Genomic DNA, 57671 nt, shown 5'->3' on the forward strand with positions numbered 1-57671 from the left:
GAAACACCTGCACACTGCTTCTAGCTCTCTGGAGGTTTTACAATCAACACGGACTAGCATGATGGAACGTAAACTGCGTAGTGTAGAGTCAGTGGAAATTGAAAAAACAACTGAATCCATACAAACGCTGGGTAGCTCCGCAAATATTCATGAGGATTGAATACACAACTTGTTAAGTATTACGAACGGACACCACATATTTATAGTCCTCACCTTTCACAGGAGTAATCGCTAGGTCGGATTTGATGTCCAATGTTACGAAAACGCAAGATAACCTCTAACACGAGGGGCTTGTTTTTATTAATGTAATAAGTTTTTTTGCATCAACAGGACGTTTTAGACCAAACTTTATTTCTTTGGCTTTAGCCTCAATGCGCTGTTCGCAACATGTTTTATCTCGTCGAGTCCGACTTTGGAGATCCAGACAAAACCGGCAAACAATTTATTTCCCTCGGAATGAATAAGGGTTGTGTTATTGAAGAGCAAACGAAAAGGTTTATAAACAAATAGCGCCTGTAAAGCACTATTTGTATTGAAATATCAATCAAGATTTTTAATGCGATGGTCCCTTAGCTAGGGAACCTGATTTATAGCATTTTACTGGTCACTTTGTTAGTTTCACTTGCTACCCGCTGCACTATCATGGGTATCCAAAATACGGTTTAGCATATGTGTCTGTTGTGAGGCTCTATCGGCCTGGGTTAAATTAAGCATGCCTTTAAGGTTTTCAAACCCTGCTGCAGCATTTTTTAGTTGTGCAGTAGCTTCAACTAAATCATCCTTCTTTACAGCGGTACGTGCTTTTTTCAAAAAACCATTAGCTCGCATACGATTGCGATCGACTTTATCATTAGCATTTATTTCTTTACTAATTTTTAATGCGTCTTTGATCTCCGCGATAACAATATCGTTATCAGCTTTGTCATTGATAGATTTCATTGCCTGATTAGTTTGACTTATAGTTGCATTAATTGCCTCAAGTGGAGTCATATTGTTATACATGCATGCCATACCCATGCAAACGGCAGTTGCATTAGTCGAAAATACCCCTAAAGAAAGTGTCAATGTAGCAGCGACAGCAGCGCTTTTTAATAATCTCATATATTGTAAACCTCGTTATAGTTATTTTTATTATTTGGTATGTAACTACTTAAATATTAGGCATATTTAAGTAGTTACATACCGAGGTATACCTTATCATAACTTTTAAAAAATTATATGCTGAGGTTAAACAGTCTTTATATTTCGGTAACTTAGCATAAGTATAATATGTCATCTAAATCGCCTGAAAATAATAAAATCAGTACAATTGGAAGTAAGCCTGTATGTTCGACAGCCACAAAACTGACGTGTGAACCCTGACAATATTGGTTAGAATCATTACGATTAATTTATATTTTAAAATTCCTTAGGCAGGAAACTCTATTAATCGATGAAACACGTTGCGAAATCAAGCATTCAAGCAATGCCAAAACGCCGCTAAGTACTGTTAAGGAAAACAACAACAGCATACTCGAAAAAATATTGTAGTATCGAATCCTGAGCAGAGAATTCTCTTCGTGAGCCGAACTGATAAGCAAAGGCTTTTTGTGCCCATTACCTATAAAATGACGCACACTCAGCACTTTGCCCATTCATTCTGCTCTAATTTAACAGGAGTATGTTTTTCCGTTAGTGAAGCTTTTAAAAACATTAATGGGTAAAATAAACACAGTTTTAACTTATTATCATTTATCAAACAGCCATGATTTTTTCCAATAAATTTAGACTTTTCGCGCCATTGTTTTTATTGCTATTCACTGTGACAAGCCCACTGTTTGCCGCCGATATCAGTGTTAGTATCGATCGTAATCCGATTAATTTACATGAATCCTTTCAAATTACCTTTACTGCAAATGATCAACCTGATGTAGAACCTGATTTCTCACCACTGGACAAAGATTTTGAAATTTTAAATCAGACACAACAACAATCCGTACAGATTATTAACTGGAAAAAAACCAAATCTATACAATGGATTTTAACCTTGATGGCAAAACATGCCGGAAACCTGGTCGTTCCAGCCATTAATTTTGGCCAGGATAGCAGTCAGTTTGCCGCGATAGTTGTTAATGATGCTCAAGTTGCTGCGAATACAAATGAAGATTTGTTTTTACAGGTCGAAGTCGACACGCCCAAGCCCTACATTCAAGAGCAAGTTATTTATACTTTAAAACTTTATCGAAAAGTTAATATTTCCCAGGCAAGCTTAACCGAGCCGGCATTAGAAAATGCAGTGATCGAAAAATTGGGTGAAGACAAGAATTACAATACCCAGTTTCAAAGTGAAAATTATGTCGTTACGGAACGTAAATATGCTATTTTCCCACAAAAAAGTGGCACTATGACTATTGCCCCGCTTAATCTGACAGCCAGTATCGTTATTCCAGGACAGCGCCAGTCTAATAGTTTTTTTAATCGACAAAAGACGCGTACCCAGCGTGTCGAATCTGCAGCGATAAGCCTGGAGGTACAAGCTAAACCAGTCAGCGCAGGAACTGACGACTGGCTGCCCGCTAAGCAAGTCTATTTAAGGGAAAAATGGACTGATAATGCTGCACAGATGATCGTAGGTCAGCCGGCCACGAGAACCATTACTTTACTCGTAGAAGGCGCAACCGTCGGCATCTTGCCCGAATTATATAAGGATAATATGCCACAGAATTTAAAAGCCTACCCTGACCAGCCAGTATTAGAAGAAGAAGCAAAAGAGGATGGCATAATATCTATTCGAGAAGAAAAGATTGCTTTGATTCCAGGCCAGGCAGGTACTTATACCTTGCCGGCAATTGAAATTCCCTGGTGGAATACTCAAACCCGGAAAATGGAAATAGCCCGGATAGCAGAACGGACTATAACCGCGGTTGCTGCAACCGGTTCAACAGTTCCCCTAGAACCAACAGCGCCCCTAGTATCTCCTGCACCAGCAACAATTAACGAGAATACTCAACAACCAGAGACCGGGACTTTTCTGCAAATAAAAACCTTATGGTTCTGGCTCGCATTATTTTTTGCATGTGCATGGCTAGTGACTTTAGTGTATTTTTTATCCAGGAAAACGGACCATACGGAAAAACAGCCATTCGCTGTAGAAAAAAAATCAGCGGTCGATAAAAGCCTGAAAAAAGCATGTACAAATAATGATCCAGTAATGGCCAAAAATGCATTGCTGCAATGGGGACGTGAAAAATTTAAGCAGTCTAGTTTAAGCAAAATTGCTGAGCAATGTGAGCAGCCCTTGCAGGGCGAGATATTATCATTAAATGCAATTTTATACGGCAATGTCAGCACTCAAACCTGGCAAGGGGCTGAGCTTTGGACTGCTTTTCAAAACCATAAACCAGATACTGTAGCAGGAAAGGATCAAACAGACCCTTTGCAGCCTTTATTTAAAATTTAGAGGACATACAGAGCAGGGACAGGATCAGGTCTTTTCTGATCCTGATTCTTTAATATATACTTCGCACGACCACGGTTACAGTTTTCTAGCGACCGCTTTTTGCCGATAGCTGCGTTACTGAAACATTTGCGTAGCTAGCTATGCGCCTGTTTCAGCGCCTTGCTCTCAACAAAAATCGACTCACTATAAAATCCGCAACCGTCACCGCGCGAAGTATAGCTAATTTGTATAGCTGTAACTATGTTAAGCAGTGCCGGCGAAAGCTATCGCGGACAGGGACTGCCAAAGGCGTATGAATAATCAGATAGAGTCCAGGAATCAGTACTGTGTCTCGGACTTTTGGTCTCGTTGCAGTAAGTTTTGTACTGCACTTAAAGGCGCAAGCCCTTCGTATAATACGCGGTAGGTTTGTTCAGTAATTGGCATATCCACGCCATATTTTTTAGCCAGCATATAGGTCTCTTTTGCTGCAGAGATTCCCTCAACTTCCTGACCAATTTCTTGTATTGCCTGTTCTCTGTCTTTTCCCTGGCCTAAAGCCATACCAAAGCGACGATTACGCGACTGGTTGTCGGTACAGGTAAGAATCAGATCACCTAAACCCGCTAAACCCATTAGCGTTTCCTGCTGCCCGCCCAGGGCGGTGTTCAGACGAATAATTTCCGCTATGCCGCGAGTAACCAAAGCTGCCCGGGTATTTGCGCCAAAGCCTAGACCATCAGCAATGCCGGCTGCAATAGCCAGGACATTTTTAACCGCACCACCGACTTGCACGCTAATAATGTCGGGGGTTGTATAGATACGAAAGCGCGGGCTGTGCATGATCTGCGCTAACTGATTTGCAAAGGTCTGCTGGGTTGAAGCTATAGTAACTGCTGTTGGTAAGCCGACTGCGACTTCCCGGGCAAAGGAAGGTCCGGATAATACCGCCGCAGGTGTTTCGGCAGAGAATAGATTAGCCACTATTTGATGCAGTAATTCGCCTGTTTCCGGGTTAAAACCTTTACTTGCCCAGGCTATTTTCACCTTCTTACCGACAAAGGGCTTAATTTTCAGCAACGTCTCTAGAAATACGTGACTAGGTACAGAGATTAATAGTATGTCACTAAACTGGGCGGCTTGTATAATATCATCCGTGACTTCGAGTGTATCGGGAAAAGTCAGGTCAGCAAGATAGCGTTTGTTTTGCCGGTCTTCTGCCAGGTTTGCAATATGTTCTGGCTGATGGCCCCAAAGCAGGGTTTGATTGCCATTTCTTGCAGCTTGTATAGCCAGAGCCGTGCCCCATGAACCAGCGCCCAAAACACTAATCTTGCTTGTCATTACAGGTTTTAGTTTAAAGTATTTGTGCTAGCCGATTTTTGTTGTGCTTGCTGAACATGTTGTGCATATAAGGCATCAAAATTTACCGGCGCTAAAAGCAGCTGAGGAAAGCCGCCCTTGGCGACTAAGTCAGATACAACTTCACGCGCATAGGGAAATAAGATATTAGGACAGAAACTGCCTAACATCGGCCCCATTTCCTGGTCTGAAAAACCCGCTAAAGAAAAAATACCTGCTTGCGTCGCTTCCACCAGGTAAGCCGTTTTTTCGTCAGTTTTAACGGTGACAGTGACAGTAATCGCAACTTCAAACATGGAGTTTTCTAGTGGCAATGCATTGGTACCTAAATTAAAGTCCACTGAAGGTTCCCACTTTTCAGTGAAAATCTTTGGTGATTCGGGTGATTCAAAGGAAATATCTTTAGTGTAAATTTTTTGAATTGAAAATTGTTTTTCTTGTACCTGGTTTTCTTCAGCCATGATTATTTGTGTTTATATTTAAATGTAAGTGTTATTGATAATTATTTTTTGTTTTTAACTATAGGTAACTTATTTTCTTCCCATGACTGCATACCGCCCGTCATCAAAAAAACATTTTCAAAACCTAGCTTGTGTAGTGTAGAGCAGGCAGGAGCAGAACGAGTACCAGATTGACAAACGACGATTACATCATCTTTTTTGTAAAGATCAATTTTATTAATTTGAGCTTCAATATCTACAACAGGTATATGTATCGCATCTGCGATATGACCTTTGTTAAATTCACTTGCTTCGCGGACATCAAGGATAATTGGATGGCCCGTATTTAATTTGGTTACAGTAAGCATAGGCGAAATAGTATTATATTTTCGTATGCCCGCCTCGACTATATCCTGAATTAAAAAAAATGAAACTGCAAAAAATGCAGTAACAAGCATCCAGTGAGTAGAGGCGAATTCGATATATTGATCCATTGTGAGTTTTATTTAGGGGTTAAAATTAGCATTGATGATGACAAAAAATCTCACGCATCATCTCAATCAGCTTAAGCATGCGCGGGTCATCAATATAGTAAAAAACGCGGTTGGCATCTTTTTTAAAGTTTAAAATATCTTTTTCTCTTAAAATCGCGAGATGCTGAGATATATTACTCTGACTGGTGCCCACTTTCTCGACGATATCTTGAACGCTAATCGCCTCGGTACCCAGTACGCAAAGGATTTTTAAACGTAAAGGATGAGACATAGCTTTTAAACAGCGTGCTGCTCGTTCTATATCAGCATCTGCGTATAAGGAGTGATTTTCTTGAGTTTCCATGAGTCTATATTGTTTGCAAGGCGCGAATTATAACATCCAAATAAGCAGTTTTTGCATACTTGTTCTGCTTTAAAGTAAGCAAGAGACAGTGCCAAGGTGAGTTTTTATTTGGAGCTTGTAGATTATACTGTGTAGTTTAGCCTATTAATGGCTTATTAGAAAACTCTTAATTTCATCAAAAACAATTACCTTCAGCAAATGCTCGAGTATTTTACACTGATAACGATCCAACAAAACAACTTACTCATAATCTTGATGCGCAGTCTCTCAAAAACCAAATGAAGCACAATAATTAAAATTAAGCGCACTAACAGGTAATTTTTTACAATATACTTAGGCTGGCATCATCACACTACGTACAAAAGTCTTATATTGTTATAAAATAGTACCCATCACAACAGTGCGTTGTTTATATTTTTTGGAACTACGAGATAAATCATGATCAAACCAAAACCTTTAATATTATTAATTCTGGATGGCTTTGGCGTTAGAGCAGAGACAAGCTATAACGCAATCGCTGAAGCTAATACGCCATGTTGGGATAGTCTGCAGAAAAAATATCCTATGACTCAACTGAATTGTTCCGGGCGCGTTGTGGGTTTACCTGATAAGCAAATGGGGAATTCTGAAGTCGGGCATATGCACATCGGTACCGGACGTTATATTCCCCAAGATTTTTCCAGAGTCAGTGACGCAATAGAGTCTGGCAGTTTTTTTGAAAACCCGGCCTTATGCCTTGCTGTAAACGAGGCATTAAGTCATGATGGAACGTTGCATATTCTTGGCTTACTTTCAACTGGAGGCGTTCACAGTCATATCGACCATATTCTGGCAATGCTGGAAATGGCAGCAAAAAAAGGCTTAAAAAAAGTAGCTATTCATGCCATTTTAGATGGTCGCGATGTTGCACCGAGTAGCGCTAAAGAATATCTTGCAATGTTACAGGATAAAATTGATCAGTTAGGTGTAGGGCATATTGCTTCAATCATTGGTCGTTTTTATGCGATGGACAGAGATAACCGCTGGGAGCGCGTACAAAAAGCACATCAACTTATTGTTTTAGGCAAAGGGGAATATACAGCACAGTCCGCGATAGAGGGATTGCAAGCTGCCTATCAGCGTGAGGAAACTGATGAGTTTGTTCCGGCGACAGCGATACATAATGCACAAGGTGAAGTCACCAGTCTGGCTGACACTGATTCTGTCGTTTTTATGAATTTTAGAGCTGACCGTGCTCGCGAAATTAGCCAGGCGATAACTGATACTGATTTCTCAGGGTTTGATCGCAATCATGCCGGATTTCAAGGTTGTTTTGTCACCCTGACTGAATATAATGAAAAATATACTTACCCCATCGCCTTCGCATCTTCGGAAATTAAAAACACGCTGGGTGAAGTGTTGGCGCAACAGGGCTTATTGCAATTACGACTAGCAGAAACGGAAAAGTACGCTCACGTCACTTTTTTTATGAATGGTGGTGTTGATGAACCCTATCCCGGTGAAGATCGTATTCTGGTGCCCTCGCCTAAAGTAAAAACCTATGACCTGCAACCTGAAATGCATGCAGCAAAGGTGACTGAGCATTTGGTCAATGCGATTACCGAGCAAAAATATGATGTCATCATATGCAACTATGCAAACTGTGATATGGTCGGGCATACCGGCAAATGGGAAGCAGCACTGAAAGCAGTAGAAACAATTGATAAATCTTTAGCTGCACTTGTTGAAGCTCTGGAAAAGGTAGGGGGACAAATGCTACTTACTGCTGATCACGGTAATATTGAACAAATGCGTGATGCCCAAGGCGGGCCATTAACTTCACATACGACTAACCCGGTTCCGTTAGTCTATGTAGGCGGAAAAAGACCTTTGGCCGATGGCGGCAGTTTAAAAGATCTGGCCCCGACTATGCTGGAAATTTTAGGCATAGCACAACCCGTAGAAATGGATGGCAAATCTCTTTTGACAGGGTCTTAAGTGCACGTTAGATTTTTTCTGCTGTTTTTGCTACTCTGCAGCCATAGTACCGGAATGGCTGCAGTAAGCAAAGACCAAGAGTTACGTCAGATTCAGGACAAAATTAAAGTACTCGCTGATAACTTAAGCGACTTGAACAAGCAAAAAAATCAAGCGAGTTCTGAATTGAAACGCGTTGAGCAACAGTACGGAGAAATATCCCGTACGGTTCAGGAACTGGACACACTAGTCAACTCGAAACGCCAGCGCATTAATGAAATCCAACAAGAAATGCAATTGCAAAATAGCTGGTTACACACACAAAAATCACAGCTAGCAGAGCAAGTCAAAACAGCGTACGCACTCGGGCGACAGGAGCAATTAAAACTATTGCTCAATCAGCAAGATGTCAATCGAAGCAGTCGCATCATGACTTATTATAAATATTTTAATCAGGCACGACTGGATAAACTGCAACGTATTAATGCCAGCTTGCAATTACTAACAAATTTAGAACAAGACAAGCTCCTGGAAAGTCAAGAGCTGGCAAAGTTAATGGCCGATAATAAATTACTTCAAGAGCAGTTGATCTTGAGCAAAATCGAGCGCAAACAATTACTTGAGAAAATTAATAAAGACTATCAGGATAACAGTCAGCAACTATCCAGACTTAAAAAAAATGAAAAACAACTAAAGTTGCTTATTTCAAGATTAGAGTATGTTACTCGAACCGAAATCGCCAATAAAATAAAGACTCAGTCTTTTACTCATTTAAGAGGCAAATTACCCTGGCCAGTACAAGGCAAGATCGCCAAAAGCTTTGGTAGCCTGCGCTCAGGTGGCAAATGGAACGGAGTATTAATTCAAGCACAGGAAGGAAGCAAAATAAAAGCCATTGCCCATGGACAAATTGTTTTCTCAGGCTGGTTTAAGGGTTATGGCCTATTAGCTATCGTAAAGCATGATAAAAACTTTATGAGCCTGTATGCATTTAATCAAAGCCTGTATGGAGACGTAGGTGACTGGATAAAGGCTGGTGATACGATAGCAACAGTGGGTAACAGCGGGGGTAGAGACAAGGCGGGGTTATATTTTGAAATCCGCAAAAAAAATAAACCGCTTAACCCGCAAAAATGGTGTAAAAAATAGGCGTATATATACCTCAACCTTTTAGCTTTGCGGGGTGTAAGACAAAGAAACTGTAAAATAATTATGTGTTGTAATGCGTTCTTTTTAAATTGAATTGCATTATTTATTTGTATATTGATATAGAATACTTATCTAGAATCTGTAACCCTATTCAAATATGGATACAGATAGAATTTATCAGGAATATTGTTACGGAGTTTGTACAAGGTGCTTAAACAAAAAAATATTTTTATCTTATTTGTAGGTTGTTGCCTGGGTGTTTTATTTTCTACCGCCGGTTCAGTACTGGCAGATAAGGACGCTGAGCAGAACGAGCAGGCTGTAAGCTTACCTTTTGAGGAATTACGCACATTCACGGAAGTCTTTGGTCGCATTAAACAGGATTATGTTGAGACTGTTAGCGATAAAGATCTACTGGAAAATGCGATCAGAGGCATGTTAGTTGGTCTGGACCCTCACTCTAGCTATTTAGATACGGAAGAGTATAAAGAGCTTAAAGTAGGAACAACCGGGCGATTTGGCGGACTTGGAATACAGGTCACAATGGAAGATGGCTTTGTTAAAGTAATCTCCCCTATAGATGATACCCCTGCACAACGTGCAGGCATTGAGCCCGGTGATTTAATCATCAAACTTGATGACCAGCCTGTTAAGGGCATGTCTCTGACTAATGCCGTTAAAATAATGCGTGGTGAGGTGGGTAGTAAAATCGTGCTCACCATTGTGCGCGAAGGTGAAGAGGCGCCTTTTGACGTAACTTTAGTCAGAGATATTATTAAGGTAAAAAGCGTACGCAGTCGTATTTTAGAAGATGGTTTTGGCTATATACGTATCAGTAGCTTTCAATCGCCTACAGGCGAAGCCTTGAAAGATGCAGTTGACGAACTTAAGAAAGAAAATGGCGGACCGCTAAAAGGGTTAGTGCTGGATTTACGCAACAATCCTGGTGGAGTTCTCGATGGCGCAGTGTCAGTCAGTGATGCTTTTTTAAACTCAGGTAAAATCGTTTATACAGAAGGACGTATTAAAGACTCGCAGATGGAATTTAATGCAACACCTGGTGATTTATTAGATGGAGCGCCTATTGTTGTTTTGATTAATGCGGGTTCTGCTTCTGCCTCAGAAATCGTTGCCGGTGCTTTACAGGATCATAAACGCGCAATTATTATGGGAACTAAATCCTTTGGTAAAGGCTCAGTGCAGACAATTATGCCTACGGGCAATGGCGGAGCGGTAAAAATCACTACTGCGCGATATTTCACTCCTGCAGGTCGTTCAATACAGGCGACAGGCATTGAGCCTGATATAGAGCTTGAACGCCTTAAACTCGAGTCATTAGAAGCAAGCAGTTTTAAGCCTATTAAAGAAGCTGATTTATCAGGTCATTTAGCGAATGGCAATGGCAAAAAAACGAAAACTCCAGAAAACACAAAAGAAAATGACAACGAAGAAGACCCAAAAGGAGTTGATATGCGTGACTATCCATTAAAAGAAGCGTTGAACTTATTAAAAGGCATCGTAATTCTAAAATAGTCTAAAGGTCTGGTCATGCTTCGCGCGATAATGTTACGCGGAGCATTTCCACTAATCCTGATTTAATGTTAGTTCTAAGCTATCGGGTCCGAGGTAACGGGATTGTGGCCGTTACCCGCCTCAGCCGAGTAGTCCAAAGTATTAAACGATAATCTATACTTCGCGCGGTCACGGGTGCGGTTGTATAGCGAGTTAATTTTAGTCGAGAGCAAGGCGCGAAACAGGCGCATAGCAAGCTACGTAACTGTTCCAGCAACGCGGCTATCGATTAAAATCGGCCGCTAGAAAACCGCATATGTGGCCGCGCCAAGTATATCCGTGAAAAGTACTGAGATGCAATATCGTCAATAACAAATGCTATTCAGCCGCATATTTTTGCATTACATTCTCTTGCCAAATTCTTCATCGAGTCTCCTGGTCTCAAATTCCATTGCCACTGTTTTACCTTGCTACAAATCAATTTTGCTACCTTATCAATCATCGCCTGGGAAAAATTTATCAGAATTTGAGTATTACATATCCCACTTAAATAGCGAACTTCATTGAGTGATTAACAAAGCTTAGAGCATTATCTGTACTGATGCATTTCAACCCTTCGGCATAAGCTTGATATAACGCTTCAACGGTTCGTGGTCTTTGTTTGCGTAAGTACTGTTTAATTTTATTCCATGCTAATTCAATCGGGTTAAGGTCAGGTGAGTAAGGCGGTAGATAAATAAGCTTTGCTCCTGTCTTTTGAATAAGATCCTTAATCTCATCTACTTTATGAACTGAGGCATTATCCATCACAACATAGTCACCTTCAGCGAGTAAGGGGCAAAGAAAATGCTTCAAAAAGTAGAGGAATACAAGTCCTGTCATGGTTCCTTCAAAATTTAAGGCGGTTTTCATACCGGCTGATGTCATTGCCCCGACCATACTTATACGCTGCCCTTTAGCAACCGGCGCTTCATCATAAACACGCTGATCTGACGGTGCTCGCCCATAAAGAGGTGAGAGATTCAGTCCTGCGCCCATTTCATCAAGAAAAATGAGCTTATCGAGCGATATATCGGCGATTTCAGTGCAATAGTCTATTTTTAGCTTTTTAGTTCGGTCACAATATTTAGCTGGATCGTACGGACTTTTTTTTATATCGAATATTCATACGCTTAAGAGCTCTATCCATTGAACTTTTCCCCATGCTAATACCAAAGTGTTCAGCATATCGGTCACAAAGATCATTTAGTGTCAAATCAGGCTTTTTTATTAGCCATTCTTTTATCTCAAGAGCACCCGCTTCATCTACTTTTGGTGCAACATGCCCGCCTACTTTTTTGGCTGCAATCATGCCAGTTTCCTGGTAATGTTGCCATAAGGTATAAACAAAAGAATAAGAAACAGCGAAACGTTTAGCTATATCAGGTTTACTTTGTTTGTCTATCTCAATAGCATTGAGCACTTTTTTTCGAATATCGACTGAGTAAGGGGCTGGCACAAAAATATGATTGATAACGGAGAACTGGGAAAGCTATAGTACATTAAAATTCAGTTCATTAATACGGGAAATGTAATATAAACTATGGGGAGACCACTCAAACCAAATTAAATAACTTGCACCGAATACCCAAGCATATTACATTTAGCTGGTTAACGAATTATTTAGATGTTATATATCATATAAATAACAGCGAATATTGCAGAGTAATTATTATCCTAGAAACCGAAGTTGACCGCTACAAACACTATAAGTGACTGAATATAAAGTATAATGACCTTAAATTCTTGTCACCTGTTGGGTGGCTATACTCCGCTTCACGGTTTTGTGGATAAACCTGAGCACGAAATACTACGTTACAGCTCTTGCAAAGGGCTACGGCCATTGCCTGCGAGCTGTGCCTTGCCTTTCACACTCAGATTTTCCACAAAATCCGTGTTCAACTGCGGTTTCTAGGATTATGCATGAAATGTCATTATGCGAAAGCGTTCTGGAGATATTAGAACAACAATCCAGGCAACAGCACTACAGTAAAGTTAGCAGGGTGTGGCTGGAAATTGGAGCCCTTTCATCGGTAGAACCAGATGCCATGCGTTTTTGTTTTGATGCAGTAATGCAAGGCTCGCTAGCGGAAAACGCACGGCTGGAAATTGTAACAGTTCGAGGACAGGCCTGGTGTTTGCAATGCAATAAAAATGTGCTCATTGAACAACGTTATGATACATGTCCTGCATGTGGTGGATTTCAATTGCAGGTGAATGATGGTGAGCAAATGCGAATTAAAGAACTGGAGGTAGAATAATGTGTACCGTATGCGGATGCAGTGAAGGTGAAACCACAATAGAACATACTCATGAACATGAACATCATCATGGAAAACACAGCCACACTCATGATTATGGATCAGGAGCGGCACATGCTCATGCACCCGGCTTAAGTCAGGCGCGGATGGTGCAAATTGAGCAGGATATTTTAAGCAAAAATAATCAATATGCGAGTGACAATCGGGATTATTTTAGCAAACACGGTATATTAACCTTAAACCTTGTTTCCAGTCCTGGCTCGGGTAAAACCAGCCTACTAACAGAAACTATTGCGCTATTGAAAGACCAGCTGGATATCTCGGTTATAGAGGGCGACCAGCAAACCACCCATGATGCCGACCGCATTCGAGCAACCGGTGTTAAGGCATTACAAATTAATACCGGTAAAGGTTGCCATCTGGATGCACACCAGATTTGTCATGCACTGGAAAACCTGAAACCCGCAGCAGCAAGTATCTTGTTTATCGAAAATGTCGGTAATCTGGTCTGCCCTGCCAGTTTTGATTTAGGTGAAGCGCATAAGGTAGCGATTCTTTCGGTCACTGAAGGTGAAGATAAGCCGCTGAAATATCCGGATATGTTTTATGCTGCGGATTTAATGATTTTAAATAAAGTTGATTTATTACCTTATGTTGATTTTGATGTAGCGCAATGTATTCAATATGCGAAACAAGTGAATCCACGTATTAAAATAGTGCAATTATCGGCTAAATCCGGCATCGGCATGGAGAGCTGGGTGCAGTGGCTAAACGCAAGTCGGGCAATGCAATTAGTTGATTTTTCTGAAACAGCTTAACCCGCCGTAAATCGGGTACATTTTCAGCACTCGTTTCACACTCAGGAGTAAAAAAGCTTTAGCTTTTTTCTTTTATCTGCAATCGCCAAAGCTATTGCACTCCTTTTAATACAAACAAAGATTTTAATTATGTGCCTAGCCATCCCCGCAAAAATTATTGCCCTTGATACCTCTAACGACAGGGCGACGGTAACCGTTGATAATGTTCAAGTCGAGGTTTCACTGGCGTTGGTCGATGATGTTGTTATTGGCGATTATGTGCTGGTGCATGTCGGTTATGCACTGAATAAAATTGATCAGGACGAAGCCTTGAAAACCATTGCTTTATTTGCCGAAGCGGGTTTGAGTTGGGCATCATGAAATATATAGACGAATTCAGAGAACATTCACTGGCGCAACAACTAGCCAACGCAATTAAACAAGAAGCAGATAACAACAGAACCTACCGGTTAATGGAGTTTTGTGGCGGCCATACCCATGCTATTTTTCGTTATGGCATACAGGACCTGCTTCCGGATAATGTTGAATTTATCCATGGCCCGGGCTGCCCTGTCTGCGTCTTGCCCATGGGGCGAATTGATAACGCTATTGAACTGGTCGAGCAACATGATGTTATTTTATGCATCTATGCCGACTTGTTACGCGTACCCGCGAGTCTGGGGAAAAGCTTATTAAAAGCGAAAGCATCAGGCGGTGATATTCGCATGATTTATTCCACCCAGGATGCCTTAAAAATTGCCCGCGATAATCCGAATCGCGAAGTGGTGTTTTTTGCCATCGGATTTGAAACCACCACGCCACCGACTGCTGTGGCAATTAAACAAGCAAGTGAACAAGGCTTAAAAAACTTTTCGATATTTTGTAATCATGTGTTGACCCCATCGGCCATGCAGGCCATTCTTGATGCACCCGAACCCGTTTCGATTGATGGCTTTCTAGGACCGTCGCATGTCAGTACGATTATTGGCAGCCAGGCCTATGAGATTTTTGCGCAGCACTATCTTAAACCAATTGTCATTGCCGGATTTGAGCCACTGGATGTTATGCAGTCCAGTCTGATGTTGATTCGTCAATTGAATACCAGTCGCCATCAAGTAGAAAATGAATATACCCGGGCAGTCACCAGAACAGGCAATGTAAAAGCACAAAGCTTAATGAATGAGGTGTTTTGCCTGCGAGATGAATTTGAATGGCGCGGCCTGGGCTTAATCCCGAAAAGTGCTTTAAAACTCAGGGCAAACTATGCACAGTTTGATGCTGAATTACGCTTTCAGTTGCCAGCCATCAAGGCATCGGATGTCAAAGGATGCGAATGCCCGGCTATTTTACGCGGCGCGAAACGACCTGTTGATTGTAAATTACTGGGTACGGTGTGTACCCCGGAAAATCCAATGGGTTCGTGCATGGTGTCTTCAGAAGGCGCTTGTGCGGCTTACTGGTCTTATGGTCGATTGCGTGGTGCGAGAACAAATAAGCTGTCTGCATAATCAAAGGGACAGAACCGACTTTAGTATTTAGGTAATTTAAAAATCAACTTGAGAAATATGACTAAAACGGGTGACATACGACAATCTAGAACGAACCTTGATATAAGAAACGGACAGGTAAATCTAAGTCATGGCAGTGGCGGCCGGGCGATGGCGCAATTGATTGCGTCAATATTTGTTAAACATCTTGATAACGAATTGCTTAGACAAGGCAATGATCAGGCATTGTTTAATGTCGAAGCGGGACGCATGGTCATGAGTACCGATTCACATGTGATCACGCCATTATTTTTTCCTGGCGGTGATATCGGATCTTTGGCAATACACGGCACGGTCAATGATGTTGTCATGTCTGGTGCAAAACCCTTGTATTTATCAGCCGGGTTTATTCTTGAAGAAGGTTACCCTCTGGCTGAACTGGAAAAAATAGTCATCAGCATGGCGGCCGCCGCTAAACAGGCGGGCACAGCTGTTATTACCGGAGACACCAAGGTTGTCGAACGGGGCAAGGGCGATGGCGTATTTATTAATACCTGCGGAATTGGAGTGGTGCCTGCTGGTGTGAATATCTCTGGAAATAGAGCTCAGGCGGGTGATGCAATTATTCTCAGCGGTTCAATCGGTGATCATGGTGTGGCGATTATGTCCAGCCGGGAAAATCTGCAGTTTGCTACGACAATTATTTCTGATTCAGCCTCACTACATAATTTAGTCGCTGATATGCTGGACGTGACGAAAGATATTCATTGTTTGCGCGATCCCACACGCGGCGGACTAGCAACCAGCTTAAATGAACTTGCTGCTCAATCAGCTGTAGGTATGGTAATTGAAGAACAAAAAATTCCGATAAAATCCGCAGTGAGAGCCGCTTGTGAAATCCTCGGGCTTGATCCCCTGTATGTTGCTAATGAAGGTAAATTGGTGTGTATTTGTCCTGCCGAACATGCGGCATCCATATTAACGACCATGCAACAGAATCCATTAGGCAAAAATGCCGCGATTATTGGCAAAGTCATTAGTGACGATAATCATTTTGTACAAATGAACACCGCTTTTGGTGGACAACGTATTGTCGATTGGCTAGCGGGCGAACAACTCCCTCGCATTTGTTAATGCCGGGCAAAGCCATCCGGGTTCGCGGAACCGTACAAGGTGTTGGCTTTCGTCCTTTTATCTGGCATTTAGCCAGACAATGCGGCCTTAAAGGTGGCGTGTGGAATGACGAGCAAGGGGTGATGATTCATGCCTGGGGAAGCTCAGCTCAGCTACAGTATTTTATTAGGCAAATTCCTCTACAACTACCGCCGCTAGCAAATATTCTTGTTTTAGAAACCACCGAGCTGACCACGCGCTCCGAGCATAACAGTTTTGAAATTATAGCCAGCCAGCAACACGCCTTTGCACAAACAATGATTACTGCCGATGCAGCGACCTGTCCTGAGTGTCTGGCGGAAATTAACGATCCACATAATCGCCGCTATCAATACCCTTTTACCAATTGCACCCATTGTGGACCGCGCTTATCCATTATTAAAGCGATTCCTTATGACCGTTGTAATACCAGTATGGCAGAGTTCCCCATGTGCCCTGCCTGTCAGGCGGAATATGATGCTCCGGATAATCGCCGCTTTCATGCTCAAGCAAACTGCTGCTCTGATTGCGGACCAGAGATCTGGCTGGAAGATGCCCGGTTGCAGAACATATCGTCTACTGATCCTATAATACAAGCGGCTTTGTTATTACAGCAAGGACAGATTATTGCAATTAAAGGTTTAGGCGGTTTTCATCTCGCCTGCGATGCAAATAATGAAATGGCTGTAACCAGATTAAGGCAAGGCAAAAAACGTTATGCCAAACCTTTTGCCCTAATGGCAAAAAATAGCCAGCAAGTCAAAGAGTATGCTCAGCTTGGCAATATCGAGCAGCAAGCTTTGACAGATAAGCAAGCCCCGATCATTATTTTAGCCGCGCAAGGTAAGAAACAGGCGCACAGTGTTGCACCCGCTGAAGACAAGCTGGGCTTTATGCTACCTTATACCCCCTTGCATTATTTACTGCTGCAGCACTTGTCCAGCCCGTTAGTGATGACCTCTGGAAATCTAAGTGATGAACCGCAATGCACTGATAATCAACAGGCACGGCAAAAATTAGCCGGGCTTGCAGACTATTTTTTAATGCATAACCGCGAGATTGTAAACCGGCTGGATGATTCTGTGCTGCGTCACTTAGGCGATAAAATACAGGTCTTACGTCGTGCGCGCGGATTCAGCCCCGAAGCCCTGCCGTTACCGAAAGGCTTTAACAAACAGCTGCAAATTCTGGCAATGGGCGGGGAATTAAAAAACAGTTTTTGCCTGCTGAAAGATGGCATGGCTATCGTGTCCCAACATATTGGCGACCTGGAAAATGTAGCGGCGCAACAGGATTACCGTCAGCAGATTAAACGCTATCAACAACTGTTCGATTTTAACGCAGATATTATTGCCGTTGACCTCCATCCCGGCTATTTGTCCACGCAATACGGGGAACAACTGGCTCAGGAACAGTCAATAAGCCTGCTAAGGGTACAGCATCATCATGCCCATATCGCCGCGTGTATCGCTGAGCATGGCCTGGCTATAGATACACCAGCGGTATTAGCAGCCGTTTTTGATGGTTCAGGCATGGGTCTGAAGGGCGAATTATGGGGCGGGGAATTTATGCTTGCTGATTATGTAACTTGCCAGCGCCTGGGTCATCTACAGAAAGTGCCCATGCCTGGTGGTGTACAAGCCATACGCGAGCCATGGCGTAATGCCTATGCGCAACTTGCACATAACTTTGACTATACAGCCATTAGCAAAGAATTTGCTGATCTGGATATTATCCGCTTGCTGGAAACAAAACCCTTATCCATCCTGGCGACCATGATAGAAAACAAACTCAACTCGCCATTAAGCAGTTCTTGTGGACGCTGGTTCGATGCCTTTGCTGCTTTATTAGGGATATGTCCAGAGCAAATTGCCTTTGAAGGACAGGCGGCTATCATGTTAGAAAGCCTGGCAGCATCTGAATTTATCCGACAACAAGATAATGCTTATGACTATGCCATAGAGTCCTCACATAATATCTGTGTACTCAATTTTCGAACACTCTTACTGGCTGTTTTACAGGATTTGCAACAGCAGCGAAATAAAGCGGTAATAGCCGCTAGAATTCATCACACTTTAATTTCAGCAAGTGTCGCGTTACTATTAAAACTATCCGCACAAACGCAAACTAATACCATTGTTTTAAGCGGAGGCGTGTTTCAAAACAAGCTGTTACTAGAATCCATAACGCAGCAATTACAGCTATACGGGAAAGCTGTTTTAAGTCCACAAAAATATCCTGTAAACGATGGCGGAATAGCATTAGGTCAAGCTCTAATAGCGGCAAGTATTCAGGTGATTTAAATAAAGTTACTCTGGTGGTCAAATAAATATAGTGTGGCTTTGCTTGCTCCTGACACAGAAAAATTGTCATTTTAATCTACAAATCCAGCCCCTGAAAAGTCCATTATTCATCACCATGGTTTTATTGCCTTCCATTATAAAGATGGCTATGATGCGGTAAGTGGAAAAACAAAGTAAAAATATCCACTTTACTAGGTTTAATATAAGGATAGATGGATTTTTCTGTATCTTATATAGGTACTATATGGACTCCTTTCCATATATTAACAATATTATGTTTCTCTAGGCATCAATCTCAAAACCATGCCGTTTTTAAATGAATCTCGTACTTTTTTGTTTCTAGTATCTTCAACACCTATAGGTATGTTTATTTCTTTCCCTGATGTCATTTCATAAAAATAATAATGATCCCCAAAATTCGGATAATCAATATTTTGTACATCCATGTGATTAATAAGATCTTTTAACCATTTCTCCCATGTCTCATATAATGGAATGCCAGACATATCAAGGTTGTGATGGTTTTTATAGCTCCACTTAATGCTGTTTGGGTCCCTCATATTATTAATCACATCTTTAAAGAATAGCTCTTCTTTGCTTGGCTTTTTATTTTCTTTATTAAAAAATTGACTAAGTAACCTGAGTTCGGGATAAGAAAAGGTGGGCAGTCTTTTGAAAATCTGAAAAAATAGAAACAACCAAGAATTTATTTTTTCTAAGACTGCCCAATGCTAAGTTTAACCCGATTATTTTGTGATGTAGATGATTTTTGTAAAACCTTTTTACCCCACTGGGAGAAAACCCAAATAGAAAACGGTGAAAAGAAAAGACGGAAAAAGCGTTGCATTAGCCCCAGTGAAATAATTACTTTGATTGTTTACTATCATCAGTCAGGGTATGACACATTTAAATGGTTTTATTTACGCTACTTGCCCAAAAACTTATCTAAAGCTTTCCCAAAGGTGCCGAGTTATAACCGTTTCATTGAATTATTGCCCGATATTATCGGTCCTTTAACGGCTTTTATGCAAACACGTTGTGGCCGAAGTGAAGGTATTGCATTTGTTGATTCAACACCCCTTTGCGTTTGTAAAAATATTCGTATTCCGCGCCATAAAACTTTCAAAGATGTGGCCCAACGAGGCAAGTCTTCTACGGGCTGGTTCTATGGGTTTAAATTACACATTATTGTGGATGATCGAGGGGAAATACTTTCTTTTTCAATCACGAAAGGGAATGTTGATGACCGTAAACCCGTACCAAAATTGGCTAAAAATCTGATTGGAAAGCTTTTTGGCGATAGAGGATATATTTCTAAAAAACTCACTGAACTTTTAGCAACCGATGATGTTGAGTTAATCACAACTCTCAAGAAAAATATGAAACCACGAGTCATAGCTGCTTTTGATGCACTTTTATTGAGAAAGCGTAGCATTATTGAAACTATCAATGATCAACTTAAAAATATTTTTCAGCTTGAGCACTCTAGACATCGTTCGCTTACGAATTATATGATCAATATTGTTGCTTGTTTAGTTGCTTATTCTTACCAGGAAAAAAAGCCTGCACTCAACTTACGTAGAGAAGATTTATTACCTTTGTTATGACGTCTTATCCCGAACTCAGGTTAAGTAAAATAAGTGCAAACCCAGTAGCAAAACAAAGTGAAATAATAGCAAAAACCAATAATGTGTATTCTGCCAGTTCTTTTGAAGTTAAACCATTAAATAGCTCAACCATAAAATCTGATTCAATTTTAAAATTACCCAGGATAGAAGTCAGTCCAGTTATAAAATTCCATAAAAAACTAAATATAATAAAAACATTTTTATAGGTCATATATCCACCGTCAGATAGTGCGATATCAATGGGTTAGCCGGCTTGAAGCCTCCAAAGCTAAAGAGAAATCAAGCCAACAGATGAGCAAAAATCCGAGCAATAAAACTTAGAATCCGCCAATTTCAGCGACGGCCAGAATAATGCTTCACTTTGTTGGCTGAATAGTTACCGCATAATCACTGAAGTAAAACCTTTTCACATAGCGCAGGTAGTGGTGGCTTAGGCGGGGTTGGTTTGGTTGGTTTGGCGGGTGTTTTGGCTTCCCGGGAAAACCACCAGGCCAAACTAGCATCACAGCCATTGCCAGCAGGTACAGGTGCCTGATCTTGGCAGTTGGGATTGTTGTCAGGGCATTTCAGTCGCACATGAAAATGATCATCATGCTTCCACCAAGGGCGGATTTTTCGCAGCCACGCACCCGATGCTGCGGTTTTATGAGCGCATAATTCGCGCTTAATACTGGGGTTAACAAAAATCCGGGCAACTTCGGGCTGGCTTGCCGCAATCTGCAACATTTTTTCATGCGCCTGAGTCCATTGGCGGTAATCCACTGTATCTTTTTTCATGTTCACTACCGATGTCGCACTCCAGGTTTCCCTCTCGTTGGCGGTTAGCAGTCGGTTGTCTAATTGTTGTGGTAACAAAAACCATATATCCACATCCAAACCTGATTGATGACTGCGATGGCCGCTAATGGTTGGTCCTCCTCGGGCTTGCCCAAGATCACCCACCAATATGGTACCTAATTTTTCAGTAACTGCGAATTGCCCTAATTTTTGAATATAGTCTATCAGAGCAGTATGTCCATAGAAACGACTACGCGATAAGCGCATGACTTGATAACCGTTTCCTGAGCTAGGTAATTTCGCCGCACCACTGATACAACCGTTGGTATAGTCACCAATACTTTGTGAGACTGAATTAATGGTAGGCGTAGTACGCTTGGCCCAATCGTGAGCTATTGAACCGGCAAAGCTGCTGGCAGTATAAAGATAAATAGCAATGAAAAATATGATCTTGAACATAGAGTGTTTTTCAACAAGGTGAAAGATAAAACCATTAAAGCTTAATGATACACCCTAATGTTTGTCTCTGTTAGTCCTGGCGCTGGTAATGATGTGCCATGCTTGAGTAGCGTACGCAGTCTACTATAGAATTATGGAGAAAAATATTTCAAGAATTCTTTGCTACGCTTCGATTTTTTCAAATATTTAACTTTTGGAAAACTCAGAATTTTCCAAAGGGATATTCAGGCCTTGCAATTAGGCCTACCACCGTCACCTCATGAAAGATTTTGGGACACCCTGTCACAAAAATCGATTCGCCACGCGGCAAGTGATTTGTGCCTTGGTACGCCCCACATCCGCTTCAACTACGCACAAAATCCTGCTTCGTTAAGGATCCCGCACATGGCTTGACGATGTAATTTTTGCCTCCCTCGCGCGCTGATCGCACACTTCGGATTGGCAAATTGTCCTGTCGCCAACTATGGACTAAAAATCATCACCTCACTACGGCTCTGTTGCCCTGATTTCCAGCGATAGAATAGTTTTCTACCTATTTATAACACACCTAAGTAAACCTAAATTTTTGATTTTGAAACAAACCTGAAAACTCCAGAGGGATGTTCAAGGTCATTTTAAATAAAGTAAACCTGCCAGCATTTATTTGCGTAGCGCATTTTCTACAAGCTGTTTTTAAGGTACAACCTTGTTGAGTCGCCTGAAGATTGCCATGCATCACTAATTGATCATCGATATTAAGAGTGGGTCGCATGGATTAATTCTCCTAAAGATGAAAGCATAGCTTATGGCATGGGAGGGTAATATAAATATGCCTGTTTTTTATAGTCTCTATCCCTTTTATCTCTTCTTTATCTTTAATTCGGGTATCAGGGTGATTCTGACTACAAATATTTCACGATGTTATCGGTAAATGCTGAATAAATACCTACTTATATATACCCATTCCACAACTTTGAATGCCCGGGGCACTCAAAGCATGCCCTGTTTGAAACCTCTCAATCTTCCGGTTCTTTTGATGGAACGAGGTTAGTGCAGGTTGTATATTGTGTAAAGATCAAAGTCTTGTCTCCAAAGATTGGCCATATATTCTCTAACTCGCATTGATCTGGGAGGATAATGTCATCCGGATGGCGGTTCGATTTATTGACCAGGAACCACTCGTCCTGTTGGGGGTCGGGGCCAACGCCATCGCCAAATTGCAGCCATTTCGTCCAAGGATACGAACGCCCCGCTGGCACATAGATATCCGAAAATACCTTGAAGGAAATCGCAATCGGGTTGTTAGTGTCACCTGGGTCAGAGGGCAAAAAGGGAATTAACTGCGGCGCAGCCTTGGCCAGGCAGGTATGGCGGAAATGATTCATGGCTTTCCCGCCAATCTTTTCGCGGCCCACTAATCGCGCGCTTGCCAGGCCGCGATTAAAACCATCTACGGTAATGGGCAGGGGTTCAAGCGGATTTTCAGTGTTGAATACCTGATTTTGAAAGCATTTCCCCAGAATACTGCTGCCATCCGGCAAAATGGGTGGGAGTACTGTATGCCACTTATGCGTGATCGAATAGAGTTTATCCTCGTAGATCAGGTTCTCCACCCAGGTGTCGCTATCCTCGTTTCCCATCTCCATATATAAATTGAAAAACCTACCGTTTTCACTAGTTTGCCATTTGCCACGGACAGTAAGTTGCCCCACCACTTGAGGGGCGAATAAATCTTCGTCATTACCATTGAATGGCTCATTACCTCTGAAGGTGCCTGTCCACTCGAAATCGTGTTTTGGAATCTGCGGTCTTTTCTGGTGAGAGGCAGGTAAATTATCTCTATTGTCTTTGAATTTTCCATTGCCATTGAAGATGTCGCTCCCTTCGAAATCGTGTTTTGAAACCTGAGATCTTTTCTGGTCGCCAGCTAGCGCAGAGGTGCAAAATATCGATGCCAATATTATAACCAGCGTTTGGCTGAGTAAGGATTTTGAAGAAATTACAATCATTTTCATGGTGAAAACCTTCTTTGTATTAAGGGAACCATAATATCCCAACCATTGCCGAAGGCGCGTTGAGCTTGCCATAACCTTGTATAGGAGACATTAGCACCCCTCTCTTTTGATTATATCACCGTTAAAGGTGGATTTATTTAATCATCTACTTTTCCAGTAATGTATTACTGCAATGGCATCTCATTCGATCAGAGGAAAGCCAGTCAATATAGATGACTCACTTCTCCCCCAGTCCTAACGCTACAATAGAAATCCATAGCCCTGTTTCTGGATTTCTATGGAATACGCTTAATTTATCAGCAGAGTACCAACCCCCTGATCGGTAAATAGCTCCAGTAAAACAGCATGCTCAACGCGGCCATCAATAATATGCACACTGCTGACACCGCCTTTTAAGGCATCTGTACCACATCGGGTTTTCGGAATCATGCCGCCTGATATGGTTCCGTCTGCTATTAAGCTATCTATATTTTCAAGCGTTAACCCTGTCAATAAGCTGCCTTGTTTATCTAAAATACCGGGGATATTGGTGAGTAATATTAATTTTTCAGCTTTCAAGACTTCAGCAACTTTTCCGGCTACTAAATCGGCATTGATATTATATGATCGCCCATCGGCACCTACTCCAATGGGAGCAATAACCGGAATAAAATCACTTTGGCTAAGCATCTTTACTACCGAGGGATCTATGGAACTGACCTCTCCGACATGGCCTATATCAAAGATTTCAGAAGCACCTGATGCCTTATTAAACTGTGTCATATCGATTTTACGCGCACGAATAAAATCACCGTCTTTACCGGTTAAGCCGACTGCTTTTCCACCGGCCATATTAATCAGGTTAACAATATCCTTGTTGACTTGCCCGCCCAGGACCATTTCCACGATATCCATGGTTTCACTATTTGTGACACGCATACCGTTAACAAATTCAGTGCTAATATTTAAGCGTTCCAGTAGGCTTCCAATTTGCGGGCCTCCACCATGTACCACGATAGGGTTAATGCCGACTAATTTCATTAACACGATGTCCTGTGCAAAGCCTGCTTTAAGATTTTCATCAATCATGGCATTGCCGCCATATTTGATAACGACCGTTTTACCTTTAAATTTCTGGATATAAGGTAAAGATTCTATCAGGACGTGGGCTATGCCATTGGCAATTTTTTCTTTCATAGTTGCTGTTAGTGTTTGCTATTGAAATTTTTTCTACAGGAGTAAAAAAGCTTTAGCTTTTTTCTGGCTACAGCAATAACTAAAGCTATTGCGCTCCTAATAATTTTTTGTCGAGAGTTAAAAAGGTAAGGAAATTTCCGGTTTTATTTCCAGAATCAACAGCCGGAACTGGTCTTGAATGCGTGTCAAAACTTCCTGTGTTTCACCTTCAAAACGAATCACCAGGGACGGTGTGGTATTGGATGCCCGGATCAATCCAAATCCATCGGTAAAATCGATACGTAGACCGTCAATATCCGTTATTCTGCCGTCAGTCGGAAGGTTTTTGCTAGCAAACAGTTGCTGCATAAAAGCAAAGTTTTCGCCCTCTTCCAGATTGATGCTTAATTCAGGTGTATTGGGGCTATCAGGGAAATCTGCAAAAACCATGGCGCTGTCACGCGTGTCTTCTGATAGTATTTCGATGAGTCGCACTGCGGAATATAAGCCATCATCAAAGCCGAACCAGCGATCATTAAAAAACAGATGGCCACTCATTTCTCCCGCAAAAATAGCCCCCGTTTGTTTAAGTTTAGCTTTCATAAGAGAGTGTCCCGTCTTCCAGATAATAGGCGTCCCGCCATTTCTTATAATCTGCGCGGGTAAATTACGGCTACACTTTACATCGTAGATTATTTCAGACTCGGGGTTTTTGGCCAGGATATATTTGCTAAACAGCATCATTTGTCGATCTGGCCAAATGATATTACCGCAAGAATCAATGACACCGAGGCGATCACCATCGCCATCAAAGGCGAAACCAGCATCAGCCTGATGTCCCTTAACTGCGGCAATTAAATCCGTCAGGTTTTCAGGTTTACTCGGATCAGGTTCATGGTTTGGGAAAGTTCCATCTATCTCACAAAATAATTCGATTACTTCGCAGCCCAAAGTTCTAAAGAGGATAGGCGCTATTTTACTGGCCACACCATTACCTGCATCAATCACGATTTTCATAGGCCGTGCAATCCGAACATCATCAGTAATAAAGCCAATATATTCGTTGGTAAATATATTTTTTTCAGTCAGTTTTCCGGCTTTATTATCATACAAATTATGGCTGTTTATACGCTTTTTCAGACCTTGAATTCTGTCGCCTGACAGGGTCTCACCTGCAAGCACTATTTTTAAGCCATTATAATTTGCCGGGTTATGACTGCCCGTCAACATAACACCTGAATGACATTGATGGTGGTGTGCAACAAAATATAAGACGGGAGTGGGAACGGTACCTATATCCAGAACATGAGTACCCGTTGCGAGAATACCATCGATTAACACTTTACTTAAAACAGGACTGGATATCCGGCCATCTTTAGCGGTAACGATAGTTTTAATATCCTTGTCCAGGGCTTCGCTACCAATCGCCCGGCCAATATCGTAAACAATATCTTCAGTAAGTGTTTTATCAACAATACCCCGTATATCATAAGCTCGAAAAATGACATCAGCAGGGCTCAATTTTTTTTCTGTGGTGTTCATTGGTTTGTCAACTGACGGCAAAGGACTTAATGAAGGTTCAATTTTAGATTCTACAATAGCTTGTTTATTGGCAGATTCACTATGCGAAATAATAGCCTCAGCCTGATCGCCTGTAACATATTTTACGTCAATATCCACGGGTGGAGAACCAAGAAAAGACTTATCAATTACGTGAACGGGGGCTAAATCATTTTCAATATTAGCATTGTTAATATCATGTTCACGTTTTACCCGAATAATGGCAGAAATAAACTTACTCAGTACATTCAATTTAACCGGATAGTTACCCTCTGCATGACCTGCCAGTACATCTTTCGTCGCTTTTAAAACAGAGCCTTTGTCCTGTATTAACAGTGAAGATAATTTCCGAAAACCTATATAGCAAGAAAGGCCCGAAATAAACAGGGCAATAAGAATGATGGCAATAACCAGATTTACCAGCGTTAAATCCAGGCTGTCATCGTACCAACATAAGACGGTCCAGGCGGTATCTTTTACATTAAATGAGAAGTGTTTGCCTAATGATTTTATATCAGCATGACCATGAGAAAATAAGACAACATCAGCTTGTTTCAATTCTATATACATCCCCTCCCCGGATAGTATATTAAAGCTTTGCTGCAAATCTTGAAAATTGAAACTGGCCAGAATAACAGCAATAACATGCCCTTCTTGTACAATACCATAAGTTATTGCCAGATGACGGTGCTTTCCTTGCTCTCCTTGTATTAAAGGCAATTGCGGCTGCTGAAAGGTATTTTTTACCAGGTCTAAATCAGCATAGCCCAGGTGAGGAATAATCGAGTTGTCTGGCTCGTTATCGGATGGTAACAATAACCTGAAAGCCATGGCATCAGGCACATACGCACTCATTAACTGCACTTGTGCTTTAGCACGAGGTAAATCAGACTGATTCAGCGCCTCTACAAGCTCAGGTGATTGAGCTATAAAGCGTATGGATTCACTTAAAAATTGGGTACGCGTAGAAATACTTTGTGCAGTTACTTTTACAAACCCTTTAAAGGCATGCTCTTTTATCTTATTATCGCTAGCTTGCGAGAGATAGAAAATACCTGCGCCCGATAATATCGTCATTAGAATAACGACGACAGTAATAAAAGAAAAAATCCGTCCCATAGAAAACCTTTTGTTTATATACTTTCCTTAAAATCAGAATACCATTTATCGTTGCTTTGTTAATGACGTCCGGTATGTCCAAAACCTCCTTCCCCGCGGTCTGTTTGTCTGAATTCAGTGACCACTTCAAAGTCAGCTTGTACCACAGGCACAAAGACCATTTGTGCAATCCGTTCAGCAATCTTGACTATAAACGCCTGTTGCCCTCTATTCCAGCATGAGACAAAAACCTGTCCTTGATAGTCAGAGTCAATCAAGCCCACCAGATTACCAAGTACAATTCCATGCTTATGCCCTAAGCCGGAGCGGGGTAATAAAACCGCAGCTAGTTGAGGATCATTAATATGTAGAGCGATTCCTGTTGGAATCAAGATGGTTTCGCCTGGCTGTAAAATAACATCGGCATCAAGGCAGGCGCGTAAATCAATTCCTGCCGAGCCATCAGTTGCATAGCCGGGCATAGGAATTTCATTACCTAGGCGTGAATCTAATATTTTAAGTTGTATTTTATGCATCTAATCTCTCAGCGATTAATACCAATAGCTGACTGGCAAGTCGCGTTTTATCAGTCATGGTAAATGTTTTTTGGCCATTTTTCCAATACACCTGAAGCGCATTAACAGCAGAATCGAAGCCCCCTTCTACCTGACCAACCCAGTTGGCAGCTATCATATCCAGTTTTTTACGCTGTAACTTATCCAGGGCATATTGTTCCAGATGCTGGGTTTCTGCTGCAAACCCGATGGTAAAGGGTTTGTTTTTTAGGCGGGCGATACTGGCAACAATATCTTTAGTTTTATGTAAATGCAGTTCAGTTTGCTCGTTTTGTTTTTTGATTTTTTCCTCTTGTACATGAACAGGAGTATAGTCCGCTACAGCTGCTGCTGCGATCATAATATCCTGCCCTGCTATGTGCTTCATCACTGCGTCATACATATCTGCAGCGCTCTCCACTAAAACGGTATTGACATATTCAGGTGCAGATAATGTGACCGGGCCACTGACTAATGTAACCAGTGCACCTAGCTTTTGGGCCTGCTCGGCAAGTGCATAACCCATCTTACCGGAACTACGATTAGTAATATAACGCACCGGATCCAATCGCTCACGGGTGGGCCCCGCAGTAATCAGAATTTTTTTACCCTGTAAAATACCCGGACTACTGTGTGCATTAATACTCTGCAAAATGGCTTCAGGTTCGGTCATGCGCCCGGGCCCTATATCTCCACAGGCCTGACTTCCTTCCTCGGGGCCAATAATGATCACTCCATGCTGCGTTAAGCGTTTAATATTTTCCTGAGTGGCAGGCTTAAGCCACATCGCCTGATTCATTGCAGGCGCCATATAAACCGGACAGTCGACCGCAAGATATAAGGTGCTTAATAAATCATCTGCAAGCCCATAACTGAACTTTGCAAGACTGTTCGCTGTTGCCGGTACAATTAACAATATATCAGCCCAACGCGCCAGATTTATATGGCCCATGGCATTTTCCTGCTCTGCATCCAGCAACTGAGTGTGTACCTGATGTGCTGATAAAGCCTGTAATGTAAGTGGGCTGATAAACCGGGTCGCAGCTTCGGTCATAACGACTCTTACATCATATCCATGTCGGGCGAGTAATCTAACCAACTCGGCTGACTTATATGCAGCAATACCGCCGCTAATACCTAAAAGTACACGCTTCAATGAAAAATACCCTTTAATATTTAAAGTCAGTATTATGGCAAGAGTTAAGCTTTTCTTCTATGCTTAAATCAATAAAATGATTACGTTATAGTACAGGGAAAACAATCATGGGAATTAAAGATTGGCCTGCTGACCAGCAGCCTAGAGAAAAATTACTGGCTCAAGGTGCTGCTAGCCTAACGGATGCCGAATTATTAGCTATCTTTCTGCGCACAGGCAGTCCGGGTAAATCAGCCGTTGATTTAGCACAGGATCTATTAGTCGAGTTTACCTGCTTACGCGCCTTAATGCAGGCAGACTGCGCCACCTTTACCCAGGCTAAAGGTCTGGGTAATGCTAAATACGCACAACTACAAGCTGTATTAGAGATGGCGCGCAGACATACTTTTGAAGTGCTGGAGCGTGGTGATGTATTAACCAGTCCAGAGGCAACGCGCGCCTATTTAAGCAATCAATTAAGACATTACCCGCATGAGGTTTTCGCCTGTCTGTTTTTAGATAACCAGCACCATATTTTAAAATTTGAGGAACTCTTCCGGGGGACAATTGATGGTGCCAGTGTGTATCCCAGAGAGGTGGTAAAAAAAGCTTTAGAACATAAAGCCGCTGCGCTTATTTTTGCACACAATCACCCATCGGGAATTTCTGAACCTAGCCAGGCAGATAAACTGATTACCGCCAAGCTAAAAGAGGCTTTAGCTTTGCTGGATATACGAGTACTGGATCATTTTATCATTGGTGATGGCAAGCCTTATTCATTTGCTGAAAACGGCTTGCTATAAGGGGAGCAGGTTTAAGCCTATTCCCCTTGCAAAGTAGAGCTCCAGAGCTAACCAGATGTTAGTTTACGTGCCGCTTCTTGATATTTTTGACTGCTGACTGCCCTTATTTCATCGGGTAATTTAGGGCCAGGCGCGGTTTTATTCCAATCGAGTGTTTCTAAATAATCGCGAATGAACTGTTTATCAAAGCTTGGTGGGCTGATACCAACCTGATACTGGTCTGCAGGCCAGAAGCGTGAAGAATCTGGCGTTAGCGCTTCATCAATTAAATACAGTTTGCCCTCATCATCCAGACCAAATTCAAATTTGGTATCGGCAATAATAATGCCACGTTGTTTGGCATACGCCGCTGCAGTTGTGTAAAGCTTTATACTGACATCTCGCACCTTAGTTGCTATATCGATACCTAACAAGGGGATGGTTTGAGCAAAAGATATATTTTCATCATGATCACCGACTGCTGCTTTAGTGGAAGGCGTATAGATGGCTTCAGGTAATTGTTGTGCCTGTAGCAGATCTGCTGCTAATTCAATACCGCAGACACGCCCGGTTTGCTGATAGTCTTTCCAGCCTGAACCAATCAAATAGCCACGCACAATCGCTTCAACAGGGAGAGGCTTTAGCTTTTTAACAATAATGGCACGGCCTTCAATTTGCGCCCGCTCATTTGCGTCTGGAACGACCTCTGCCAGGTTAAGACTGGCTAAATGATTAGGAATAATATCCGCCATTTTATTAAACCAGAAATTTGATACCGAAGTCAGTACAAGACCTTTCCCTGGAATAGGGTCAGGCAAGACAACGTCAAAAGCCGATAGACGGTCTGTCGTTACAATAAGTAAATGTTTATCATCAATCTCATAAATATCACGTACTTTTCCCCGTGCACGTAATTTAAGATTAGAGATAGAGGATTCAAATAAAGCAGCAGGTGCGTTCATATTTATCTGATGAGGTTAAATAAAATAATAACTGCTATTTTATATGATAATCCATCTTACCGGCTAAATAATGCGCATTTCTATACTTCACGCGGTCACAACTACGGCTTACTTTAGTTCAAAATCAGCGCGCTACACAACCGCATCCGTGACCACTCGAAGTATAATCGATTAAAATCAGGCTAGCGTTTATATTCGTTCACTGTCTATATCAAGCCACAAAACAGAAATAAGTTTCATATATACGTTTCTTTTTCCAGCCTGCAAACTGGCTATCATCGAAAGTCAGGTCATTATCGATTGCATATTCATAACAGCTTCTGAATAAACGAGCAGTTCTGAAAGCATGTAACTCATCATCAGCTGTAATTGTTTCTACATTGCCAACTTGAAATGTCTTATTTTTCGATTTGCCGTTACAGACCCAAAAAACGGTGTAGCACAGATAACTTTTATCTTTTCTGCGGTCAAACTTAATGGTTCTGGAAACACCCGTTAAACCTGTGGTGGTTTTATTTTTAGGTGGTTTTAAAAAACGAGTTTTACTGCCTTTTAAAACAATTAACATTTGATCGCGCCAGGCAATGGCCGCTTTTATGGATTTATTTTTACTGCCCCATAATTTATGCGAAAAATACCTGCTATTCTCTTTGCCGCGCCTTACAATTCGGACTTGAAAACCGAATGAATCCGGCTCTGTAATATGTTTATACTTAATCATGACTCAACCTTATCAACGCTACCATTGGCCTTTTCTTGCATAAGATCAGAATACTGAAAGTGATTCTTATTTAACGGATGTGCGGCAAAGGGTAATGAAAGGGGGTAAATGCTCATTTTTTTGACCTCATTAAATTACATTTATTTTCAGCTCCTCCTTGAACAACATGAAGAGCAAGGCTCTTCTTCTTTCTATACTAATTAAATAATAGCAAATAACATGCCATTATTGCCTGCAATGTAAAACAAAGACTTATAGATTATATTCATTGTTATTGTGAATTATAAGTTCAATCATTGAAAACTAACTTCATATCTTGATGATGGTTTTAAATATTTTTTTAAATTACAAACAACATTCAACTTTATCTGTTGAGTGATCAATATTTTTTGCAGGCTGTCATCAAGTTGTCACAATGTTAATTATCCTATAATTCGTCACAAAAAAAGAAAATGTTTTCTGTTTTGTGAAATACCCACCATTTTAGTGTAGAATTCCATCACCCCATTTTTTGGTGGGCACATATATAGAGTAAATTCACTAGCATCAAACTTAGGAGAAACACATGAGTGTATTAGTAGGTAAGCAAGCACCAGATTTTACGGTTCCTGCTGTTTTAGGTAGTGGCGAAATTGTTGACTCTTTCAGCTTTTCAGACGCGACAAAAGGTAAATATGCGGTTGTGGTATTTTACCCACTAGATTTTACTTTTGTTTGCCCTAGCGAATTAATTGCGCTGGATCACAGAATGGATGATTTCACTAGCCGTGGTGTTGAAGTAATTTCAGTTTCAATTGATTCTCATTTCACACATAACGCATGGCGTAATACACCGATCAATGAAGGTGGTATTGGCAAGGTACGTTATACAATGGCCGCAGATATGGCACATACAATTGTTAAAGATTATGATGTTGAAGCTGATGCACCAGCAGTAGCTTATCGTGGTAGTTTTTTAATTGATAAACAAGGTATGGTTCGTCATCAAGTTGTTAATGATCTGCCTTTAGGCCGTAATATTGATGAAATGTTACGTATGATTGATGCCTTACAATTCCATGAAGAGCATGGTGAAGTTTGTCCTGCCGGATGGAATAAAGGCGATGCTGGTATGGATGCATCTCCAGCCGGTGTAGCTGCATACTTGAGCAAAAACTCAGACAAACTATAAGTCTCCGTTTTATAGCTAACAATAAAGCGGGCTATTGTTATAGTCCGCTTTTTTTATGCCTGCGAGATGGACACAGAAATAACACAGAGCAACTCGGTGGCTACACTTCAGTAGTTATTTTTAGCCTTAGAAAGCATTTTTAATAACTGCAAGCGGGTAAAATACACCACGATACAGGCAACAACAAAAGAAATAAGCGTTTCGCCTATCACTGTCATAGAAATGGCAAAGCCTAAAACAAAGCCAATAAAACCTATCAAGGCCCATTTAAAGCCATTTTCTCCATTATGTTTGCCAGTCTGGAAAAAAATGACTATCGTAGCTATAGCAGCAAGTTTGATTAAAATTAACATAATCTATTCCTGTTTTATTAGTCATGACAAATTATCTAATAAAGAAGGCCTTTATTGAAATCTAAATGGCTAATGTCTGATGGATACACTTTATAATAAGTGGTTAGTTTATAATGTCATTTAGAGCTTGCATAGTACTGTTTATCAAAAGTATTCAGTTTCAGCATCTACAATATACACAACTGAGCAATATACCTGCTCTAACGAGTATGTGCATTTTGTTTTTAAATCTTACTTTTAATTCTGGGAGATATAAATGGGAAAGTTAGTTAAAGTAATTTTAATGATTTTTTCTTCAGTGGCTTTGCTTATTGTTGCAGCAGCAATAATTATTCCTCTTGTTGTTGATGTAAATGATTATAAATGGGAAATGGAAGTAGCCGCTCGGGAAAGAACTGGTCGCACATTGAAAATTGAAGGTGACCTGGATTTATCTGTTTTCCCCTGGCTAGGAGTTTCTACAGGAAAAATACTCTTGGGTAATGCACCCGGATTTGCAGAAAAACCTTTTGCCGTAATTGGTAAAGCAGATATTAAAGTCAAATTGCTGCCTTTATTTTCCAAAAAAGTGGAAGTCAGTACCATTGTTTTAAAAGATCTGGAAGTACACCTGGAGAAGAATAAACAAGGAGTGAGTAACTGGTATGACTTAACAGCAAAGCCAGCGGAAGATCAATCAGTAGCATCAGAGCAACAAACCGGTGACTCTGATTCAGGTCTGGCGGCCATAGAAATTGGCGGATTAGTGGTAGAAAACTCCAAGGTCAGTTGGGATGATCAGCAATCGGGGCAACATATTGTGGTTAAAGATTTTAACTTTAGCTCTGGTGCTGTTGTTTTTAATGAACCTATCGCAATCAAAATAGCTTTTCTGCTGGAAAATAAGGACCCTGCAATAACCGAACAACTGTCTTTGTCTACCAGCCTGGTAATTGATGAAACATTTCAAAAAATTCAGTTAAATAATTTTCAGCTGGATTCTGTGACTAAGGGCGAATCGATTCCAGGAGGCGTATTCAGCGCACAACTATTATCTGCAATAGCAGTGGATTTAGAAGCCCAGACTTTGGCACTTAAAAACCTGCACATAAATAGCGATACTATTAAATTGACTGGAAACATTAGTACCACCCAGTTACAGACTGACCCTCATTATGCAGGAGCGCTACAAATTGAGCCGTTTAGCCCGAAAAGTTTAATGCAACAACTTGCTATGAGCATTCCTGAAACGACTGATAAAAATGTTTTACAAAAGCTTGCCATGAGCTTTGATTTACAAGGCACAAAAGACTCCGTAGCACTCGAAAAGCTGACAACCACTTTAGATGACACACATATAAATGGTTATACACACATTAAGCAATTTAATCAGCCTGCAATAACTTTTCAGCTAGCAATTGATGATATTGATGTGGATCGTTACAGCGCGCCCAAACAGGAGCCTGAACCAGGAAAAACGCCTGTAGCAAAAGTAAAAGCAGCGATTAGCGAAGCCACTCTGTTACCAATGGACACCTTGCGTACACTTAATATTAATGGCGATTTACAGATCGCAAAACTGAAAGCAGCAAAGTTGAAAATGGAGGGAGTAAATTTAAACATTCAAGCAAAACAAGGTATTTTAAAGACCCAACAGACGGTTAAGCGACTGTATCAAGGAAATTACCAAGGACGAATCACTATTAATGCCCAGGGTAAATCACCAAGCATTTCCTTACATGAAAAAATGACCCGCGTTCAGTTAGAGCCTCTGTTAAATGCTCTACAGCCTGATAGTAAAGCAAAACTAAAAGGACTGGCCAATATAACAGCAAATTTAAATACTACTGGAAATACCATGACTGCGATTAAATCTGGTCTGGATGGTACGCTAAATTTTTCATTGGATAATGGAGCTGTCAGAGGATTTAATTTGCAGAAAATAATAGATGTAGGCCGGCTTGCAATTAAAGGTAAAGAAATGCAGCAAAACTATGCTGATGAACAGACTTTATTTACCGTGATTAAAGGCACAGCTACCATTAAAAAGGGGTTAATTAATAATCCAGATTTTTTTGCAGAATCTTCAACAATTGAAGTCTCAGGAGAAGGAACGGCAAATTTAGTTAATGAGGCACTGGATTACAAAGTGGTCGCAAAAGCCAAGAAAGGAGGCAAAAATGTTGCGAACCGTCCAGTTGCTCTTAAAGTTCAAGGAACCTTTTCAGAGCCTAGCTATACGGTTGATTTAAGCTCGATTGAATCGATGATGACTGAAGAGGAAAAACAAAAAGTGGACAAATTTATTGATAAACGCGAAAAAGATATCGATAAGGCCTTAGGTGAAGGTACCGGTAAAGCCGTCAACAAATTGTTAAAAGGTTTTTTCTAAATAGCATGCATTAAGCGGACTAACGTCCGCTTAATGCAAATGGGTCAACAAGCATTCATTCATCACAGCAACTTATTATATCAATCATGAGCCCGATTGCATTTCAACAAAACCTGCTTAACTGGTTTGATCAATCCGGACGTAAAGATCTGCCCTGGCAACACCCTGCTACTGCTTACCGAGTCTGGATATCGGAAATCATGCTGCAACAAACTCAGGTTGTCACTGTCATTCCTTATTTTAATAAATTTGTTCAGCAATACCCGGACATACAAGCTTTGGCAAATGCGCCTTTAGATGAGGTGCTCAGTCTATGGGCTGGTTTGGGCTATTATGCACGTGCCAGAAATCTGCATAAAACAGCAATTATCATTAATCAGGCAAAGCACTTTCCCGATTCTTTAGAGAAATTAGTCGCCTTGCCAGGTATAGGCTTGTCAACAGCAGGCGCTATTTTAAGTATCGCCTTTAATAAAAGCCAGGCAATTCTTGATGGCAATGTACGCCGGGTATTAGCCCGTTTTCAAGCCATACAAGGGTGGACCGGGGGCTCAGAAGTCAATAAGCAACTATGGGAAATAAGCACGCAATATACACCAACAACACGCGTCGCTGATTACACACAGGCTATCATGGATTTAGGGGCAACACTCTGTACTCGGGCAAAACCCAAGTGCACTGTGTGCCCATTGCAATCGGATTGCCTGGCTCTACAATTAAAACAAGTACATGAACTTCCTACACCGAAACCCCGTAAAAAAATACCTGTAAAACAGAGTATCTTTATTATTGCAATAAATACAGACCAGCAAATTTTGCTGGAAAAAAGAGCGCCTACCGGTATCTGGGGCGGCTTATGGAGTGTGCCTGAATTAGCTAGCCAGACAGACCTGGATGCATGGTTACTGAAGAAGTCTATAGTGGTTACCAAGCAGCAATCATTACCAGTAAGGCGACACACCTTTTCTCATTATCATCTGGATTATCAACCACTAGTACTAACAGTAGAAAACCCTATAAATATTGTGCTGGAAGGTGAAACGTCTCTCTGGTATAAACATGGGCACAGCAAAAATATTGCGCTACCCGCGCCTGTTAAACAATTATTTGATGAACTAAACAAGGACTAAAATGACAAGATATGTAAACTGCGTAAAATTAGGTACAACCGAAGAAGGCTTGAATTCATTGCCTTTTCCGGGCGTTAAGGGGCAATATATTTATGATAATATCTCCCAGAAAGCCTGGAAGGAATGGGTTAGCATGCAAACCATGCTGATTAATGAAAATCGCCTCGCAAGCTTTGAGCCTAAAGCGAAAAAAATGATTGAAGAAGAAAGAGAGAAATTTTTATTTGGCTCTGACTTCAAAATGCCTGAAGGTTATATTCCGCCTAAAAGCTAGACGACAGCAGACTTTATCCGCAAATCAGATTTATTGGGGCTATGCTTCTCTACGCCCCCTTATTCTGCATCCCCCCCCTGTTATTTCCCTTTTTTATCCTTGCTCCTGTAAATCAGTAGGCATAAAATGAAATCAATGGCCGGTGCTAAAGCTCGCAATATAGCTATTTTCAGCGCATGGAGCGTGAATAGAAAGCAAGCCGAGCAGGTTTTTTTAAAAGCTGATTATCCATAACCCTGGCCGGGAAATACTATGAAGCATATGATCTTAATAATAATCGGATTAGTACTGGTCTTTGATGTAAATGCAGCTGAACTGGCCAATAATTATAGATTTGGTGGATATCTTGACTGGTTTTTGCCGTCACTTAACGAGTTAACCTTGCTGTATTACCAAAGAGGTTTGGTCGGAAACTTCAAAAGTGAGAACTATTGGAGCTCGACTGAATACAATAATTTTTATGCCTGGATTCAAAGCTTTGGTATTGGCGGTCAAAGTACTCGCACAAAAAATACAATTTTCAGAATACGCGCAATAAGGGCCTTTTGATTGTTACTAGACCGGGGAGTATGCTTTTTTTAAAGCTGCCTGTTTCGCTAGTCTGCTCAGATTAAAGCCCACTCCCCGAGAAATACCTTATTATTTGACAGCTCTTTATACAGCCGCTCCCCAACCTGGAAAACCATGTTTATCCTACACAGTTCCAATAAAACGGAAAATTTACTTGAGCATCTCAGCACCATTATCGGAACCTCGCCCTTAGCCTCTCCCTTTAGCAAAGAAGTTTTTTTAATTCAAAGCCAGGGCATGGAACGATGGCTATCGCAACAACTGGCAACAAAATTTCAGGTATTTGCTAATTTCGAGTTTTTATTCCCTGCTAAATTTTTTAGCCAAATGGCGCTGCAGATTCATCGACACCTACAGACAGATACTTTTGCTCGTGAGTTAATGGTATGGCGTTTTGAATCTTTATTACGCGAACTGGATGAGCCTGTTTTTTTTACGCTAAAACACTATATCAGTGGTGAAAATACCGATCTAAAACGCTTTCAACTGGCGACACACTTAGCCCAGGTGTTTGATCAATATCAAATGATGCGCCCGACGTTGTTAAATGACTGGCAACAGGGAAAATTACATTATTTTACTGATACTGAAAAATGGCAGCAAGCCCTATGGCTGGCTATCATCAAGCAGACAGGCGAACAACATCGTGGCGCATTATGGTTACAAACCATCGCTAAATTTAATGCACTTGAAGAAGGCGCATTAAGTGACCAGCTGCCTGAGCGCATTTCTATTTTTGGTTTAAATACCATGCCACCGCTATTTATGGAATTTTTACAAGGACTCGCACGACATACCCAGGTGCATTTCTATCTGCTTAATCCTGCACAAGCCTTTTGGGCAGATATCGTCGCGAGAAAGCGTGCGGATCTGGAAGAGTTTGAAAATGGACATCCACTATTAGCCAGCCTGGGACAGCAAGGCAGAGAGTTTCAGCAAATGTTACTTGATCGTGCATTTGAGTTGGAACTGGATAGCTTTGAGGAGTGTGAAGCAGCATCACTGAGTAATTTACAGCAATTACAAAATGATATGCTGAATAACTTAACGACCGTCACGCCCACAGAGAATGATCATTCGATTAGTATTCATTCCTGCCATTCACGGATGCGCGAAGTGGAAGTATTAAAGGATCAGCTGTTACAGGCTTTAGAAACAGATCATGAGCTAGAGTTACGCGATATCGTAGTGATGGCTCCCGATATACAACAATATGCACCGTTTATCAGTGGCGTCTTTGATGATATACAACATGCCATTGCTGATCGCAGTTTGCGTAGCAGTAATAGTACTTTTGATGCTTTTCTGCGTTTTATACGTTTGACACAAAGTCGTTTTGGCTGGCAAGAGGTGATGGATTTATTAAGCCAGGAGGAGGTCTATCATTGCTTCGGCTTAACTGAAACCGATGTGGAATTAATCCGTCACTGGGTTGCAGATACCCATATACGCTGGGGGAAATCAGCGATACATAAAAAAGAACTCAATTTACCTGAATCAGCAGAAAATACCTGGCAAGCGGGTTTGGATCGGCTATTAATGGGTTATGCCGTCGGTACCGAGGATGATTTTTTTGCCGGCATCTTGCCTTATAGTGAGATTGAGGGTGCCGTAGCACTGGCACTGGGGGGCTTGCATGATTTTCTGCAATTATTATTTAAAGCCAGTAGCAAACTCTCTAAAAACTATACCCTGGCAGAATGGGCAGAACACCTCCTGGCTTATGCGGATTTATTATTTCCAGCTGAACAAATGGAATCTGCTCAACAAGCCGAAAAACAACAGATGAATGAAATTTTTCTGGAGCTGAGAGAACAGTTTGCTAGCGTACATGAGCAAGCGATTCCTTTAGCCGTTATTTTAGCCTGGCTGGAGGAACGCGTTGAAGAGATAAAATCCTCAAATGGATTTTTGCGCGGTCAACTCACTTTTTGTTCTATGTTACCGATGCGTACTATTCCGTTTAAAGTCATTGCCTTATTAGGCATGAATGAGGGCGAATTCCCGCATATTGACCATCATTTGACCTTTGATTTATTAGGCAATGACTTTCAGCCGGGTGACCGATCCAGGCGCGCCGATGATCGTTATCAATTTCTGGAAATTCTGCTCTCGGCCCGTCAGCAAGTGATTATCACCTATATTGGCCAGTCTATCAGCGAAAATGAGGAAATACCAGCCTCAGTGGTGATACATGAGTTACTGGATATCATGCACACAGATTATCAAATAGATAGCTTAGTGATCAAGCATCCCTTACAAAGTTTCAGTCCGCGTTATTTTACGGGAGATCCTCGTTTGATCAGCTATAGCAAGACCGATTATGCGACAACACGAGCCTTGAACGACGGTACGGTAGAAAATAAGCCGTGGTGGCAAGGCCAGATAAAAGCAGATTCACAAGACATTATAGAAATTCAGGACCTGTTGCGTTTTTATCGCCACCCGCAAAAATACTTTTTGCAACAACAGCTGGCTATTCGCCTGGAAAACATTGAAGGTGATATACAAGAACACGAGCCTTTCAAGATAGAAGGGATGGACAGTTATCTGCTTAATCATCAATGGATTGAAGAAAAATTACAGCAGCGCAATTTATCGCTGGCTAAACTTAAAGCTCAGGGTCGCTGGATTTCAGGAGAATTAGGCGTGATCCTCTTTAATGCACAAGAGCATGAAATTCAAAAATTTGTCGAAAAAATCACATCTAAACAAGCGGGAACTAACACTGACCCTATCGCTGTAGATTTAAACGTAGGTTCGGTACGTTTAGTAGGCACCCTGCAAAATCAATACAGCGATGCAAGCTTGATTTATCGCTACTCCCCCTTAAAGGGCAAGGATTTTATTGTTGCCTGGCTAGAACATTTAATACTTAACCGGCAAGGTGAACATATTACCCACCTGGTGAGTCTGGATGACTATATCAGTTTTTTACCGGAACATATCAATGGCAATGAATTAGAGCAATTTATCGCCTGTTATCAGCAAGGGCAAAGCCGTCCGGATGCTTTTTTTACTGAAGCCGCTTTTGCCTATATTAAACAACAATGCGCCTTAAACAAGCCCAAAAGTCGCAGCTCTGTTCCCGCTATCATCAAAGCACAAGAAGCCTTAAACCATGCCATAGAGCAAGTCTATGAACCTGAATTACAGCTACTTTATAAAAACCTGGAAAATGTAGAAAGTATATTGAATAAGGAATTTGAAGATTACTGTCAGCAATTATTACTACCTGTATGGGAGGCTGTCAATGCCAGCTAATCATCAGGATTTCAACCCTGTTACGACTGAATTAAAACCGGGTATTAATTTATTAGAAGCCAGTGCAGGAACGGGTAAAACCTATGCTATCGCGATGCTGGCCTTACGTTTTGTGGTGGAGCAGAACTACGCCATTGATCAGCTATTAATTGTTACTTTTACCAAAGCAGCCACAAAGGAATTGAAAGAACGCGTGCGCGCACGGTTAGTGGAGGCCAAACACTATTTAACCGGGCAATCATCAGAAAACATTGATGTAACTATTAGCCAGTGGGCCGAGGAGCTTATTGCCAGTAGTGAGATAGATGAAAAGCTTGCCATACAGCGTTTAAACACTGCCTTATTAAGTATCGATCAGGCGGGGATTTTCACCATACATGGTTTTTGCCAGCGTTTGTTAAAAGAACATGCCTTAGAAAGTGGACAAATGTTTGATGTGGAACTCAGTGACGAGACCCATGCTGTACGGCAACAAATGGTCGAAGATTTCTGGCGGACACAGATTTATCCGCGTGATGCCTGGGAAGTATCTTTACTATGTCATCAATATGACACGCCCGATGCCTTATTGGCAAGCCTGGGGAAGTATCCCGCGACACTGGCTATCTACCCTGAACTTGAAGATTTAGACAGTTTATTAGTCGCACTGAAAACACAGGCACTGGCCGCAAAAAAAGCTTTAGAGCTACAGGGCGAATCATTAGAAGCAGCTGTCAACTTAGGTTATTTTAAAAAACCATTAACCGATAAGTTCCCAGAGGCTTATCAAAGCCTACAGCAATGGCTACAGGCAACAGCCGAGGCTGCTGAAGATTATAACTGCCCGTGTCCAGGTGAAGCGGACTTTAAGCTGTTTAGCAGTGACAACCTGGCCAAAGAAATACGCGTTGCACATAAAGATAAACTGGATTTTGATAGCAGCGCCTTTGACCTGTTAATGACCTATAGTCAAAAAGTCAGTCTGGTACTACGCCGCGCATTGGCCGAAGAGCTGCAAAAAAATCTGGAGACACGTTTACAGCAACTCAATATCATGTCCCATGATAGCCTGATTACCCGTACCGCAGATGCACTATCGAATGCTGGCGGTGAGTTACTGGTAGCAGTGATTAGTCAGCAATATCGCGTTGCTTTGATTGATGAATTTCAGGATACCGACCAAAACCAATGGCATATTTTCTCACATTTATTTGCCGCCCCCGAGCAATATTTATACTTAATTGGTGACCCGAAACAGGCCATTTATAAATTTCGCGGCGCAGATATTCATTCGTATTTACAGGCCAAACAGCAAGCGCAACATCACTACACCTTAGGTAAAAACTGGCGTTCACATCCTGATTTAGTGGCTGCCATAAACCAGCTTTTTAGTCAGTGTACTAAACCTTTTGTCTTTGAGGATTTAGAATTTAATCCCGTTGAACCGGCCCTGGATTCAGCAAAGGGGACGTTAGTACACAATAGTCAGCCCCTCGCGCCTTTGGCTTTATGGCAACTAGCAGAAAGTGATGCCAAAACCGGGTACTGGACGAATGCTAAAGCCGCTGATGAAGTTAAAATTGCAATTACTAATGAAATCCTTTTGTTACTCAACGGCGAGGTCAGCGTACACAGCGACACAGCAAATTGCGTTTTACAGGCGGCTGATATTGCCATTCTGGTACGCACGAATAAGCAGGCCGTGCTTTATCAAGAGGTTTTAAACCTGGCTGGTATACCCGCAGTATTAAACAGCACCGCGTCGGTATTTTCCAGCACTGAAGCCCGTGATTTACATCAGCTTATGCAAGCTCTGGCGCAACCGGGGGATATGAGCTTATTAAAACAGGCCTTAAGTCTGTCCTGGTTTGCGCTGGATGGGCAGCAACTGTACCAAACACTGAATGATGAAATACAACTAGGTGCCTGGTTAAGTCGTTTTCAGGACTACCATGAGTTATGGCAGAAAAAAGGCTTTATGGCGATGATGTTACGCTTTCTAAGCCAGGAGAATGTGCGTGTACATCTTACCCGCACTTCTCAGGCAGAAAGACAAATCACCAATTTACATCACTTACTGGAACTGGTGCAACAGGCCAGTCTGGATGAGCATCTAGGATTACTTAAGACTATCGACTGGTTACGCGCTGCAATCACCGCAGAAAATAATGTCAACGATGAACAGCAATTACGTCTGGAAAGCGATGCCGATGCGGTCAAAATTGTCACCATGCACCGCTCAAAAGGGCTGGAATATCCGGTCGTATTCTGCCCCTATCTTTGGGGGCGCAGTGATCGTTTGGAAAAAGAAAAACAGATCATTACTTGTCATGCGCAAGATGAAATGCTGGTAGACCTGGGTTCAGACAACTTTGAGCAACACCGGGAAATAGCCTTGCAAGAAGAATTAGCCGAAGATTTGCGTATTTTATATGTCGCGCTGACGCGTGCTAAATATCGCTGTTATGTCACCTGGCTGGATAGTCGCTCAAGCAACAAACCGAATCAATCCGCACTGGCTTATCTTTTATATCAACACGCCGATATTCCCTTCACACAACAGCAAGAAAAATTACAACAGCTGGCGACCGATTATCCACAAAGTTTTGCCTATCAGTTGCTAGAAACCGGCAATGTTGTACAGGGAACTTATCAGGCAACTGAACGCAATACAGATTTAGCGATACCCGCACAAAAACGGCATTTATACAGCAACTGGCAAATGAGCAGTTACACTGCCTTATCCTATTTAAGCCTGCATGAAGCCGCAGAATTGCCCCTGGATAAAGCGGAAGAAAGCAATGATACGACACAACTGGCAGAACAGGCCCCACTGGCATTAGCAAAAGGCGCGCATACCGGTAATGTTATCCACGATTTACTGGAAAATATTAGTTTTGCTGCACTGGCAAGACGGGAAGAGATAAGCCAGCAGCGAGACTCAGCCTGTCAACGCTATGGTCTAAAAATTGAAACGCCAACTATTCTGAATGAACTGCTGTATCAAACAGTCACAACGCCACTAAACCATGATGATAGTGATTTTTACCTAGCCAATCTAGCTGAGCAATCCTGTTTAAAAGAAATGCCCTTTTATTTAAGCCTGTCCAATTTTGCTACCGAAGAGATTAATTTCATCCTGCAAGACAGTCCCGCCTTTCAACCTTTATCAGACAAACAAATGCAGGGTTATTTAACCGGCTTTATTGATTTAATTTTTGTTTATCAGGGCCGCTACTATGTACTGGATTATAAAAGCAATGCCCTGAGTGATTATCAACCTGATACCTTGACTCAAGCAATGCGCGAGCATAATTACGGTTTGCAATACTGGCTGTATAGCGTGGTTTTACATCAATATTTACAAAAGCGCCTGCCAGATTATCACTATGCCGAACATTTTGGCGGGGTACGTTATTTGTTTGTCCGCGGTATGCAGGCAGAACAGGCGATGAGCGGAGTGTACAGTGATCTACCGGACGAGCAGCGGATTAATGAATTAGCAGAACTATTTAGTGCAGGGTGAAACAATGCTTGCACTCATGCGCTGTGTCATTTTTCAAATGCACTAAAAACCTAATTTCCTGCAAATACGCTACAATTCGTAGGGTGGGCAAACAGCTTTACCGTTTGCCCACCATTTGCCGATAAACACGGTGGGCAAAAAGGCCTGCCCACCCTACTCACCGTAATCCATATCATCGTCTTGAATTAATTTATTGCCACCCCAATTAGTCGGATATATCCCCTGATTGGCATAGCGATGAAATGTCGAATATGGCCATTCACTCACAGCCTTTACCAGACCGTGCTTAACCGGATTGTAATGAATATAATTCATATGTCGCTGGTAATCATTATCATCACGGATTTGATGCTCCCAAAAACGTCTTTGCCAAATGGTGCCTTCCCGATGTTTTTGCTTTGAGGCATTAAGCCATTCAGGTTTGTGTAAGCTATCCTTTGCAGACTTTGTAAATTGCCTTTTGATACCATTCCAGCGCACCGAAAAATCGTTATCATTTTCCGGCAAGGTCCAAATACAATGAAGATGATCGGGCAACAATACCCAGGCATCAATTGTAAATGGATAGCGTCTTCGTGTATTGCCTAGCGCATTACGTAACCAGACGCGAGAACCCTCATCGGTTAAAATATTCCGTCGTCGAAATGTTACCACAGTAAAGAAATAACAAGCCCCCGGTGTATCCGCACGGCGGTAATTCGACATAACAACGTCCTCCCATATTCAACGTAGGGTGTACAAACAGCCTTACCGTTTGCCCACCATTGGCCGATAAACAAGGTGGGCAAAAAAGCCTGCCCACCCTACCGGGCTTCATCCTGTGTCAAAACAACAGGAATCTGCCTGTTTTTAGTCGAACGAATAGCATCGACTGTTTTTTCCAGAGGCTTATCAAGCACCCGTTTGTATAAAAAAACTAAAGCGTTCATAGCCTGATTTTGTGTAGAAACGTACTTTGCGATCAACCGCCAAATAGGTCAGAAATTGCTCTACTTTTTCCTCAGGATTAATATTGAGTTCAGAACGATCAAGCATTTTATGAAACTTGATAAACTGAGCAATCCAGTCACAATAAATCTTTTCCGTATGAATTGAATAATGATTAACACGCAGAACCTGCCGAACATCATCCAGTAGTTTACCGTTTTTTTGAATTGACATATTGGGTTCTAGTAACTAAACTCAGGTCTAATATATTAGTAAACAATTCTGCCCGAATTGCATGCGAATATCAACTTGTCAGGGAGCATTTGCCTGATAAGAAATAAATCAGGCAAATATTCCTGAATTTTAGAGTAATATTTAGTTCTTAGGGAAAATATGCTTGATAAGTAATAGTTACCCGCGCCAGGCTGATTATAGGGCAAACTGGCACCTCAACTCGGCATTATGCTCAAAACCAGCTCCAAATTCTTTTAAGGGCTAAAATAATATCAGAAATATTAATAATCTATACTTATAGAACTTATATTCGCCTTTTAATCATGGATTTTTAGAATGGAGCTTGATAATAAATGATTCAAACTCAGTATGGTACTTTCAATGGTGATACATGGGAAGATTTGTGCCAGCTTGTTTTCAAGTCAAAATATGGAGATCAAAATTATCAAGAAATGCCTGCATCTCCTGGTGATTTTGGTATTGAAGGATTTATAAAAAATAATGGAGTTGCTTTCCAATGCTACTGTCCAGATAGGCATTACACTCAAAAAGAGTTATATGATAAGCAAAGAGATAAGATCACGAAAGATCTTAATAAGCTTAAAAAATATGAAGCTGATATTGAAAGCAGAATAGGTAGCAATAAAATAAAAGAATGGATTTTTTTATCACCATCAATTACTGATAATGAATTATTAAAACACTCTCAAACAAAACAAGAAGAAGTGAAACTTTGGAATCTATCAATAATAGCTTCTGATTTTAAAGTAATCCTAAAAGATGCTGATTTTTACGCTAAAGAAATACATGAAATTCAGAGCGCAAAAGGAAATAAACTTATTTTTTTATCAGCGTTAGATGATATCGAAAATATACCCTTGAAGGATATGAATGAATATGAAAAAAATATTAGCCGCAAGAATGAAAAGCGATGCATTTTTAATGGTGCAATAGATGAGAAAAAACATAATCGTTTAAATAAAATAACGTCCAAAAAATGGACTGATGGTGATACCTTTTTAGGAAAAATAGAAAAAGAAGCTTCTGAAATATATTTCCAAATAATTCGAGTAATTAGCCAGTATGAAAGTGAAGTTGAAGAGTTATGTATCACATGGCAAGGTGATTCTGAGGTTCTAATTTCTAAAATAAAAGATGAACTAGGGGTAAGAATTGGGGAAGCAATTCCTTCATTAGGTGAGGCTGAACGCTATAAAATAGCAGATGAAACAACCTCTAAATGGTTGGCACTTTGCCCGTTAGATATTGAGTGATGAATAAAATCACCTTTCATAGAAAACCAATGCCAATTTTGGCTGACTATAGACCTTTGTATAAAATAACACAGGTTTTATTGATTCTCTTTTTATGCTCCAGAGGGAAAAAGTCAAGTCTAATAAGAATCCACTTGATAAGCTGGGCAATAAAGGATTCAAGAAGAAAATCTATTCTTCTTGAATCCGCTAAAAAAAATAAAGTTCATTTTGGTGTGTGGGGTATTGACCCAGCAGTGAATTTTGCACTTCAATACTCTTTAGGTGAAAAGCTCGTTGAGATGTCTGGTGTGTCTTATAAATTAACAGACAAGGGCGTTAATTACATAAAAAAAATTGGTGAGGATGATATTTTAGAAGGAGAATATAGTTTCTTAAAATCAATCGGTTGCAGGATTACTGAAGGAATGGTTCAAAGTATTGTTGAGGAGTGGGAATGATTGGAATATCAATCAAAAAATTTGAAATTTTGCTTTATACCGCATCTGGTGATTATGGGTTTAAATGTGAGTTTGGCACAGGATTAAACGTTATTAGAGGTAATAACTCTTCGGGGAAGAGTACATTAATCAATGCCTTAATTTACTCCCTAGGAATGGAAGAGCTGGTTGGGGGCAAAGGAGTAAAGGTTTTACCATATGCGCTAAAGGAATATGTTGAAGGCACTGAAAAAGACAAAATTAAAATATCATCTTCATATGTAATGGTTGAGATTGAGAATAAGTTGGGTGAAGTTATAACATTAAAACGAGCTATTGTTTCTGAAAACAAAGATTCAAAGTTAGTTGAAATTATACAAGGAGCCTATCTATCTAAAGACGATAGTTCTTATAAAGTAATTCCAACATATCTTCATGATAAAGGCTCTGCGCAAGGAAATAATTCAGGTTTTTTCTCGTATATTGAAAAATTTATGGCATTAGAGTTACCTACAGTCGCTGGGTCTAATGGAGGTGAAATAAAACTATATTTACAAACAATATTTTCTGCTCTTCTAATTGAACAAAAAAGAGGTTGGACAGATTATATTGCTAACACACCTTACTATGCAATACGGGATGTAAGAACCAAAATAGTGGAATTTATCTTGGACTTAGATATTTTTGAGAATGAAAGGCAAAGAGCTAAAATATTGTCCGAAATATCACAAATTCAAAAAAATGGGTAGAAGAAAGGTTTGAACTGAAATTTTCTGCTGAACAAAGTTCAGTTATTGTTTTAGGGGTTAGAGAAACTGTAGTTGATGATTTTGACCCGAAACTGGTTGAGCTTAATAAAATATCAGATGATAAAGAAATCCAAGTATATTCATATATTGGAGATCTAGTTAATAGAATTGAAATAATAGAAAAAAAAGGAACCTCATTTAGTGATAATTCCTCTGGTGACTTGATCAACTCATATAATCAGTCTAAAAATGAACTAGACAAATTAATATCATCATTAGATAACAGCAATTCAGATATTAGACTAGCAAAATCTAGATTACAGGAGTATACAAATACAAAAATAGGTATTGAGGAAGAGTTAAAAAAGAATAAAATTGCCTTAAAACTTAAAGAGTTTGGCGCAGAACAAAACTTAGAAATAGCCAAGGACTGTTGCCCATCTTGTCATCAGAAAGTTGATGATTCATTATTGCTTGCAGATACGCTTGTTCAACCAATGAGCCTTAATGAAAATATAAAATACTTAGATAGCCAACGTAAAATGGTTGCTAGATATTTAAAGGGGTTAGAACAGTCTATCCAAAAACTTGAGATTCAATCTACTGGATTAGCTGAGGAAATCTCTGATAAAAGAATGTTTTGTTTAAGTTTAAAAAAAGACTTACGAGCATTCGACGTAGTCAGTGAAAGTGAGGTTAGGTTAAAAGTTCAATTAGAAGATAAAGTTTCAGGTTTAACGAATGCGATTGATTTTATAAATGAATCAATTGAAAAATTGAGAATTATTAGCATTCAATATAAAAAATCTAGAGGAGAACTGGCGAGAATACCTACTAGAAAAATGTCGAATTATGACTCTAAAAAATTGCGTGAATTACAGACTTCTTTTAGAGGCCTAGCTCAACTGTTTGGCTTTAGGAGCGCACCAACTACTGATATAGAAATAAACCCTACTTTATTTCCTTATTTATCAGGAATAGAGTTAAGAGAAGTTAATACAGATATAAAATCGGACTCTTCTGCAAGTGATTTTGTGCGGTTAATTTGGGCATATCTTATATCTATATATTCAGTTTCAAATAAATATAATGGAAATCATCTTGGTTTTCTTGTCTTTGATGAACCAGCTCAGCACTCAATGGCGGTTAGTAGTATAAATTCATTATTTAAAGCTTTGTCTAAAGAGGGGGCTTTGCAAAGTATTGTTGCGGCATCTTTTGATGAAAGTGATAGAGTATTCAGTGAATCTGTTGATGGTGTAGAATATAAACTTATTACTGTTGGTGAAAAACTATTAAAACCATTGGCCCCAAAAGCATAACAATCACATCCACTTGCCCCTAAAAAGCGTCATTTTTTTTGCGATGCAAAAAAATCGCCCCTTTTTACGTCAAGTGATGTGGGCGTTAGATTTAAAAGGAACGGACTATGAAGCTCAAAGATTTTGTTGCAGAAACATTGAAGGAAATTGTTGATGGAGTTATAGAGGCTCAGGAGTACTACAAGGAAAATGGAGGTTCGATCAATTCCAGTTCGATTACTTTTAGAACTGACCAAGGCTTGCAGATGTGGAACTCAGAAAATGGTCAACCTGTACAGCAAATTGAATTTGATGTTGCTGTTACAACTACTGAAGGCACGGAAACCAAAGGTGGCATAGGTGTTTTTGTTGGCCCTGTAGGCCTAGGCTCCCAAGGGAAATCTGATGCAACCAACGCGTCATCGAGCAGAATTAAATTTTCAGTTCCTATTTTGTTGCCGAATGGCTAAGAAATCTAACGAACAAGGTTAGATTGTGATCGCGAAGCGAGCCACAATCTGAACCGTTTGTTGGACAAGTCCGGTGGGATAGTGGAAAGTCGTTTAAATCCGCTCTATGAAAATAGCTTTTTGCTGATCAGCCCGATTGATGAATCGAACCTCTGGGAAAAGGGGTCAAACCCTGAGGTATCCCCACGAATTTAGACAGCCTCCAGCTTCTCAAAATATCCTTTCAACATCGTCTGCGCTAATTCTAGATAGTCCGCTGGAAGATCAAACTGAACATATTTGCACGCTATTCGAGCAAGGAAAATTACAGAATAGGGTGTTCGATTTTTACCGGTATTGACCCAGATATGCCGCTCAGTGTCTGAGCCTTTCAAGCTAGAGAGAAAACAGAGGGTCAGAGAAACAGAGGGTCAGGTCCCGAATTGCGAATTCAAATAAACCATGATAAACAACGATTTAAAACTTTAGGCATGGGACTTTATTAAATATCTTGCCCGTAGTTCATGTTGAATGCGGAGAAAGTAAGATCTGTGTCATTTCTGCTCGAAAAGCAGGTATCTTTCATATTCCCCCTAATCTAGTTTACATTTTTCTATTGTGTAAGTGCTGGGAGCGCGGACACAACTTGCCCGCTTTTATTAACCATACGCAGGCGAGCCGCCCGCGCTCCCAGGTAAAAAACAACAAAAGTGTCTACTGGGAAATGAAGTATGCCGCAAAATGCACGTTAATAAAGCTAGCAAAGGTAGTTTAAAAAACATAATGCCTGATTTCAGCTCTTTTAAAACCACTAGATTTGGCCAAGAAAAATAACTGTGCGTATAATTAATCGAAGGTAAGTGGGTTAACTAAAGCAACTTTTAGTTTTTCTTGTTAATTAATTTTCTGAGACTAATAAAATGGCCAAAAAAAAACAACAAGTAGAGCGTATTGAAAACAAACTTAAAAAATTAAGTGTCGGAGAAATTGAACAAGCCGTGGAAAAAGCCATTGCTGATCTAGTTGGGGATGAATATCACGTCAACATTAAAAAGCTTGATTTTAATTTTGATAATTTGGGATTTGGGGGTGATAGCTGTAGTTTGCACCTGAGCATAGAGAATTACTCAGATTTTGATGATGATATTCCTTTTTAGAGTTTTTTCGCATCAGTATTCCCTATTTGTCGACTTGTACTGTAACCCGGAAGCTTATGAAATAACACGTAGACTCCCGCTGGTCTGAGCTAAGCAAATGGTTAGAAGAAAATAAGTTTACCCTGAACCCAGTTATTCAATTTTATTTCAAAATATCATGGAACACCTAAACAACAAAACAAGCAGAACGGCTATTTTAAGCTTAATTTTCTCGGCTTTATTAACCGGCTGTTCGACTCTTTCCGTAGCTGAGAAACCGACCATTCATGCCGCCTACACGCTATTCGCCCCTTCTCAAAGTGGCGACCCGCTCATCTATGCACGCACGGTAATTGATGGTGTCAATGCGGACTGTCCAACTTTATCCAGCGAACAAGAGTCGATACCTACTACCCCGCGTCACAATCCAGACTCAAATCACTTCCCGGTAACGGTCTGTGAAGCGATCATCCCATTCAACCGTACGTTGACTATACTCGGCACCAACATCAAGTTTGCCGCAGTTAAACGCTCTCCAGTAAACATTCTTGTCATCGGTGACAGCGGCTGTAAAAAGAAAGACTGCACGAAAGGTGAGAGCGCTCAACCTTTTGGCCAATTGGCTATTGATGCCGCAAAACAGCCTGCCGATTTGATTCTCCATATGGGGGATTATAACTATCGAGGAACCCAAGGGAGTCTGAAATTCAAGGGCAAAAAACACCCCATCTACGATGCAGGTGATAACTCCCCCACCGATTCGCAATGCGAGCTGGAGGGCCCATATTATAGTCAGAATGCGCTTGGCAGCTCGAAAGCCGACCACTGGAAAAAATGGCGCGATGATTTTTTCCGGCCCGCCGAACCTCTGTTAATGAGCGCCCCGTGGGTTTTTGCACGAGGTAACCATGAGCTCTGCAGTCGAGCGGGGCCGGGCTGGTTCTATTTTCTCGGCCCGGGCAGCAATTTGAACGGTGCAGCTATGCCTCAATTAAGTTGCCCAGATCAAGGCGATCTAGCCAAACCGGATCGCAATGTTCTCTCTCATCTTAAATTTGTCGAGCCTTATCAACTAAAATTGACTGGCTTGCAGTTACTCGTTTTAGACAGCGCCAATGCTTGTGATGGTTATGATCCGCAGGAGACAACCACGCTTTACACCAGGCAACTTGATCAACTCGCAGCGATGAGCACGAATCAGACAATAAGCTGGTTAGTCACTCACCGACCATTTTGGGGAATCAAGAATAAGGGTAAACAAGCGGTCAATGTAACGCTGCAGAAAGCCCTTGCCAACAGTAAAAACACCGCACTGCCATCCGCTGTAAAGCTCGTCTTATCCGGCCACAAACATCTGTTTCAATCACTCACTTTCCCCAGCCAGCGTCCTCCCCAGTTGCTCGTCGGTAATAGTGGTGTAGCACTCACTTCTCATGCTACGGAAGGTTCATTCAAAGATCTCATTGATGATCAGCTCGCTAACATTGACACCATCGTTCAATTTGGTTATTTAACGATCTCATATAAGACTGATGGTTCATGGCATGGTGTGCTTCGCGATGGCACAAAAAAGCTCGCAACATGCAACAGCTCAAACTTACCAGGTTCCATATGTCAAGCTGAGCCATAAAGGCGCATACGCAGATAAAATTCTTGCATCTCGCTTATAAAAGAGTCTGGTTTCTGAGTAACTGGGGGCGGGTACGAATTAAATACCCTCTTTTTAATTTGTTCCTAATATTAATAATGGCTTTCATTCCTTCATCAAGAACAGATTATCTGGTTTTGTCAGTTTAGACTCATTTCGTATTGAAGAAGGCTATTAATAGTAAGGTTCAATTGACCAAACGAAGTGCAAGAGGCTATCGCAATATTGAGTGTTTATTAGCAATATTTACTTCCTAATGTGGTAAGTTATTGTCGATTACCCACGGTATTTCACATAGAGCCAATATTTTGTTGAGTTTATTTTATGCCTGCCCTGAGTAGTGATAAGATACTGCCATGCAAGAACTAACAACTTTAAAATTAATTGAACGTATCAGTACTTTGCTGAGAGCTGAGCAGCGAAAAAAATATTCAGCGTTAGGACTGCAGCCAGTGCATATCCAGACACTTGATTACTTAGCTAGTTGCAATCGATTTAGTGATACACCAGCAGCGGTCACTGATTATTTAGGCTTAACCAAAGGTACCGTGTCCCAAACGCTTCAGGTTCTAGAACGTAAAGGTTATCTTGAAAAGCAGCAAGATGCTGCTGATAAACGCAGTGTGCATTTGAAAATTTTAGCTCCGGGACAAAAGCTCCTCAAAAGTATTACTCCTTTTGACGTGTTTATCAAAGCTGAACAAGCCATTGCCAATAAGCAATTTGATTCTATCACTGCCGCGCTATATGAAGCATTAGTTGCATTACAAAATGTTAATGGCACAAGTAGTTTTGGCCAGTGCAAGAACTGCATTACCTTCAGTGAGGAAAACGATCACTACTACTGCCTATTAATGCAACAGCCTTTAGATCAGGCTGATATAGAAAAAATTTGTCGAGAATTTATCTCTGTTACCAATTCTGGCTTAGTTTAACTGAGTCAACTAAACTTTATTTACATACTTTACTCAGGAATAAAAATGTTTGATCCAAAGTCTATTGATGATATTGCCACACGCTTAAGTGATGCTATTCCTCCTGGTTTTGCTAATCTAAAAGCAGATATGGAGAAAAATTTTCGAGCCATTTTACAAGGCGCTTTAGGTAAAATGGATTTAGTAACCCGGGAGGAATTTGAAGTACAAAAAGGTGTATTAGCCAAAACACGTTCTAAACTAGACAATCTCGAACAACGTGTTGCCGATATGGAACAACAACTTTCAAAGTAAGCAACCGTACAAAAGTGGGGGTGGGCAATTGCCCGCTCTATGCTACGCTCAGAAATAGTTTCATATCATTTTTTTAATTCTATTGGTTAAACCTCCAGAACGTTCAACCCTACGTCGAATAGTTTCTAAAAATACTGTTTTATTAGTCGTCAGCTTAAGTGATTCCTTAGCACGGGTAATACCTGTATAAATAAGTTCCTTAGTTAAAATAGGATTCATCGATTCCGGTAAAACCAACAGCACTTCATTAAATTCAGAGCCCTGGCTTTTGTGAATAGTCATGGCAAATACAGTCTCACAATTTGATAGCCGTGCTGGCATATACTTTCTTATCGAACCATCCGGCATTATGAAAAAAACCATTAATTGCCCACCATTTTCTGTGTCTGGCATGCAGAGGCCAATATCACCATTATATAAACGCAACACAGGATCATTCTGAACAATCATAATGGGTCGCCCGCTATACCACTCCCCTGAACTTTGTATTAATTTTTTTTCTTTTAACTTTTGAGCTACATGATAATTAATATCATCCACACTATTCACACCTTGGCGAGTTGCACAAAGCACCTGAAATGCATTGAATGCAACAAAGCAACTTGTAAATTCAGCTCCTTCAGAAATTAGCTGCAAATAGGCTACTTGCTTATTAGTAATGTAATCGATTAAATCATCTTTTAATAAACACACCTGTGCATGATCTTGACTCAGCAACTCCCAGGCATCTTGCTCTCTTTGTTGATTAACAGCATCTGCAAATGTTTTTATATGTCCTGAGAATCGATAGGATTTTTTTAGTTCCTGTGTGTATTCTGGCAATGCACTTGTTAAATCAGCCAGGACGGTTCCCGTTTCAACCGAAGCCAATTGATCTTTATCCCCCAATAAAATCAATCGGGTATCATTCTTTAAAGCATTCAATAATTTGCTCATTAATGGCAAATCAATCATTGATACCTCATCGATAACCACAATATCAAAGGGCAGAGGGTTATCATTATTGTATTTAAAATAAGGAGAAGGAGGTCTGGCCCCTAATAAGCGGTGCAGAGTGATTACCTGCTCAGGAATTGCCTGCTTAATTTCATCTGTACAGGGTAGCGTACGCTTACTCTGACCTATTGATTGCTGTAATCGCATTGCTGCTTTTCCAGTAGGGGCAGCTAGTGCAATATTTAATGGCTGTTTTGAAAATTCCTGTAATAAAGCAAGTATTTTAACGACTGTAGTTGTTTTTCCAGTACCTGGACCACCCGTTATAATTGTAAAAGGGTCTTTAACCGCTCTAATTGCAGCGTTTTTTTGCCAATCGGTTGCCATACTAACCGGGAAATACTGCTCAATGATCGTGTCTGGAGTTTCTATTGAACGCTCTGTAGCAATCAGATCGGCAATTTTTTTTGCCAATTGACATTCATAACTCCAGTAACGCTGCAAATATAGTTGTTTATTTTCCAGAACTAAAGGGCATTTTCCAGCATCATCAGCCATTCCAGAAGCTAGTACTAATCCTTGTTCTGCAGTATTAAGTTCAATACAGCTATGGCCCTGGCTCTGAGCATAAGACAACTGTGCAATAATCGGGTTAAATTTTTTGGCTTTTTCGGGATCCAATACGCTTAATTGAGTTATAAATCGCGCAAAAGCATAGTCTAAACGACTTAGAGATATTTCATCCTGCATAAAAACATCCATTTAGAAAGAGGCAAATAATAAATGAGAATTAATCGAGTAGCCTGAGCAACTGATAACTATACTGTAGGGCGCAGCTTTAGCCCGCCTTTGCAACATGCAGCATGACAGTGTTGCACTTTAAGGCGGGCTAAAGCCGCGCCCTACCAAGGTTTTTTATTACCGTTTTCTAGAGTTGAGTTATTGTACAACAAAGTAGCAGGCAAAAAAAAACCCAAACTGTTTAGAGTTTGGGTTTTAGAATTAAGAGCTTGGCAATTCCCTACTTTCACATGGATAAATCCACACTATCATCGGCACTAAGCGGTTTCACTTCCGAGTTCGAGATGGGATCGGGTGGTTCACGCTCGCTATGGTCACCAAGCAATCGGTGTTAATTGACTACTCCTTAGTATGAGTATCAATCGTCTCTCCTTTAACTTTACAGTTAAAGCATTGGAAATCTGTGCTGTCTGAGTTTAAATGTCGTTCTCTTACAGTAAAAACGTGTTGTCTGCTTTTGATATAAAGCCAAACGTATTTGGTGTTATATGGTCAAGCCTCACGGGCAATTAGTACAAGTTAGCTTCACACATTACTGCGCGTCCACACCTTGCCTATCAACGTTGTAGTCTTCAACGGCCCTTCAGGGATATTAAATATCCAGTGAGATCTCATCTTGGGAGGGGCTTCCCGCTTAGATGCTTTCAGCGGTTATCCTGTCCGAACGTAGCTACCGGGCAATGCCATTGGCATGACAACCCGAACACCAGTGGTTCGTCCACTCCGGTCCTCTCGTACTAGGAGCAGCTTCCCTCAAATCTCAAACGCCCACGGCAGATAGGGACCGAACTGTCTCACGACGTTCTGAACCCAGCTCGCGTACCACTTTAAATGGCGAACAGCCATACCCTTGGGACCTGCTTCAGCCCCAGGATGTGATGAGCCGACATCGAGGTGCCAAACACCGCCGTCGATATGAACTCTTGGGCGGTATCAGCCTGTTATCCCCGGCGTACCTTTTATCCGTTGAGCGATGGCCCTTCCATTCAGAACCACCGGATCACTATGACCTACTTTCGTACCTGCTCGACCTGTCCGTCTCGCAGTCAAGCACCCTTATGCCATTGCACTAAACTCCTGATTTCCGACCAGGATTAGGGTACCTTCGTGCTCCTCCGTTACTCTTTGGGAGGAGACCGCCCCAGTCAAACTACCCACCATACACTGTCCCCAACCCCGATAAGGGGCCTAGGTTAGAACTTCAAACATACCAGGGTGGTATTTCAAGGTTGACTCCACCACAACTAGCGTCATGGTTTCATAGTCTCCCACCTATCCTACACAAGTAGGTTCAAAGTCCAGTGTAAAGCTATAGTAAAGGTGCACGGGGTCTTTCCGTCTAGCCGCGGGTATACGGCATCTTCACCGCAATTTCAATTTCACTGAGTCTCGGCTGGAGACAGTGTGGCCATCGTTACGCCATTCGTGCAGGTCGGAACTTACCCGACAAGGAATTTCGCTACCTTAGGACCGTTATAGTTACGGCCGCCGTTTACTGGGGCTTCGATCAAGAGCTTCTCCGAAGATAACCCCATCAATTAACCTTCCAGCACCGGGCAGGCGTCACACCCTATACGTCCACTTTCGTGTTTGCAGAGTGCTATGTTTTTGATAAACAGTCGCAGCCACCAATTTAATGCTGCCTTCTTCAGCTCCACGAGCAAGTCGCTTCACCTACAAAAGGCGTACCTTCTCCCGAAGTTACGGTACAATTTTGCCTAGTTCCTTCAGCCGAGTTCTCTCAAGCGCCTTAGAATTCTCATCCCACCCACCTGTGTCGGTTTGGGGTACGGCTTGTTTTAACCTGAAGCTTAGAGGTTTTTCTTGGAAGCATGGCATCAATCACTTCGCTTTTCACAAGGAAAAGCTCGTCATCACATCTCAGAATATAAGCGTCCGGATTTACCTAAACGCTCTCCCTACCTGCTTAAACATACTCTACCAATCGTATGCTGACCTAGCCTTCTCCGTCACCCCATCGCAGTTATAACAAGTACAGGAATATTAACCTGTTTTCCATCGACTACGCCTTTCGGCCTCGCCTTAGGTGCCGACTAACCCTGCGTCGATTAACGTTGCGCAGGAAACCTTGGGCTTTCGGCGTGGGGGTTTTTCACCCCCATTATCGTTACTCATGTCAGCATTCGCACTTCTGATATCTCCAGCCAACTTCTCAATTGACCTTCACAGACTTACAGAACGCTCCTCTACCACCTTACTAAAAGTAAGATCCGTAGCTTCGGTACTATGCTTAGCCCCGGTAAATCTTCCGCGCAAACCGACTCGACCAGTGAGCTATTACGCTTTCTTTAAAGGATGGCTGCTTCTAAGCCAACCTCCTGGCTGTCTGTGCCTTTTCACATCGTTTCCCACTGAGCATAGATTTTGGGAC

Annotated in this window: 52 protein-coding genes and 2 rRNA genes (2 of these 54 running past the window's edge); 30 read left to right on the top strand and 24 right to left on the bottom strand. The window is 41.2% G+C overall.

Annotated features, from left to right (window positions below; all coding sequences use genetic code 11):
* Nucleotides 1-160 carry the final stretch of a DNA recombination protein RmuC gene (gene rmuC / locus AU255_RS18390; protein WP_080524343.1) on the top strand. Its footprint begins 1484 nt before the window's first position, so 160 of the gene's 1644 nt are visible here — the last part of the coding sequence; its start codon lies beyond the left edge, outside the window; the stop codon is at nucleotides 158-160.
* A 458-nt stretch (nucleotides 161-618) separates the two neighbouring features.
* Here rmuC and AU255_RS18395 read toward each other — a convergent pair whose 3' ends face one another.
* On the bottom strand, nucleotides 619-1101 hold the full coding sequence (locus tag AU255_RS18395; protein ID WP_080524344.1) for a hypothetical protein: 483 nt from the start codon (nucleotides 1099-1101) through the stop codon (nucleotides 619-621).
* Between the two features lie 700 nt (nucleotides 1102-1801).
* Here AU255_RS18395 and AU255_RS18400 point away from each other — a divergent pair.
* The gene (locus AU255_RS18400; RefSeq protein WP_233144750.1) at nucleotides 1802-3439 is read left to right on the top strand and encodes a BatD family protein; all 1638 of its coding nucleotides are present in this window, start codon (nucleotides 1802-1804) and stop codon (nucleotides 3437-3439) included.
* A 318-nt stretch (nucleotides 3440-3757) separates the two neighbouring features.
* Here the strand turns inward: AU255_RS18400 and gpsA are convergent, their stop codons facing one another.
* Genes gpsA through AU255_RS18420 form a run of 4 tightly spaced genes read right to left on the bottom strand, consistent with a single transcriptional unit; the run spans nucleotide 3758 to nucleotide 6057 of the window.
* The gene (gene gpsA / locus AU255_RS18405; protein WP_080524346.1) at nucleotides 3758-4762 is read right to left on the bottom strand and encodes an NAD(P)H-dependent glycerol-3-phosphate dehydrogenase; all 1005 of its coding nucleotides are present in this window, start codon (nucleotides 4760-4762) and stop codon (nucleotides 3758-3760) included.
* A gap of 8 nt (nucleotides 4763-4770) precedes the next feature.
* Complete coding sequence (gene secB, locus AU255_RS18410; RefSeq protein ID WP_080524347.1) at nucleotides 4771-5241, bottom strand: protein-export chaperone SecB; 471 nt, start codon at nucleotides 5239-5241, stop codon at nucleotides 4771-4773.
* 41 nt (nucleotides 5242-5282) lie between these two features.
* A complete protein-coding gene (locus tag AU255_RS18415; protein ID WP_080524348.1) occupies nucleotides 5283-5714 on the bottom strand; it encodes a rhodanese-like domain-containing protein in 432 nt (143 codons plus the stop codon).
* A 25-nt stretch (nucleotides 5715-5739) separates the two neighbouring features.
* On the bottom strand, nucleotides 5740-6057 hold the full coding sequence (locus tag AU255_RS18420; protein WP_080524349.1) for an ArsR/SmtB family transcription factor: 318 nt from the start codon (nucleotides 6055-6057) through the stop codon (nucleotides 5740-5742).
* A 438-nt stretch (nucleotides 6058-6495) separates the two neighbouring features.
* Between AU255_RS18420 and gpmI the strand changes: the two genes are divergently transcribed.
* The 3 genes from gpmI to AU255_RS18435 all read left to right on the top strand — a co-directional run bounded on the left by gpmI (nucleotide 6496) and on the right by AU255_RS18435 (nucleotide 10695).
* Nucleotides 6496-8034, top strand: coding sequence for a 2,3-bisphosphoglycerate-independent phosphoglycerate mutase (gpmI, locus tag AU255_RS18425; protein ID WP_080524350.1), 1539 nt, complete (start codon nucleotides 6496-6498; stop codon nucleotides 8032-8034).
* A 54-nt stretch (nucleotides 8035-8088) separates the two neighbouring features.
* Nucleotides 8089-9162, top strand: coding sequence for a murein hydrolase activator EnvC family protein (locus AU255_RS18430; protein WP_080524351.1), 1074 nt, complete (start codon nucleotides 8089-8091; stop codon nucleotides 9160-9162).
* A gap of 207 nt (nucleotides 9163-9369) precedes the next feature.
* Entirely contained in the window at nucleotides 9370-10695 is a 1326-nt protein-coding gene (locus AU255_RS18435; RefSeq protein WP_080524352.1) for a S41 family peptidase, read from the top strand.
* A 525-nt stretch (nucleotides 10696-11220) separates the two neighbouring features.
* On the opposite strand, the gene AU255_RS18440 is transcribed toward AU255_RS18435, so the two are convergent.
* Complete coding sequence (locus AU255_RS18440) at nucleotides 11221-11838, bottom strand: IS630 family transposase (protein WP_332889083.1); 618 nt, start codon at nucleotides 11836-11838, stop codon at nucleotides 11221-11223.
* Nucleotides 11801-12172 carry a helix-turn-helix domain-containing protein gene (locus AU255_RS18445; RefSeq protein WP_158083035.1) on the bottom strand — a complete coding sequence of 124 codons (372 nt, stop codon included), beginning with the start codon at nucleotides 12170-12172 and terminating at the stop codon, nucleotides 11801-11803. The genes AU255_RS18440 and AU255_RS18445 overlap by 38 nt, the downstream gene beginning before the upstream one ends.
* A gap of 469 nt (nucleotides 12173-12641) precedes the next feature.
* Here AU255_RS18445 and hypA point away from each other — a divergent pair, with 469 nt between their 5' ends.
* From hypA to hypF, 6 genes are all read left to right on the top strand, one after another.
* Nucleotides 12642-12974 carry a hydrogenase maturation nickel metallochaperone HypA gene (gene hypA / locus AU255_RS18450; RefSeq protein ID WP_332889080.1) on the top strand — a complete coding sequence of 111 codons (333 nt, stop codon included), beginning with the start codon at nucleotides 12642-12644 and terminating at the stop codon, nucleotides 12972-12974.
* On the top strand, nucleotides 12974-13792 hold the full coding sequence (gene hypB, locus AU255_RS18455; protein ID WP_080524354.1) for a hydrogenase nickel incorporation protein HypB: 819 nt from the start codon (nucleotides 12974-12976) through the stop codon (nucleotides 13790-13792). Before hypA ends, hypB begins: the two co-directional genes overlap by 1 nt.
* A gap of 129 nt (nucleotides 13793-13921) precedes the next feature.
* On the top strand, nucleotides 13922-14152 hold the full coding sequence (locus AU255_RS18460) for a HypC/HybG/HupF family hydrogenase formation chaperone (RefSeq protein WP_080524355.1): 231 nt from the start codon (nucleotides 13922-13924) through the stop codon (nucleotides 14150-14152).
* A complete protein-coding gene (gene hypD / locus AU255_RS18465) occupies nucleotides 14149-15279 on the top strand; it encodes a hydrogenase formation protein HypD (RefSeq protein ID WP_080524356.1) in 1131 nt (376 codons plus the stop codon). The genes AU255_RS18460 and hypD overlap by 4 nt, the downstream gene beginning before the upstream one ends.
* Nucleotides 15280-15336: 57 nt before the next feature.
* Nucleotides 15337-16392: a hydrogenase expression/formation protein HypE gene (hypE, locus tag AU255_RS18470; RefSeq protein WP_080524357.1), complete on the top strand. Its 1056-nt coding sequence runs from the start codon at nucleotides 15337-15339 to the stop codon at nucleotides 16390-16392.
* Entirely contained in the window at nucleotides 16392-18713 is a 2322-nt protein-coding gene (gene hypF, locus AU255_RS18475; protein WP_080524358.1) for a carbamoyltransferase HypF, read from the top strand. Before hypE ends, hypF begins: the two co-directional genes overlap by 1 nt.
* Nucleotides 18714-18985: 272 nt before the next feature.
* On the opposite strand, the gene AU255_RS18480 is transcribed toward hypF, so the two are convergent.
* A complete protein-coding gene (locus AU255_RS18480) occupies nucleotides 18986-19411 on the bottom strand; it encodes a hypothetical protein (RefSeq protein ID WP_080524359.1) in 426 nt (141 codons plus the stop codon).
* 30 nt (nucleotides 19412-19441) lie between these two features.
* On the opposite strand from AU255_RS18480, the gene AU255_RS18485 reads away from it, so the two are divergent.
* Nucleotides 19442-20320: an IS982 family transposase gene (locus AU255_RS18485; RefSeq protein ID WP_080521034.1), complete on the top strand. Its 879-nt coding sequence runs from the start codon at nucleotides 19442-19444 to the stop codon at nucleotides 20318-20320.
* Between the two features lie 4 nt (nucleotides 20321-20324).
* Here the strand turns inward: AU255_RS18485 and AU255_RS18490 are convergent, their stop codons facing one another.
* The 8 genes from AU255_RS18490 to coaBC all read right to left on the bottom strand — a co-directional run bounded on the left by AU255_RS18490 (nucleotide 20325) and on the right by coaBC (nucleotide 29094).
* Nucleotides 20325-20552, bottom strand: coding sequence for a hypothetical protein (locus AU255_RS18490; protein WP_080524360.1), 228 nt, complete (start codon nucleotides 20550-20552; stop codon nucleotides 20325-20327).
* A gap of 176 nt (nucleotides 20553-20728) precedes the next feature.
* A complete protein-coding gene (gene mepA / locus AU255_RS18495) occupies nucleotides 20729-21577 on the bottom strand; it encodes a penicillin-insensitive murein endopeptidase (RefSeq protein WP_080524361.1) in 849 nt (282 codons plus the stop codon).
* A 547-nt stretch (nucleotides 21578-22124) separates the two neighbouring features.
* Nucleotides 22125-22328, bottom strand: a complete 204-nt coding sequence (locus AU255_RS18500) for a hypothetical protein (protein ID WP_080524362.1) — start codon at nucleotides 22326-22328, stop codon at nucleotides 22125-22127.
* A gap of 244 nt (nucleotides 22329-22572) precedes the next feature.
* Nucleotides 22573-23571 (bottom strand): hypothetical protein, encoded by a 999-nt coding sequence (locus tag AU255_RS18505; protein WP_143736026.1) that lies wholly within the window; start codon nucleotides 23569-23571, stop codon nucleotides 22573-22575.
* Nucleotides 23572-23859: 288 nt separating this feature from the next.
* Nucleotides 23860-24747, bottom strand: coding sequence for an acetylglutamate kinase (gene argB, locus AU255_RS18510; RefSeq protein WP_080524364.1), 888 nt, complete (start codon nucleotides 24745-24747; stop codon nucleotides 23860-23862).
* 117 nt (nucleotides 24748-24864) lie between these two features.
* Entirely contained in the window at nucleotides 24865-27405 is a 2541-nt protein-coding gene (locus AU255_RS20965; RefSeq protein WP_080524365.1) for a phosphomannomutase/phosphoglucomutase, read from the bottom strand.
* Between the two features lie 59 nt (nucleotides 27406-27464).
* Nucleotides 27465-27920 (bottom strand): dUTP diphosphatase, encoded by a 456-nt coding sequence (gene dut, locus AU255_RS18520; protein ID WP_080524366.1) that lies wholly within the window; start codon nucleotides 27918-27920, stop codon nucleotides 27465-27467.
* Complete coding sequence (gene coaBC / locus AU255_RS18525) at nucleotides 27913-29094, bottom strand: bifunctional phosphopantothenoylcysteine decarboxylase/phosphopantothenate--cysteine ligase CoaBC (RefSeq protein ID WP_080524367.1); 1182 nt, start codon at nucleotides 29092-29094, stop codon at nucleotides 27913-27915. The genes dut and coaBC overlap by 8 nt, the downstream gene beginning before the upstream one ends.
* Before the next feature lie 107 nt (nucleotides 29095-29201).
* Between coaBC and radC the strand changes: the two genes are divergently transcribed.
* Nucleotides 29202-29876: a RadC family protein gene (gene radC, locus AU255_RS18530; RefSeq protein WP_080524368.1), complete on the top strand. Its 675-nt coding sequence runs from the start codon at nucleotides 29202-29204 to the stop codon at nucleotides 29874-29876.
* Nucleotides 29877-29923: 47 nt separating this feature from the next.
* On the opposite strand, the gene AU255_RS18535 is transcribed toward radC, so the two are convergent.
* Nucleotides 29924-30817, bottom strand: a complete 894-nt coding sequence (locus AU255_RS18535; protein ID WP_080524369.1) for a phosphoribosylaminoimidazolesuccinocarboxamide synthase — start codon at nucleotides 30815-30817, stop codon at nucleotides 29924-29926.
* Nucleotides 30818-31028: 211 nt separating this feature from the next.
* The gene (locus tag AU255_RS18540; protein WP_080524370.1) at nucleotides 31029-31538 is read right to left on the bottom strand and encodes a hypothetical protein; all 510 of its coding nucleotides are present in this window, start codon (nucleotides 31536-31538) and stop codon (nucleotides 31029-31031) included.
* Between the two features lie 565 nt (nucleotides 31539-32103).
* Here AU255_RS18540 and AU255_RS18545 point away from each other — a divergent pair.
* Nucleotides 32104-32709 (top strand): peroxiredoxin, encoded by a 606-nt coding sequence (locus AU255_RS18545; protein WP_080524371.1) that lies wholly within the window; start codon nucleotides 32104-32106, stop codon nucleotides 32707-32709.
* Between the two features lie 107 nt (nucleotides 32710-32816).
* On the opposite strand, the gene AU255_RS18550 is transcribed toward AU255_RS18545, so the two are convergent.
* On the bottom strand, nucleotides 32817-33062 hold the full coding sequence (locus tag AU255_RS18550; protein WP_080524372.1) for a hypothetical protein: 246 nt from the start codon (nucleotides 33060-33062) through the stop codon (nucleotides 32817-32819).
* Between the two features lie 256 nt (nucleotides 33063-33318).
* On the opposite strand from AU255_RS18550, the gene AU255_RS18555 reads away from it, so the two are divergent.
* The 6 genes from AU255_RS18555 (at nucleotide 33319) to recB (ending at nucleotide 44176) form a co-directional block, all read left to right on the top strand.
* Entirely contained in the window at nucleotides 33319-35433 is a 2115-nt protein-coding gene (locus AU255_RS18555; protein ID WP_080524373.1) for an AsmA family protein, read from the top strand.
* Nucleotides 35434-35519: 86 nt separating this feature from the next.
* Complete coding sequence (gene mutY, locus AU255_RS18560; RefSeq protein WP_080524374.1) at nucleotides 35520-36563, top strand: A/G-specific adenine glycosylase; 1044 nt, start codon at nucleotides 35520-35522, stop codon at nucleotides 36561-36563.
* Between the two features lies 1 nt (nucleotide 36564).
* Nucleotides 36565-36837, top strand: coding sequence for an oxidative damage protection protein (locus tag AU255_RS18565; RefSeq protein ID WP_080524375.1), 273 nt, complete (start codon nucleotides 36565-36567; stop codon nucleotides 36835-36837).
* Between the two features lie 252 nt (nucleotides 36838-37089).
* Nucleotides 37090-37386: an Lcl C-terminal domain-containing protein gene (locus AU255_RS18570; protein WP_080524376.1), complete on the top strand. Its 297-nt coding sequence runs from the start codon at nucleotides 37090-37092 to the stop codon at nucleotides 37384-37386.
* Between the two features lie 135 nt (nucleotides 37387-37521).
* Nucleotides 37522-40671, top strand: a complete 3150-nt coding sequence (gene recC, locus AU255_RS18575) for an exodeoxyribonuclease V subunit gamma (RefSeq protein ID WP_080524377.1) — start codon at nucleotides 37522-37524, stop codon at nucleotides 40669-40671.
* Nucleotides 40661-44176, top strand: coding sequence for an exodeoxyribonuclease V subunit beta (recB, locus tag AU255_RS18580; RefSeq protein ID WP_080524378.1), 3516 nt, complete (start codon nucleotides 40661-40663; stop codon nucleotides 44174-44176). The genes recC and recB overlap by 11 nt, the downstream gene beginning before the upstream one ends.
* A 153-nt stretch (nucleotides 44177-44329) precedes the next feature.
* On the opposite strand, the gene AU255_RS18585 is transcribed toward recB, so the two are convergent.
* Nucleotides 44330-44881, bottom strand: coding sequence for an REP-associated tyrosine transposase (locus tag AU255_RS18585; RefSeq protein ID WP_080524379.1), 552 nt, complete (start codon nucleotides 44879-44881; stop codon nucleotides 44330-44332).
* A gap of 186 nt (nucleotides 44882-45067) precedes the next feature.
* On the bottom strand, nucleotides 45068-45337 hold the full coding sequence (locus tag AU255_RS18590) for a phage integrase N-terminal SAM-like domain-containing protein (RefSeq protein ID WP_080524380.1): 270 nt from the start codon (nucleotides 45335-45337) through the stop codon (nucleotides 45068-45070).
* 353 nt (nucleotides 45338-45690) lie between these two features.
* Between AU255_RS18590 and AU255_RS18595 the strand changes: the two genes are divergently transcribed.
* The 10 genes from AU255_RS18595 (at nucleotide 45691) to ubiK (ending at nucleotide 53542) form a co-directional block, all read left to right on the top strand.
* Nucleotides 45691-46611, top strand: a complete 921-nt coding sequence (locus tag AU255_RS18595) for a hypothetical protein (protein WP_080524381.1) — start codon at nucleotides 45691-45693, stop codon at nucleotides 46609-46611.
* On the top strand, nucleotides 46611-47051 hold the full coding sequence (locus AU255_RS18600) for a hypothetical protein (protein WP_198942696.1): 441 nt from the start codon (nucleotides 46611-46613) through the stop codon (nucleotides 47049-47051). Before AU255_RS18595 ends, AU255_RS18600 begins: the two co-directional genes overlap by 1 nt.
* Nucleotides 47048-47779, top strand: coding sequence for an AAA family ATPase (locus AU255_RS18605; protein ID WP_080524383.1), 732 nt, complete (start codon nucleotides 47048-47050; stop codon nucleotides 47777-47779). Before AU255_RS18600 ends, AU255_RS18605 begins: the two co-directional genes overlap by 4 nt.
* A gap of 221 nt (nucleotides 47780-48000) precedes the next feature.
* A complete protein-coding gene (locus AU255_RS18610) occupies nucleotides 48001-49101 on the top strand; it encodes a hypothetical protein (protein WP_080524384.1) in 1101 nt (366 codons plus the stop codon).
* Between the two features lie 107 nt (nucleotides 49102-49208).
* Nucleotides 49209-49550: a hypothetical protein gene (locus AU255_RS18615; RefSeq protein WP_080524385.1), complete on the top strand. Its 342-nt coding sequence runs from the start codon at nucleotides 49209-49211 to the stop codon at nucleotides 49548-49550.
* Nucleotides 49551-50449: 899 nt separating this feature from the next.
* The gene (locus AU255_RS18620) at nucleotides 50450-50686 is read left to right on the top strand and encodes a hypothetical protein (RefSeq protein WP_080524386.1); all 237 of its coding nucleotides are present in this window, start codon (nucleotides 50450-50452) and stop codon (nucleotides 50684-50686) included.
* A 157-nt stretch (nucleotides 50687-50843) separates the two neighbouring features.
* Nucleotides 50844-52295, top strand: coding sequence for a metallophosphoesterase (locus AU255_RS18625; RefSeq protein WP_080524387.1), 1452 nt, complete (start codon nucleotides 50844-50846; stop codon nucleotides 52293-52295).
* A 179-nt stretch (nucleotides 52296-52474) separates the two neighbouring features.
* Nucleotides 52475-52570, top strand: a complete 96-nt coding sequence (locus AU255_RS21525; protein WP_143736027.1) for a transposase — start codon at nucleotides 52475-52477, stop codon at nucleotides 52568-52570.
* 99 nt (nucleotides 52571-52669) lie between these two features.
* The gene (locus AU255_RS18630) at nucleotides 52670-53248 is read left to right on the top strand and encodes a MarR family winged helix-turn-helix transcriptional regulator (protein WP_080524388.1); all 579 of its coding nucleotides are present in this window, start codon (nucleotides 52670-52672) and stop codon (nucleotides 53246-53248) included.
* 45 nt (nucleotides 53249-53293) lie between these two features.
* Nucleotides 53294-53542, top strand: a complete 249-nt coding sequence (gene ubiK, locus AU255_RS18635; RefSeq protein WP_080524389.1) for a ubiquinone biosynthesis accessory factor UbiK — start codon at nucleotides 53294-53296, stop codon at nucleotides 53540-53542.
* Between the two features lie 60 nt (nucleotides 53543-53602).
* Here the strand turns inward: ubiK and recD are convergent, their stop codons facing one another.
* From recD to AU255_RS18650, 3 genes are all read right to left on the bottom strand, one after another.
* Nucleotides 53603-55228, bottom strand: coding sequence for an exodeoxyribonuclease V subunit alpha (gene recD, locus AU255_RS18640; RefSeq protein ID WP_080524390.1), 1626 nt, complete (start codon nucleotides 55226-55228; stop codon nucleotides 53603-53605).
* A gap of 258 nt (nucleotides 55229-55486) precedes the next feature.
* Nucleotides 55487-55601: ribosomal RNA gene (rrf, locus tag AU255_RS18645) — 5S ribosomal RNA — on the bottom strand.
* 166 nt (nucleotides 55602-55767) lie between these two features.
* A 23S ribosomal RNA gene (locus tag AU255_RS18650) occupies nucleotides 55768-57671 on the bottom strand; it runs 979 nt beyond the window's last position.

The organism is Methyloprofundus sedimenti (assembly GCF_002072955.1).
Lineage (GTDB): Bacteria > Pseudomonadota > Gammaproteobacteria > Methylococcales > Methylomonadaceae > Methyloprofundus > Methyloprofundus sedimenti.

Excerpts from the sequence above, each read along its gene's own strand:
- gpsA (WP_080524346.1), bottom strand. The coding sequence starts at position 4,762 with ATGACAAGCAAGATTAGTGTTTTGGGCGCTGGTTCATGGGGCACGGCT.
- AU255_RS18460 (WP_080524355.1), top strand. The coding sequence starts at position 13,922 with ATGTGCCTAGCCATCCCCGCAAAAATTATTGCCCTTGATACCTCTAAC.
- radC (WP_080524368.1), top strand. The coding sequence starts at position 29,202 with ATGGGAATTAAAGATTGGCCTGCTGACCAGCAGCCTAGAGAAAAATTA.
- AU255_RS18595 (WP_080524381.1), top strand. The coding sequence starts at position 45,691 with ATGATTCAAACTCAGTATGGTACTTTCAATGGTGATACATGGGAAGAT.
- AU255_RS18535 (WP_080524369.1), bottom strand. The coding sequence starts at position 30,817 with ATGAACGCACCTGCTGCTTTATTTGAATCCTCTATCTCTAATCTTAAA.
- AU255_RS18625 (WP_080524387.1), top strand. The coding sequence starts at position 50,844 with ATGGAACACCTAAACAACAAAACAAGCAGAACGGCTATTTTAAGCTTA.
- hypD (WP_080524356.1), top strand. The coding sequence starts at position 14,149 with ATGAAATATATAGACGAATTCAGAGAACATTCACTGGCGCAACAACTA.
- AU255_RS18505 (WP_143736026.1), bottom strand. The coding sequence starts at position 23,571 with ATGAAAATGATTGTAATTTCTTCAAAATCCTTACTCAGCCAAACGCTG.
- AU255_RS18570 (WP_080524376.1), top strand. The coding sequence starts at position 37,090 with ATGAAGCATATGATCTTAATAATAATCGGATTAGTACTGGTCTTTGAT.
- ubiK (WP_080524389.1), top strand. The coding sequence starts at position 53,294 with ATGTTTGATCCAAAGTCTATTGATGATATTGCCACACGCTTAAGTGAT.
- recD (WP_080524390.1), bottom strand. The coding sequence starts at position 55,228 with ATGCAGGATGAAATATCTCTAAGTCGTTTAGACTATGCTTTTGCGCGA.
- AU255_RS18545 (WP_080524371.1), top strand. The coding sequence starts at position 32,104 with ATGAGTGTATTAGTAGGTAAGCAAGCACCAGATTTTACGGTTCCTGCT.
- secB (WP_080524347.1), bottom strand. The coding sequence starts at position 5,241 with ATGGCTGAAGAAAACCAGGTACAAGAAAAACAATTTTCAATTCAAAAA.
- dut (WP_080524366.1), bottom strand. The coding sequence starts at position 27,920 with ATGCATAAAATACAACTTAAAATATTAGATTCACGCCTAGGTAATGAA.
- AU255_RS18430 (WP_080524351.1), top strand. The coding sequence starts at position 8,089 with ATGGCTGCAGTAAGCAAAGACCAAGAGTTACGTCAGATTCAGGACAAA.
- AU255_RS18630 (WP_080524388.1), top strand. The coding sequence starts at position 52,670 with ATGCAAGAACTAACAACTTTAAAATTAATTGAACGTATCAGTACTTTG.
- AU255_RS18555 (WP_080524373.1), top strand. The coding sequence starts at position 33,319 with ATGGGAAAGTTAGTTAAAGTAATTTTAATGATTTTTTCTTCAGTGGCT.
- AU255_RS18395 (WP_080524344.1), bottom strand. The coding sequence starts at position 1,101 with ATGAGATTATTAAAAAGCGCTGCTGTCGCTGCTACATTGACACTTTCT.
- AU255_RS18615 (WP_080524385.1), top strand. The coding sequence starts at position 49,209 with ATGAAGCTCAAAGATTTTGTTGCAGAAACATTGAAGGAAATTGTTGAT.
- AU255_RS18620 (WP_080524386.1), top strand. The coding sequence starts at position 50,450 with ATGGCCAAAAAAAAACAACAAGTAGAGCGTATTGAAAACAAACTTAAA.
- mutY (WP_080524374.1), top strand. The coding sequence starts at position 35,520 with ATGAGCCCGATTGCATTTCAACAAAACCTGCTTAACTGGTTTGATCAA.
- AU255_RS18420 (WP_080524349.1), bottom strand. The coding sequence starts at position 6,057 with ATGGAAACTCAAGAAAATCACTCCTTATACGCAGATGCTGATATAGAA.
- hypE (WP_080524357.1), top strand. The coding sequence starts at position 15,337 with ATGACTAAAACGGGTGACATACGACAATCTAGAACGAACCTTGATATA.
- AU255_RS18565 (WP_080524375.1), top strand. The coding sequence starts at position 36,565 with ATGACAAGATATGTAAACTGCGTAAAATTAGGTACAACCGAAGAAGGC.
- recB (WP_080524378.1), top strand. The coding sequence starts at position 40,661 with ATGCCAGCTAATCATCAGGATTTCAACCCTGTTACGACTGAATTAAAA.
- hypB (WP_080524354.1), top strand. The coding sequence starts at position 12,974 with ATGTGTACCGTATGCGGATGCAGTGAAGGTGAAACCACAATAGAACAT.
- AU255_RS20965 (WP_080524365.1), bottom strand. The coding sequence starts at position 27,405 with ATGGGACGGATTTTTTCTTTTATTACTGTCGTCGTTATTCTAATGACG.
- AU255_RS18590 (WP_080524380.1), bottom strand. The coding sequence starts at position 45,337 with ATGTCAATTCAAAAAAACGGTAAACTACTGGATGATGTTCGGCAGGTT.
- AU255_RS18500 (WP_080524362.1), bottom strand. The coding sequence starts at position 22,328 with ATGCGACCCACTCTTAATATCGATGATCAATTAGTGATGCATGGCAAT.
- AU255_RS18415 (WP_080524348.1), bottom strand. The coding sequence starts at position 5,714 with ATGGATCAATATATCGAATTCGCCTCTACTCACTGGATGCTTGTTACT.
- gpmI (WP_080524350.1), top strand. The coding sequence starts at position 6,496 with ATGATCAAACCAAAACCTTTAATATTATTAATTCTGGATGGCTTTGGC.
- mepA (WP_080524361.1), bottom strand. The coding sequence starts at position 21,577 with ATGTTCAAGATCATATTTTTCATTGCTATTTATCTTTATACTGCCAGC.
- hypA (WP_332889080.1), top strand. The coding sequence starts at position 12,642 with ATGTCATTATGCGAAAGCGTTCTGGAGATATTAGAACAACAATCCAGG.
- AU255_RS18485 (WP_080521034.1), top strand. The coding sequence starts at position 19,442 with ATGCTAAGTTTAACCCGATTATTTTGTGATGTAGATGATTTTTGTAAA.
- AU255_RS18490 (WP_080524360.1), bottom strand. The coding sequence starts at position 20,552 with ATGACCTATAAAAATGTTTTTATTATATTTAGTTTTTTATGGAATTTT.
- AU255_RS18605 (WP_080524383.1), top strand. The coding sequence starts at position 47,048 with ATGATTGGAATATCAATCAAAAAATTTGAAATTTTGCTTTATACCGCA.
- recC (WP_080524377.1), top strand. The coding sequence starts at position 37,522 with ATGTTTATCCTACACAGTTCCAATAAAACGGAAAATTTACTTGAGCAT.
- argB (WP_080524364.1), bottom strand. The coding sequence starts at position 24,747 with ATGAAAGAAAAAATTGCCAATGGCATAGCCCACGTCCTGATAGAATCT.
- AU255_RS18585 (WP_080524379.1), bottom strand. The coding sequence starts at position 44,881 with ATGTCGAATTACCGCCGTGCGGATACACCGGGGGCTTGTTATTTCTTT.
- AU255_RS18550 (WP_080524372.1), bottom strand. The coding sequence starts at position 33,062 with ATGTTAATTTTAATCAAACTTGCTGCTATAGCTACGATAGTCATTTTT.
- AU255_RS18540 (WP_080524370.1), bottom strand. The coding sequence starts at position 31,538 with ATGATTAAGTATAAACATATTACAGAGCCGGATTCATTCGGTTTTCAA.
- hypF (WP_080524358.1), top strand. The coding sequence starts at position 16,392 with ATGCCGGGCAAAGCCATCCGGGTTCGCGGAACCGTACAAGGTGTTGGC.
- AU255_RS18600 (WP_198942696.1), top strand. The coding sequence starts at position 46,611 with ATGAATAAAATCACCTTTCATAGAAAACCAATGCCAATTTTGGCTGAC.